Source organism: Marinomonas sp. UCMA 3892 (assembly GCF_012726345.1).
Taxonomy (GTDB): domain Bacteria; phylum Pseudomonadota; class Gammaproteobacteria; order Pseudomonadales; family Marinomonadaceae; genus Marinomonas.
Map to the genome: position 1 here is coordinate 403,699 of NZ_PTXN01000002.1, position 57,671 is coordinate 461,369.

At 42.7% G+C, this 57,671-nt stretch carries 49 protein-coding genes (2 of these 49 only partly in view); 23 read left to right on the forward strand and 26 right to left on the reverse strand.

Annotated elements, in window-relative coordinates; genetic code table 11:
• The 9 genes from B6N13_RS04745 to B6N13_RS04785 all read right to left on the reverse strand — a co-directional run.
• On the reverse strand, window positions 1-250 hold the start of the coding sequence (locus B6N13_RS04745; RefSeq protein ID WP_169458644.1) for an FAD-binding protein. 683 nt of this gene lie to the left of the window's left edge; 250 of the gene's 933 nt are visible here — the first part of the coding sequence; it begins with the start codon at window positions 248-250; its stop codon lies off the left edge, out of view.
• Window positions 250-999: an electron transfer flavoprotein subunit beta/FixA family protein gene (locus B6N13_RS04750; protein ID WP_169458645.1), complete on the reverse strand. Its 750-nt coding sequence runs from the start codon at window positions 997-999 to the stop codon at window positions 250-252. The genes B6N13_RS04745 and B6N13_RS04750 overlap by 1 nt, the downstream gene beginning before the upstream one ends.
• 20 nt (window positions 1,000-1,019) lie before the next feature.
• On the reverse strand, window positions 1,020-1,436 hold the full coding sequence (locus B6N13_RS04755) for a thioesterase family protein (RefSeq protein WP_169458646.1): 417 nt from the start codon (window positions 1,434-1,436) through the stop codon (window positions 1,020-1,022).
• A 30-nt stretch (window positions 1,437-1,466) separates the two neighbouring features.
• Window positions 1,467-3,320, reverse strand: a complete 1,854-nt coding sequence (locus B6N13_RS04760; RefSeq protein ID WP_169458647.1) for a feruloyl-CoA synthase — start codon at window positions 3,318-3,320, stop codon at window positions 1,467-1,469.
• Window positions 3,321-3,453: 133 nt separating this feature from the next.
• On the reverse strand, window positions 3,454-5,232 hold the full coding sequence (locus B6N13_RS04765) for an acyl-CoA dehydrogenase (protein ID WP_169458648.1): 1,779 nt from the start codon (window positions 5,230-5,232) through the stop codon (window positions 3,454-3,456).
• Window positions 5,233-5,245: 13 nt separating this feature from the next.
• The gene (locus tag B6N13_RS04770; protein WP_169458649.1) at window positions 5,246-6,013 is read right to left on the reverse strand and encodes a 3-hydroxyacyl-CoA dehydrogenase; all 768 of its coding nucleotides are present in this window, start codon (window positions 6,011-6,013) and stop codon (window positions 5,246-5,248) included.
• Between the two features lie 79 nt (window positions 6,014-6,092).
• The gene (locus B6N13_RS04775) at window positions 6,093-6,851 is read right to left on the reverse strand and encodes a crotonase/enoyl-CoA hydratase family protein (protein ID WP_169458650.1); all 759 of its coding nucleotides are present in this window, start codon (window positions 6,849-6,851) and stop codon (window positions 6,093-6,095) included.
• 91 nt (window positions 6,852-6,942) lie between these two features.
• Window positions 6,943-8,145, reverse strand: coding sequence for a thiolase family protein (locus tag B6N13_RS04780; RefSeq protein ID WP_169458651.1), 1,203 nt, complete (start codon window positions 8,143-8,145; stop codon window positions 6,943-6,945).
• Between the two features lie 33 nt (window positions 8,146-8,178).
• Window positions 8,179-9,744 (reverse strand): CoA-transferase, encoded by a 1,566-nt coding sequence (locus B6N13_RS04785; protein ID WP_169458652.1) that lies wholly within the window; start codon window positions 9,742-9,744, stop codon window positions 8,179-8,181.
• A gap of 349 nt (window positions 9,745-10,093) precedes the next feature.
• Between B6N13_RS04785 and B6N13_RS04790 the strand changes: the two genes are divergently transcribed.
• The 5 genes from B6N13_RS04790 (at window position 10,094) to B6N13_RS04810 (ending at window position 14,902) form a co-directional block, all read left to right on the forward strand.
• On the forward strand, window positions 10,094-11,128 hold the full coding sequence (locus B6N13_RS04790; protein ID WP_012070705.1) for a TRAP transporter substrate-binding protein: 1,035 nt from the start codon (window positions 10,094-10,096) through the stop codon (window positions 11,126-11,128).
• 288 nt (window positions 11,129-11,416) lie between these two features.
• Entirely contained in the window at window positions 11,417-12,454 is a 1,038-nt protein-coding gene (locus B6N13_RS04795; RefSeq protein ID WP_012070706.1) for a TRAP transporter substrate-binding protein, read from the forward strand.
• 33 nt (window positions 12,455-12,487) lie between these two features.
• Entirely contained in the window at window positions 12,488-12,991 is a 504-nt protein-coding gene (locus B6N13_RS04800) for a TRAP transporter small permease (protein ID WP_012070707.1), read from the forward strand.
• Entirely contained in the window at window positions 12,984-14,303 is a 1,320-nt protein-coding gene (locus B6N13_RS04805) for a TRAP transporter large permease (RefSeq protein ID WP_012070708.1), read from the forward strand. The genes B6N13_RS04800 and B6N13_RS04805 overlap by 8 nt, the downstream gene beginning before the upstream one ends.
• Before the next feature lie 140 nt (window positions 14,304-14,443).
• Complete coding sequence (locus B6N13_RS04810; protein ID WP_169458653.1) at window positions 14,444-14,902, forward strand: MarR family transcriptional regulator; 459 nt, start codon at window positions 14,444-14,446, stop codon at window positions 14,900-14,902.
• A gap of 130 nt (window positions 14,903-15,032) precedes the next feature.
• Here B6N13_RS04810 and B6N13_RS04815 read toward each other — a convergent pair whose 3' ends face one another.
• Window positions 15,033-19,313: a CHASE domain-containing protein gene (locus tag B6N13_RS04815; RefSeq protein ID WP_169458654.1), complete on the reverse strand. Its 4,281-nt coding sequence runs from the start codon at window positions 19,311-19,313 to the stop codon at window positions 15,033-15,035.
• A 292-nt stretch (window positions 19,314-19,605) separates the two neighbouring features.
• Here B6N13_RS04815 and B6N13_RS04820 point away from each other — a divergent pair, with 292 nt between their 5' ends.
• The 4 genes from B6N13_RS04820 to B6N13_RS04835 all read left to right on the forward strand — a co-directional run bounded on the left by B6N13_RS04820 (window position 19,606) and on the right by B6N13_RS04835 (window position 22,269).
• The gene (locus B6N13_RS04820) at window positions 19,606-20,595 is read left to right on the forward strand and encodes a 2-hydroxyacid dehydrogenase (protein ID WP_169458655.1); all 990 of its coding nucleotides are present in this window, start codon (window positions 19,606-19,608) and stop codon (window positions 20,593-20,595) included.
• A 120-nt stretch (window positions 20,596-20,715) separates the two neighbouring features.
• Window positions 20,716-21,597 (forward strand): inositol monophosphatase, encoded by an 882-nt coding sequence (locus B6N13_RS04825; protein ID WP_169458656.1) that lies wholly within the window; start codon window positions 20,716-20,718, stop codon window positions 21,595-21,597.
• A 32-nt stretch (window positions 21,598-21,629) separates the two neighbouring features.
• Window positions 21,630-21,920: a nucleotidyltransferase family protein gene (locus tag B6N13_RS04830; protein ID WP_012070713.1), complete on the forward strand. Its 291-nt coding sequence runs from the start codon at window positions 21,630-21,632 to the stop codon at window positions 21,918-21,920.
• The gene (locus B6N13_RS04835; RefSeq protein ID WP_012070714.1) at window positions 21,913-22,269 is read left to right on the forward strand and encodes a DUF86 domain-containing protein; all 357 of its coding nucleotides are present in this window, start codon (window positions 21,913-21,915) and stop codon (window positions 22,267-22,269) included. Before B6N13_RS04830 ends, B6N13_RS04835 begins: the two co-directional genes overlap by 8 nt.
• Window positions 22,270-22,507: 238 nt before the next feature.
• Here B6N13_RS04835 and B6N13_RS04840 read toward each other — a convergent pair whose 3' ends face one another.
• The 5 genes from B6N13_RS04840 to B6N13_RS04860 form a co-directional block, all read right to left on the reverse strand.
• Window positions 22,508-26,062 (reverse strand): AAA domain-containing protein, encoded by a 3,555-nt coding sequence (locus B6N13_RS04840; protein ID WP_169458657.1) that lies wholly within the window; start codon window positions 26,060-26,062, stop codon window positions 22,508-22,510.
• An 8-nt stretch (window positions 26,063-26,070) separates the two neighbouring features.
• Complete coding sequence (locus B6N13_RS04845; protein ID WP_169458658.1) at window positions 26,071-27,519, reverse strand: restriction endonuclease subunit S; 1,449 nt, start codon at window positions 27,517-27,519, stop codon at window positions 26,071-26,073.
• The gene (locus tag B6N13_RS04850) at window positions 27,516-29,150 is read right to left on the reverse strand and encodes an N-6 DNA methylase (RefSeq protein WP_169458659.1); all 1,635 of its coding nucleotides are present in this window, start codon (window positions 29,148-29,150) and stop codon (window positions 27,516-27,518) included. The genes B6N13_RS04845 and B6N13_RS04850 overlap by 4 nt, the downstream gene beginning before the upstream one ends.
• Window positions 29,151-29,235: 85 nt before the next feature.
• Window positions 29,236-32,784, reverse strand: a complete 3,549-nt coding sequence (gene hsdR / locus B6N13_RS04855) for a type I restriction-modification system endonuclease (protein WP_169458660.1) — start codon at window positions 32,782-32,784, stop codon at window positions 29,236-29,238.
• Between the two features lie 103 nt (window positions 32,785-32,887).
• Window positions 32,888-33,787: a LysR family transcriptional regulator gene (locus tag B6N13_RS04860; RefSeq protein WP_169458661.1), complete on the reverse strand. Its 900-nt coding sequence runs from the start codon at window positions 33,785-33,787 to the stop codon at window positions 32,888-32,890.
• Between the two features lie 122 nt (window positions 33,788-33,909).
• Between B6N13_RS04860 and B6N13_RS04865 the strand changes: the two genes are divergently transcribed.
• Together B6N13_RS04865 and B6N13_RS04870 are read left to right on the forward strand one after the other, a co-directional pair.
• On the forward strand, window positions 33,910-34,776 hold the full coding sequence (locus tag B6N13_RS04865) for an MBL fold metallo-hydrolase (protein ID WP_169458662.1): 867 nt from the start codon (window positions 33,910-33,912) through the stop codon (window positions 34,774-34,776).
• Complete coding sequence (locus B6N13_RS04870) at window positions 34,770-35,390, forward strand: DsbA family protein (protein WP_169458663.1); 621 nt, start codon at window positions 34,770-34,772, stop codon at window positions 35,388-35,390. The genes B6N13_RS04865 and B6N13_RS04870 overlap by 7 nt, the downstream gene beginning before the upstream one ends.
• 70 nt (window positions 35,391-35,460) lie before the next feature.
• On the opposite strand, the gene catA is transcribed toward B6N13_RS04870, so the two are convergent.
• The 4 genes from catA to B6N13_RS04890 form a co-directional block, all read right to left on the reverse strand.
• Window positions 35,461-36,378, reverse strand: coding sequence for a catechol 1,2-dioxygenase (gene catA / locus B6N13_RS04875; protein WP_100187570.1), 918 nt, complete (start codon window positions 36,376-36,378; stop codon window positions 35,461-35,463).
• Between the two features lie 70 nt (window positions 36,379-36,448).
• Window positions 36,449-36,727, reverse strand: coding sequence for a muconolactone Delta-isomerase (gene catC / locus B6N13_RS04880; RefSeq protein ID WP_012070723.1), 279 nt, complete (start codon window positions 36,725-36,727; stop codon window positions 36,449-36,451).
• A 36-nt stretch (window positions 36,728-36,763) separates the two neighbouring features.
• The gene (locus B6N13_RS04885) at window positions 36,764-37,882 is read right to left on the reverse strand and encodes a muconate/chloromuconate family cycloisomerase (protein ID WP_169458664.1); all 1,119 of its coding nucleotides are present in this window, start codon (window positions 37,880-37,882) and stop codon (window positions 36,764-36,766) included.
• A gap of 243 nt (window positions 37,883-38,125) precedes the next feature.
• On the reverse strand, window positions 38,126-39,127 hold the full coding sequence (locus tag B6N13_RS04890) for a DctP family TRAP transporter solute-binding subunit (protein ID WP_169458665.1): 1,002 nt from the start codon (window positions 39,125-39,127) through the stop codon (window positions 38,126-38,128).
• Window positions 39,128-39,313: 186 nt separating this feature from the next.
• Between B6N13_RS04890 and B6N13_RS04895 the strand changes: the two genes are divergently transcribed.
• On the forward strand, window positions 39,314-40,216 hold the full coding sequence (locus B6N13_RS04895; protein ID WP_169458739.1) for a LysR family transcriptional regulator: 903 nt from the start codon (window positions 39,314-39,316) through the stop codon (window positions 40,214-40,216).
• 19 nt (window positions 40,217-40,235) lie between these two features.
• Here B6N13_RS04895 and B6N13_RS04900 read toward each other — a convergent pair whose 3' ends face one another.
• A complete protein-coding gene (locus B6N13_RS04900) occupies window positions 40,236-41,036 on the reverse strand; it encodes an IclR family transcriptional regulator C-terminal domain-containing protein (RefSeq protein WP_012070727.1) in 801 nt (266 codons plus the stop codon).
• Between the two features lie 185 nt (window positions 41,037-41,221).
• Here B6N13_RS04900 and B6N13_RS04905 point away from each other — a divergent pair, with 185 nt between their 5' ends.
• The 5 genes from B6N13_RS04905 (at window position 41,222) to B6N13_RS04925 (ending at window position 46,061) form a co-directional block, all read left to right on the forward strand.
• A complete protein-coding gene (locus B6N13_RS04905) occupies window positions 41,222-42,037 on the forward strand; it encodes a CoA transferase subunit A (RefSeq protein ID WP_012070728.1) in 816 nt (271 codons plus the stop codon).
• 1 nt (window position 42,038) lies between these two features.
• Window positions 42,039-42,872: a CoA-transferase subunit beta gene (locus tag B6N13_RS04910; protein WP_169458666.1), complete on the forward strand. Its 834-nt coding sequence runs from the start codon at window positions 42,039-42,041 to the stop codon at window positions 42,870-42,872.
• On the forward strand, window positions 42,869-44,080 hold the full coding sequence (gene pcaF / locus B6N13_RS04915) for a 3-oxoadipyl-CoA thiolase (RefSeq protein WP_169458667.1): 1,212 nt from the start codon (window positions 42,869-42,871) through the stop codon (window positions 44,078-44,080). The genes B6N13_RS04910 and pcaF overlap by 4 nt, the downstream gene beginning before the upstream one ends.
• On the forward strand, window positions 44,080-44,850 hold the full coding sequence (locus tag B6N13_RS04920) for an alpha/beta fold hydrolase (RefSeq protein ID WP_169458668.1): 771 nt from the start codon (window positions 44,080-44,082) through the stop codon (window positions 44,848-44,850). Before pcaF ends, B6N13_RS04920 begins: the two co-directional genes overlap by 1 nt.
• 248 nt (window positions 44,851-45,098) lie before the next feature.
• Window positions 45,099-46,061 (forward strand): AraC family transcriptional regulator, encoded by a 963-nt coding sequence (locus B6N13_RS04925; RefSeq protein ID WP_169458669.1) that lies wholly within the window; start codon window positions 45,099-45,101, stop codon window positions 46,059-46,061.
• Window positions 46,062-46,112: 51 nt separating this feature from the next.
• Here B6N13_RS04925 and B6N13_RS04930 read toward each other — a convergent pair whose 3' ends face one another.
• From B6N13_RS04930 to B6N13_RS04955, 6 genes are all read right to left on the reverse strand, one after another.
• Window positions 46,113-46,922: an IclR family transcriptional regulator gene (locus tag B6N13_RS04930; protein WP_169458670.1), complete on the reverse strand. Its 810-nt coding sequence runs from the start codon at window positions 46,920-46,922 to the stop codon at window positions 46,113-46,115.
• Window positions 46,923-47,117: 195 nt separating this feature from the next.
• Window positions 47,118-47,828 (reverse strand): ABC transporter ATP-binding protein, encoded by a 711-nt coding sequence (locus tag B6N13_RS04935; RefSeq protein WP_100187541.1) that lies wholly within the window; start codon window positions 47,826-47,828, stop codon window positions 47,118-47,120.
• On the reverse strand, window positions 47,828-48,589 hold the full coding sequence (locus B6N13_RS04940) for an ABC transporter ATP-binding protein (RefSeq protein WP_072838224.1): 762 nt from the start codon (window positions 48,587-48,589) through the stop codon (window positions 47,828-47,830). The genes B6N13_RS04935 and B6N13_RS04940 overlap by 1 nt, the downstream gene beginning before the upstream one ends.
• The gene (locus B6N13_RS04945) at window positions 48,579-49,547 is read right to left on the reverse strand and encodes a branched-chain amino acid ABC transporter permease (RefSeq protein ID WP_100187543.1); all 969 of its coding nucleotides are present in this window, start codon (window positions 49,545-49,547) and stop codon (window positions 48,579-48,581) included. The genes B6N13_RS04940 and B6N13_RS04945 overlap by 11 nt, the downstream gene beginning before the upstream one ends.
• Before the next feature lie 15 nt (window positions 49,548-49,562).
• Window positions 49,563-50,426, reverse strand: a complete 864-nt coding sequence (locus B6N13_RS04950; protein ID WP_169458671.1) for a branched-chain amino acid ABC transporter permease — start codon at window positions 50,424-50,426, stop codon at window positions 49,563-49,565.
• A 90-nt stretch (window positions 50,427-50,516) separates the two neighbouring features.
• A complete protein-coding gene (locus B6N13_RS04955; protein WP_169458672.1) occupies window positions 50,517-51,692 on the reverse strand; it encodes an ABC transporter substrate-binding protein in 1,176 nt (391 codons plus the stop codon).
• Between the two features lie 218 nt (window positions 51,693-51,910).
• Here B6N13_RS04955 and B6N13_RS04960 point away from each other — a divergent pair, with 218 nt between their 5' ends.
• From B6N13_RS04960 to B6N13_RS04985, 6 genes are all read left to right on the forward strand, one after another.
• Window positions 51,911-53,452, forward strand: a complete 1,542-nt coding sequence (locus tag B6N13_RS04960; protein ID WP_169458673.1) for a methyl-accepting chemotaxis protein — start codon at window positions 51,911-51,913, stop codon at window positions 53,450-53,452.
• 258 nt (window positions 53,453-53,710) lie between these two features.
• Entirely contained in the window at window positions 53,711-55,057 is a 1,347-nt protein-coding gene (gene benA / locus B6N13_RS04965) for a benzoate 1,2-dioxygenase large subunit (RefSeq protein ID WP_169458674.1), read from the forward strand.
• A gap of 10 nt (window positions 55,058-55,067) precedes the next feature.
• Window positions 55,068-55,562: a benzoate 1,2-dioxygenase small subunit gene (gene benB, locus B6N13_RS04970; protein ID WP_169458675.1), complete on the forward strand. Its 495-nt coding sequence runs from the start codon at window positions 55,068-55,070 to the stop codon at window positions 55,560-55,562.
• 102 nt (window positions 55,563-55,664) lie between these two features.
• Window positions 55,665-56,681 (forward strand): benzoate 1,2-dioxygenase electron transfer component BenC, encoded by a 1,017-nt coding sequence (benC, locus tag B6N13_RS04975; RefSeq protein WP_169458676.1) that lies wholly within the window; start codon window positions 55,665-55,667, stop codon window positions 56,679-56,681.
• An 11-nt stretch (window positions 56,682-56,692) separates the two neighbouring features.
• A complete protein-coding gene (locus tag B6N13_RS04980) occupies window positions 56,693-57,478 on the forward strand; it encodes a 1,6-dihydroxycyclohexa-2,4-diene-1-carboxylate dehydrogenase (RefSeq protein WP_072838232.1) in 786 nt (261 codons plus the stop codon).
• 86 nt (window positions 57,479-57,564) lie between these two features.
• Window positions 57,565-57,671, forward strand: partial view of a RidA family protein gene (locus B6N13_RS04985; RefSeq protein WP_169458677.1) — the start only. It continues 286 nt past the right edge of the window; only the first 107 of its 393 coding nucleotides appear in the window; the start codon lies at window positions 57,565-57,567; its stop codon lies off the right edge, out of view.

Below are 57,671 nucleotides of genomic sequence, written 5' to 3' on the forward strand. Positions count from 1 at the left end.
AACTCGCCGCTAAATGCACCACTAAATCGCCCATTGGTTCAGCCAATACATATTCATAGGCATCAGCATTTGCACAAAGCACCTTAGTGACACCAGACAAACGAGCAGCTGCATTCGCGACCGATTCAATGTTTTTACCTGCCACCAGCACATGAATCTCATTACCAATGGCTTGAGCGGCCGTCAACGCAGATAAAGTAGAAGACGAAAGTACGCTTGAATTATGTTCTGCAATTAATAAAGTCGTCATTAGATCACCTTCGCTTCGTCTTTTAATTTACTGATCAATTCATCCACCGACGCCACTTTAATGCCAGCACTACGAGTTGCAGGCGCTTCAACTTTATCTATTCGGCAATGCGCCTTTGATGTCACGCCTAAATCTGCCAAAGGCAGAGTCTCTAGTAGTTTACGCTTGGCTTTCATAATATCAGGCAATTTGGCGTAACGCGGTTCATTAAGGCGTAAATCTGTTGTCACTATCGCAGGCAATGTAAGTGCAATAGTACGTAAGCCGCCATCAATTTCACGAGTAACAAGTGCTTTACCACCGTCAATAAGCAGCTTAGAAGCAAAGGTTCCCTGTGGACGTTTTGTCAAAGCCGCCAACATTTGTCCCATTTGATTATTGTCTGAATCAATCGACTGCTTACCAAGAATAACTAATCCTGGTTGCTCTTTTTCAACCACCGCAGCAAAGGCTTTAGCGACATTTAAAGGCTCAACGTCGCTTTCAGTTTCAACCAAGATAGCACGATCAGCGCCTAACGCCATGGCGTTGCGAAGTTGCTCTTGGCTTTGCGTTGTTCCAACACTCATCACGATGACTTCTGACGCAACACCGGCTTCTTTAAGGCGAACAGCTTCTTCAACGGCGATTTCACAAAATGGGTTCATCGCCATTTTTACATTGGTTAAATCCACATTGCTTTGATCTGCTTTAACACGAACCTTGACGTTGTAATCAATGACTCGTTTAACACCCACTAAAATTTTCATTCTTTCACTGACCTTTCTGTTTAACCATGACTCAACATTTTGGCTCTGATGTCATCTGGGATTGGTTTGGCTTTAAGAACACCTTCTGCATTATGACAAGCCCAGACACGTTTTTCCGTACATTCGACCGCTAAGTGACCACCATTAAAAAGCTGATGACGAATTCCAAAGCTGGCACGGCCAACATCCGTAATTTCACTTTTGATAATCACCTTATCACCAAACTTAGAAGGCTTAAAAAACTGCGAGCGGGTATCGACCATTGGAAAACCAACATCCTTTAACTCGTCTCGAATATGTCGAAGCGTATAACCCATCGCTTCAAACAAGGCGCCAGTTGATGCATCAAAAAATGCAAAATAACGCGGATAAAAAACAATATCGGCAGGGTCGCAGTCGCCCCACTCGATTTGTACTTGGCGTTCATTATTAAACATGATGCAGCCTCTTTAAAATGATGCTTCTTCTTAAAGACTAATAACTAAGTCCGACAAGGGTTCTTGGTACAAAAGCTCAATTTGATCTTCTCGATGAGCTTGTACTGCACGCTGATTCAGCGAACCTTTATCAGTGACTTCATGGGCATCAATACTAGGTGGAATCGCCTGTAACAAAATACGCTGCACCACCGTTGAACTTCCGGTACTGTTTTTTGAGAACTCAACCAATTTTTGTTTGAAAGCTTCACGAACAGCATAATGCGCGATGATTTCTTCATTTGTTTCAACCAAATCATGAGGAAGAATCGCCTGACAATGAGCCCAATCAGGGAAAATCAACGCACTGATATAACCACGGTTTGTACCACACAAGACAACATCTTGTACAAATGGCGCAAACGCGCTGATGAACTTGGCACGTAATGTTCCAGCACTCACCCAAGTACCGCTATCTAGTTTAAAATCTTCCGACACACGACCATCAAAACGAAAGCCGCGCTGTGGTTCGTTTTCATCAAGATAAGCGAAAGCATCACCTAGACAGTAATAACCATCTTCATCAAATGCCTTTGCGGTCAACTCGGGTTGACGCCAATATCCTGGCATCACGGTTTCCGCTTTGACACGTGCTTCTAATTTGCCCTCGTTTGGAACAAGCTTGATAGATACACCCGGTGCTGGCACACCGATAACGCCTGAAGCGGATTCCTCAACCGAAGCAAATGTCGCTGATGGTGCCGTTTCAGTACAACCGAGTCCGGTGACCATAGGAATTTTTTTGCCAGTGTACTTAATCGCCAAAGCATCCAAATCGTCCCAAATATGCTGCGCCAAGCCTGCTGCGGCAAAAAATGTAAACTGCAAGCGTGCAAAGAATTTCTCGGCCAATTCATTGTCCGCTTTTAAACTTTTCACTAAAAGCTCAAAGCCTTTTGGCACATTAAAATAAACAGTTGGAGAAACCTCAGCCAAATTCTTTAAGGTCTTAGCAAACAATTTTTCGGTTGGTTTGCCATCATCAAGATACAAGCTACCGCCATTGTACAAGGCAATACCGATATTATGATTGCCGCCAAAGGTATGATTCCAAGGAAGCCAATCCACCATAATAGGTGGCTGATCTTTAAAGAACTGCATAACCTGATGAATCATTACTTGGTTGGCGCAAATCATTCGCTGAGTATTGATAACGCCTTTTGGCATACCCGTTGTGCCAGAAGTGAAAAGCACTTTAGCAATGGTATCGCCATTTACTTGTGCATTCTTTTCATTCACAGCATCTGATTCAGGAAAATCCCAAAATGACTGAAACGAGAGCGTCGGATTTTTAATTTTCTGCGGAGTAATGTCGCCTTTAATAACAGCAACTGGCGTATCCAGATCTTTGCAAACCGCTTGGATAGCATTCTCATAAGGGGCAAGTTCATCCACCACAATTAAGCCAGGTGTCAATATATCGAAGATATGCTGTAACTTGCTGTAGTCTGTCGCAACCAAAGAGTACGCTGGAGACACAGGGGCATGGGCAATTCCCACGTACATACCAGCCAGCGCAAACATCAAATGTTCTAGACTATTACCACATAGAAACACGATTGGACGCTCAACAGAAACAGGCTGAGTAATTAACCAAGAGGCAATTTTACGTACTCGGGTTACTGCTTGTGCGTAGGTTACTTTCTGCCATTCACCTTGATCGTCACGTTCTGCAACAAACATTTGATCGGGTGTTTTTGCCGCCCAATATTCAAGCTGATCTGTCCAACACCGTGCATACTCATCTAGTGCCTTTTGGCTATTGATGATTTGCACTCCGCCTTCGCGATTTTCAATGTGGATAGGATGCGCTACGACCTTAATTGGATGAAATTCACCGTTCATTTTTTGCTCCCACTCTCATCTTTTGCCCTTAAAAGGCGCTTTGATTATTTTTATGGCTAGAGTTTTAGGGAGTGGTTTGTAAACCACTGCCGAATTGTTATTGTTTTCTCGACTTCAGACCTCTCGGTCTATTTCAAAATTCATACTCGCTGACACCCGCGCCAGCGTTTTCAACGACCTTCAAAGCAGCCATCGCAGAAGGCAAACGATAAGCACCATAGAATGCTGCCAACGCTCTAAGATTCTGCATATAGGACTCATCTGTGTTCTCTTGTGCTTGCTGATAAACCAACACATTTAATAACTGCCAAGAGCAACATAAAATGCCCATCGCTTCTAAAAAAGGCACCGACACAGCATGTAAAGACGTTGCATCGCTGTTACTGTTATTCCCCTGAGAGTTAAGCAAGTGAGAATCCAACAAAGACGTCACTTTAGTAACCACTTGCTGGGTTTCTTTTGCCATGGCAGCGAACACTTGGTCAGATTCAAATGAGCTCGCCAACTGAGTAATATCTGCAAGTAACTCTGTTAAGGCTTTACCCTGATCACCACGGACTTTTCTAAACATCAAGTCACGTGCTTGAATGCCGGTTGTGCCCTCATATATCGTCGTGATTCGAGCATCCCGCATGATTTGCGCAACACCTGTTTCTTCAACAAAACCCATCCCACCAAATACTTGAATCACTTGCCCCGCCATCACGTTGACACGCTCTGTCGCAAAGGCTTTAAAAATCGGGGTAAGTAAAGCGACTCTGTCTTTTTTGCTTTGATTGCTTTCCGTTTTATCAACAGCTGATTCAGTTGCATCAATTTGTGCAGCAATCTGATAACCCAATGCGCGTAATGCAAAAGTTTCTGAACGCATTTCTAGCAACATGCGTTTCACATCAGCATGTTCCACAAGGGCTACTTTTTCGCCTTGGACATTTGTACCCTGAGTTCTTTCTTTGGCATATTCCAATGCCCGTTGATACCCTAACTCACCTAACGCTACACCTTGCAAGCCACAGCTTAAACGAGCTTCGTTCATCAGTACGAACATAGCCATTAAGCCTTGATTCAACTCGCCAACCAATTCACCAACACAGTCGTCTTGATCGCCGTAACTAATGGAGCAAGTTGGACTGCCATGGAGCCCCATTTTGTGCTCAATGCCAGTACAGCGAACATCGTTAAACCCACCTAAAGAGCCATCATCAGAAACACGATATTTAGGTACGATAAAAAGTGAAATACCACGACTACCCGCTGGCGCATCAGGCGTTCTCGCGAGCACTAAATGGGCTATATTGTCGGTAAGATCATGATCGCCATAAGTAATATAAATCTTCTGGCCTTTGATCTTATAAGTGCCATCTTGTTGTGGAACAGCTTTGGTATTCAGTGCGCCTAAATCAGAGCCTGCATTGGGCTCTGTCAACGCCATAGCGACCGTCCATTCACCGCTGACAATCTTTGGCAAATAACGCTGCTGAATAGACTCGTTAGCAAAGTTCAGTAGAATTTCTGAACCACCTTGAGCCAAGGCTTGAAACATCACAAAGGCCAAATTTGCCGACAACCACATTTCATTCACAGGTTGAGCTATGTACTTTGGCAGACCTTGACCACCAAACTCCTCGGGCAACGCCAAGCCAATCCAGCCCGATTCAGCAAATTGCTTATACGCATCTTGCCATCCATCTGGTGTGATCACATCACCATCCTGAAAACGGCAACCTTGCACATCACCAATTTGGTTTAGTGGCGCGAGCATTCCAGCAGCAAATTTTGCTGCCTCTTCCATCACTGCGTTGGCTAGCTCTGGATCAAAACCATCCAATGATTCGAGAGCATCTAGACCTTGTTGCTGATAAGCTTGCGCCACCAGCAACTGCATGTCTTTATAAGGCGCTTGATAAGTCATCATCTACTCCGAATTACTTCGCCGCCATACGAATCGCACCGTCCAGACGAATGACTTCGCCATTCAACATGCCATTTTCAATGATATGTTGGGCCAAAGAAGCGTATTCATCAGGTTCGCCAAGACGTGGCGGAAATGGTACAGATTCACCTAAAGACTTTTGCACTTCTTCTGGAAGCACATCCATCATTGGTGTTTTAAATAACCCCGGAGCAATAGTCATTACGCGAATACCAAAGCGCGCTAGTTCACGGGCAATCGGTAACGTCATGGCACAAACACCACCTTTAGAAGCCGCATAACCAGCTTGCCCAATCTGACCATCAAATGCTGCCACTGAGGCTGTGTTGATAATCACACCGCGCTCTAAATTGGCTTCAGGTTCATTGTGCTGCATTTTGTCTGCAACCAAACGAATCATGTTAAAAGTACCAATTAAGTTAACCGATACTGCACGCTGAAATGACGCTAAACGATGCGGACCTTCACGACCAACGATACGTTCTGCACCTGGAATACCAGCGCAGTTCACCAGACCACTGATAGGGCCAAACGCTTCTACGGCTTTATCAATTGCATTTTGTACCGATTCTTCGCTGACGATGTCTGTCACGCAACCTTGTACACGCTCACCTAAAGAGGCTTTCACACGCGCTAAACCTTCTTCATTTACATCCGCTAAAGTGACTTTTGCCCCTAAACCATGTAACCGACGCGCAACCGCTTCGCCAATACCAGAAGCCGAGCCTGTAACTACAAAATGTTTGTCTTGGATTTGCATAAAATACACCTTTAATTTGCTTTGTTATTTTTAGAGCAACATCATTTACAAAAGAAAAATCTCTTACAGAAAAAAGCGCCTAGGATTTTTTACGATTCAAAAAAGCATCGATACGTGCTTTTACTTCATCGCTGGTTTGCGTAATACCGCAAATTAATGACTCAGCGTACAACCCTTCTTGTGCAGACATGTTGCTAATACGACTCAATCCAGTGGTCATGGCCCAATTTGAATATTTAGAGTTCTTGGCAATGCCTTCTGCAATTTCAAAGGCTTTTGCCAAAGCTTCGCCATTACCAACAACATAATGAGCCAAACCAATACGCAGGCCTTCTTCTGCTCTGACATCACGGCCGGTTAACATCATTTCGGTCATACGACTGGCGCCAATTACATTCGCCACGTTGACAGATGCGCCGCCACCCACAAAGATGCCATGTTTACCTTCAGGCAAACGATAAAAAGTGTTTTCTTCGCTAACTCGAACATGGGCGCAAATAGCCAATTCCAAACCGCCACCAATCACCGCACCATGCATAGCGGCAACCACTGGAATGCCAGAATCACTAATATGGCCAAAAACCCGATGCCACATATTGGAATGCTTAACCACCTCGAACGGTTCGCGTGCTTTATGTTCTTGTAAATCAAGGCCAGAGCAAAACTCAGGGCCATTACCAGAAAACACAATGACATTCACATCATCGGTTAAATTCAAAAACACATGTTCAATCTCAAGACATAAGCTGTCGTTGATGGCATTTTTCTTTTCTGGGCGATTAAGCTGCAAATGCGCCACACCATTCTCTACGGAATAATTAATAAATTGATAAGACATCTTGGATTACCTTTAAAATTTTTATTGAGCCTGTGCACGATATGATGTGCAAATGAGCAACCAAATAATCGAGCACAGTAGTCGTGCCTGCTTAGCGATCTGAAACCTTGATCACTACCGCCATACCGGTATCCCCTGCGGCACACCCCGTAAATAAACCATAACCACCGCCAATCAGTGTTAACTCTTCAATCAGCTCAATAATGGCACGCATACCAGTTGGCCCTTGAGGATGTCCCCAAATCAAGGAACAGCCGTAGTTGTTCATGGTCATCACATCTATGTCCATGGCTTTTGCAAAGGCCACATCGTTAACCGCAAATGGATTATGTGTTTTGATCGATTTAACTTGTTTAATATCGATACCCGCTACCGCAAGGGCGCGTTTTGCCGCTTCAATTGGCGCCGCAGGCATAAAGGCCAAATCGTCTCGGGCTTGCCCAAAACCCAACACTTCAATCTTGATTTCTGGACGCGTGGTAAGAGAAGCCACATCCTCAGACCGGCAAAGAATTGCAGAAGCGTTACCATCAGCTGGGTGAGTTTGATTACCGAACGTAATCACGCCACCTTCCTGAATCGGTTTCAGTTTTTGCAAACCCTCTAACGTCGTTGGAAACACACCTTCATCCCCTGTGATCACGGTTTCTTCTTTTTTGAAGTTGGCCGTTGGCACTGACAAAGGCAATGTCATGTAGCGTTTTTGAAAAGCTTGATCATCTTTTAATGCATCTTGATATTGCTCATAACGACGGTAAGTGACTTCGTCCAATTCTTCTCGCGTAATATCAAAACGCTTGGCCACGTTTTCGCCAGTTTGCATCATGGAATGACCGCCTACACAATCGTTCATCATGTTGTAGGTGACCTGATCTTCCGAAGCCCCTGCTGGCCCTTTGGCATTTGGGTAATAAATATGTGGGCCATTTGAACAACGATCGGCCGTTATCAAGAGAGAAACATTGGCCATACCGCAGACAATTTCTGATGCTGCGGCAAATAGACCACGAGCACTGGTAGCACACACTTGGTTCACCGCATGCCCCGCTGTATTCACAGCACCAATTTCATACAAAGGCCAAGGTGCACCGTTAAAGGATTGATATTGGTTAACCGTCATCCCCAGCACACCAGAATCAAACACCTTGGGATCGATGTTACGTTTTGCCAACTCGGCTTTCGCCACATGAGCGGCAAACTTCATTGAATGCAAATGCTGCAACGAACCTTGCCATTTGGTAAACGGCGTACTCCAGTAAGCACCGTAAGGAATTTCTACATTCTTGATAGACATAATATTTACTCTTTATTCTTGTTGTTATTTTAACTATGGATTTGACGTTGCCATGATGTCGCCCAAACCACCCCACTGCTCAGCAAAAATGGCGGCTGGCATGGTTTTAAGGTCATCAGCAATAATTGGGCGGAAAGCCATCATGCTTAGTACGTCTTTTTCCAAATCCAATCCAGGGGCAACTTCCGTAAGTACCATACCTTCCTGACGCAGCTCTAACACACAACGTTCGGTCACGAACACCACTGGCTGATGGTTTGCACGGGCAACCGCACCACTAAACGTAATGTGATCAACGGCTTCGACAAACTTCTGCACCTTGCCTTCTTCCAGTACTTTCATCTTGCCATTCTCGAAGCCAAGCTTAGCGCCATTCACCAAGGTACCGCAGAACACGACTTTTTTAGCGCTCTGGGAAATGTTGATAAAACCACCTGGTCCAACCACTTTAGGACCAAATTTACTGACGTTTAAGTTGCCTTCTTTATCCGCTTGAGCCAGTCCTAAGAACGCAATATCTAAACCACCGCCATCATAAAAATCGAACTGAGCTTCGTGCTCGATAATGGCATCCGCATTCCAAGCCGCACCAAAATCACCACCAGAAGCAGGAATACCGCCATAGGTACCCAGCTCTGTCGTTAGGGTGAATAAATGAGAAACCTTTTCTTCTGCGGCAATCGCGGCCACACCATCTGGCATACCAATACCAAGGTTGACCATGACATTGGCTTTTAACTCCATGGCGGCACGACGAGCAATCACCTTGCGGTCGCTAAATGGCATAGGCGGTAACGCATTTAATGGCACACGAGAGTTACCGGCTAACCCTGGGTTATAGGTTGTTGTGATGGTTTGTTTGTGATCTTCGGCTGGAGCGACCGTAACGTAATCCACCAATACGCCCGGCACTTTGACTTCTTTTGGATGAATGGAGTGACGCTCAGCAATGTATTTCACCTGCGCAATGACAATCCCACCACTGTTTTTAGCCGCCTGCGCCATAGGCAGTATTTCCGCCAACATCGCTTCTTCTTCTACCGATAAGTTACCGTCTTCATCAGCTGTGGTGGCGCGAATCACTACAACATCTAATGGAAACTTTTTATATAGCAGCCATTCTTCATCTTCAATTTCGATGCGCTTGACTAAATCTTCCGTAGTTAATGAAGTGACTTTGCCGCCGCTAATTAAGGGATCAACATAAGTTCCCATGCCCACTTTGGTGATTACACCCGGTTTATTCCCTGCAATCTGACGCCACATGGTGGTCAGTACGCCTTGGGGTAAAAGGTAGGCTTCAATAGCATTGTCTGTGATCATCTGCGCCATTTTTGGTGCTTGACCAGTATGACCTGAGATTAAACGCTTCACTAAATTCGGGTACGCCATGTGCGACATGCCAGCGTCTTTGCCATCACCACAACCACAGTCATGGATAAGAGTTAATTGCTGCGGATGACCGGTTTCTTTAAAACGCAGCTCAACGGCTTTAGCCACAGCTTCGGCAAAATAAGACATACCCACAGTTGACCAAGCAACATTGGCGCCATCAGGAATCAAATTAGCGGCTTGCGCTAGGGAAATAACCTTACTCATTTTTACCCTCACATCTCTTTTACTTATTTGGTTAATCGGGGTTTAGTTAGTTGGGCTTTTGTTTATGGGCGTTACTTTAATTTATTAAGAATAATTATGTTGTACACCACAACTATTTTTTTTACAAACATTTTATCTGGCCATTACTTTTTTTGAATACCTTGGGTGAAAATTAAATAAATACAAATGTTGAAAACAACAACAATTTATGTGAAAAACAAACTATTGTTTAGAGGGGAATCAGAAAGGCAGCCAGATAAATACCATAACTGGTTATGCTAAAAGCTTGTAAAACGACTGATTGAATGAAAAGAGCACTATTAATAACAATAAAATCAAAGGTGAAAAAATGAAAAAAATCCAACTAGCAGGCTTAGCGTTAATAGCTGGCTCAATGTTATCTACAACTGCTTTCGCAGCAGAGGCTGAATATAATCTCAAGCTGCATCACTTCCTTCCGCCTATGTCTATGGCCCATACCCAATTTCTTGAGCCTTGGGCTAAAAAAGTAGAAGCAGATTCAAATGGTCGAATTAAAATAGATGTCTATCCTGCAATGCAGCTGGGTGGTAAAGCTCCGCAATTGTTTGACCAAGTGAGAAAAGGCATTGTCGATATATCTTGGACTGTAGCTGGCTACACTCCTGGCCGCTTTCCTAAAATGACATCCTTTGAGCTTCCTTTCATTCCAGGCACAGCCAAAGCTACAAGCATGGCCTTGCAAGAATACGCAGAAACAGAAATGCAAAATGAGTTAAAAGATGTGCATTTAATTGCTACTCATACCCATGCTCCCGGATCTTTTCATTCCAGGGACAAAGCCATTAAGACATTAGAAGATATAAAAGGGCTAAAGGTAAGAGCGCCAAACAAAGTCATGTCAGATGCATTTAACACAATTGGTGCAAACACAATATTTCTACCAGTAACTGAAATGCCAAGTGCTCTATCAAAAGGCGTAATCGACGTCGCAGTACTGCCATATGAAGTGGTTCTACCAACAAAAATTTATGAGCTAGTTAAACATCATACCGAATTTAAAGGGGCTGGCTTATATGCCAACACCTTCATATTCTCTATGAACAAAGATCTCTATGACAACATGCCAGCAGATTTGCAGAAGGTTATCGATGACAATTCAGGTATTACGTTAGCCGGACATATTGGTGATTTGTTTGATAACTATGAAGTCTTTGCTCGTAAATACGCAGTTGACCAAGGCAACAGCTTCGATTACATCGAAGGTGCAGAACACCAACGCTGGGAAAAGGCTATGGCTCCTGTGACAGAGCAGTGGCTTCAAGATATGAACAAGGATGGCTATGATGGCCAGCGCCTTCTAGATAAAACTAAATCACTTATCAAAAAGTATAGCAATTTTTAAACAATACGTTTATTACAGGATAAAACAGCAACTACCAACATGAAGTGCTCTTTTCTAGAGCACTTTTTAACTTTTTAATTGGGAATGTTTTTTTTGAATACCTTGGGTGAAAAATCTATAAATACGATTGTTGAAAAGCACAACAATTTATGTCACAAAGGATATAGTTTTTAAGAATGAGCAGTAACAGCCCCTCAAAATGACATTGTATTTAGCAATTATGGAAGGTTGCGAAATGTCATTAGAAATAACAAAAAACACTTAATAAAAAAAATAAAGGTGATAAAAATGAAAAAGTTCACACTACAAAGCTTGGCATTAATTGCAGGCACTATCATGTCAATCAATGCCATTGCTGCAGAGCCTGAATACACCTTCAAGCTTCATCACATGCTCCCTCCTGTGTCTAACGCACACACCAACATTCTTCAGCCCTGGGCAAATAAAGTCGAAGCTGAATCCAATGGCCGTATTAAAATTGATATCTACCCAGCCATGCAATTAGGTGGCAAACCACCACAGCTTTTTGATCAAGTTCGTAAAGGCGTTGTCGATATCACCTGGACTGTTGGTGGTTATACCCCTGGCCGATTCCCAAAAGCGACAGTATTTGAATTACCTTTTGTTCCGCAAAACGCTCGTATCACGAGTATGGCAATACAAGAATATGCAGAAAAAGAAATGCAAGACGAACTAAAAGACGTTCATCTGCTTGCCATGCACACTCACTTCCCAGGTTCGCTTCATTCTCGTGATAAAGACATCAAATCACTTGAAGACCTTAAAGGCCTAAAAGTTCGTGCGCCAAACAAAATGATGGCTGACATCTTCAGCCAACTAGGTGCTAATACTATTTTCATGCCAGTACCAAGCATGCCGAGCGCCCTCTCAAAAGGCGTTATTGATGTAACAACACTACCTTTCGAAGTAGTTAAACCGCTCAAAATTGAAGAATTAGCCCCCCATCACACAGTGTTTAAAGGTGATCACGGTTTTTATACTCAGTTCTTCATTTTCGCAATGAATAATGATTCATATGCCAAGCTTCCAGAAGATTTAAAAGCTGTAATAGATCGTAACTCTGGCGTTAATTTAGCGGGCTTCTTCGGTGATGCATACGATGCTTATGAAATTGGGGCTCATGGTGATGCAGTAAAACGCGGCAATACGTTCAACACAATTGAGGGTGCTGAGTTTGATCGCTGGAAAGAAAAATTTGCTCCTGTCACTGAACAATGGTTAAAAGAAATGAACGCTGACGGTTATGATGGACAGCGCTTATTAGACGAAGCCAATGCTCTTATCAAAAAGTATGAAAACTTCTAAGCCATTCCGATACCGTACGTAGGATGATTTAACATGATACGTTTTACTACCGACTTAAAGCGCTCTTCCCTAGGGCGCATCTCGGACATATTAGCAATGACAGGTGGGGTTATCATGTTAATGGTAGCGGCGGTTACCGTCGCTAGCATTATAGGTCGAACCACTATAGGACAATCAATAGAGGGAGATTATGAAATCACAGAGATGGGCCTAGCCATGGCCATTTTTCTTTTTCTGCCTACTTGTTACATACGTAGAGGCCACGTCATTGTTGACTTATTTACGGCTAACTGCAAACAAAGCACCTTGCTCACTTTAGAAATAATTAGTGACATAGTGTTTACTATTGTTTCCTTTACTTTTGCTTATCGTATGAGTCTGAGCGGTATAGAAGCAAAAGAATATTTAGAGCAAAGCATGCTACTTGAACTCCCCACTTGGTGGACTTTTATTGTTGGCGTCATTTCAATGACACTATGCGGTTTATGCGGTCTATATCGCTTGTTCGCAACACTTCGTGGAGGTAGTCATGAGTAATATCGAATTGGCCTTTTTAATGATGGCTGTGCTGATGGTCTTAATGAGCATCCGCATCCCGATTGCATTATCTATGTTAGTGTGTGGTGCATTTGGTTACGCCATGATAGGTGGCTTCCCTGCTCTATTAGAATATTTAGGCACGGCGCCAGTATCAAAATTCTCCAGCTATGATCTATCGGTCGTCCCTCTTTTCCTGCTTATGGGCGAGCTGGCAACGCGTTCAGGTATTACAGCAGAACTATTTAGAACCTGTAATACTTGGATTGGCCGTCAACGTGGTGGTATTGCCATGGCCGCTATTGCAGGTTGTGCAGCTTTTGGGGCTATTTGTGGATCATCATTAGCAACCGCATCCACTATGGGAAAAGTGGCTCTTCCTGAAATGAAGCGACTCAATTATTCTGGCAGCCTTGCTGCTGGGGCACTCGCGGCAGGTGGAACACTGGGAATTTTGATTCCACCCTCAATGGTACTAATCATCTTTGCGGTACTGACTGAGCAAAATATTTCGAAAATGTTTATCGCTGCCTTTGTACCAGGCTTTTTAGCAGCAGGCGGTTATATTCTTGCCATTGCTATTTATGTGCGTATTTATCCTGAAGCTGGCCCACGCGGTGAAAAAACCACCTTTGCGCAAAAGATAAAATCTACCAAAGACGTTTGGCACATTACAGGGATTTTTCTCATTGTATTGGGCGGTATCTATCTAGGGATTTTCACTCCTACTGAGGCCGCATCTGTTGGTGTTATTTTGACAGCAATCCTAGCATTCACTCATGGCAAAATGCGCCTAGATGGTTTGCTAGTCTGTCTTATGAAAACGGCCGTATCTTCTGCAATGATCTTTTTCATTGTATTGGGCGCGGATCTTTTTAGTGTCTTTATCGCGCTTTCAAGATTACCAGACTTGGGTGTGGAGCTTATTCAAAACTCCGGGCTTTCGCCTTATACCATCTTAGTCGTCATGCTTTTAACCTATTTGGTTATGGGTTGTTTCTTAGACAGCTTAGCAATGATATTACTAACAATTCCAATCTACTTCCCAATGATTATGGCAATGGATTTTGGTATACCTCCGGCAGACTTAGGCATTTGGTTTGGTATACTCGCCTTGATCGTGGTTGAAGTAGGGCTAATCACTCCCCCTGTTGGTATGAACGTATTTATCATTAAGTCGTTTGATGATTCCTTGAAGCTGAAAGAATGCTTTAAAGGCGTAATTCCCTTCTTAATATCTGACTTTGTCAGGGTAGCCTTGTTAGTACTTTTCCCAAGTATCACCCTCGGACTGGTCCACCTAATTGCCTAATAAAACTCCAAAAGAGCTGGTATTTCCACCAGCTCTTTTGGCTATTTTAAGATATAGAAAAAACGAAATAGTTTAGCATTACACCAAATTAGCATTTTTATATTACAATGCTGGTTCATATGACTAAAAATGAGACTTACATGGCAGACGATACAAAAAAAACAGACCAAGCAGTAGACTTTGGAATACTAAATAACTTAGTTGGTTATCGCCTACGCCGCGCCCAAATGAACTTCTTCAGCAAATTTTCTGAAGTCTGTTCTGATCTCGGTATTAGCCCAGGTTTATTTGCAATTATCGCCATAGTAGAACGTAACCCAGGGTTAACTCAAACTGCGGTAGCTCAAGCACTTGGCAATGACAGATCTGCTATGGTTGCAGCGGTCGACAAATTAGAAAAAATGGACATTCTCGAACGCCGCCCAGCTATCAATGATCGTCGTTCTTATGCTTTGTTTATGACCAAAAAAGGTGAGAAGTTTTTCTTAACTCTAAGCGAACGCGTTATGGAACATGAACAAATCATGGCAGCACGTTTAGAAGGCGATAATGAACTAGATTGGTTACTAAAGACGCTAGATACCTTGTCTCATGGCTAAGGTTATTCTTGAAATCTAAAGTGCTGCGAAAGCTATCCGATTTAAACACGGCCTATTTTAAATATTGTTACTGATAAAAATAGCCTGATCATTATGTGATGATCAGGCTATTTTTTAATGCATCAACTAATTACTTTAGTTTAGCAATGATAGTAGCAAGCTCTTCTTCTAGCTCAACATGCAATGCTGTCGTGTTAATAGAAACCATGCAGGCTTCAATTTCTGTACTGTCTTCAGAGTTTTTTAATACACTTTCAAAGGCAAACAAGTGATTAGAAAGCTTCAGTAATCCCATCGTCAATGCTGCGCCTTTTAAAGTATGAAGGTGCTCACGTGTTTTTACTTTGTTTTTCTCATCAACGCCTTCTTTTATCTTTTCTAATAAATCATTTGCCTCAAAAGTAAAGCCTTCAACAACACTTTTATAAAGATCAACACTACCACCAAAACGACTCAAGATAGACTCTAAGTCTTCGTATTCATTAGACTCAGTGGTTGATTCAATCAGTTCTGGTGAGGGGATTTCTTCCCGAGGCACAAGAACAGAATCTCTTTCATTTATAGATTCAAGGACCGTATATTTAAGGATACAGGTAACCATTTGATCGATGTCTAATGGTTTGCCAATGTGGTCATTCATACCAGCATTAAAACAAGCCTGACGGTCAACTTCCGATACATTAGCAGTCATGGCAATAATGGGAAGTGCACTAAATCTCGCATCCTTACGAATTTGCTTAGTTGCTTCCAAGCCATCCACATCAGGCATTTGCATGTCCATTAGTATCAAATCGAACATTTCCTCTTCTCGATTTAATACCATAGCAACGCCTTCTAACCCGCTTTCCGCCACCATTACATTAGCACCTTCGGCAATCAGTAATTCTGTCGCTACCTGCCGATTAAAAACATTGTCTTCGACTAACAGTAACGATACACCAGTTAAGCGCCCTTCTTCACAGCTATTGCTGTGAACTACTTCTATTGGCGTTTTCACATCAGAAAGGGATTGATAAACAGCTTCTGACAATTTGCTCAAGGTGACAGGCTTCAATAAATAGCCAGAGACAGACTCAAGTTGGCTTTCTGATTGATCGCTCATCATGCTGGTTAATAAGATTATTTTCGGATGACTTTCAGATGAAGAGGTTACAAAGTTAATGCTTTCGATACTTTTTTTCCCGCTGAAATCGGATGTTTTTGTATCTAATAAAATAACATCAAAAGGCTTACCCTGTTCTATAGCCTCGTGAACTAATTTACTAGCATATTCAAGTGATTCAGCTTTTTCACTCATCCAGCCCAGACTGAGAGCCATACGAGCAAAAATAACTTGCGTCGCAACATTTGTATCAATAATTAAAATACGTAGCGCTTTTGACGATGTTTGATTAGATATTTTTTCAACTTGAATATCAGCAATGGGTAAGTCAATCGTAAAGTAAAAACGGCTACCTTCACCAAGAACACTGTCTACCTGTAAGGAGCCTCCCATCAACTCTACAAAACGACGACAGATAACCAAGCCCAACCCTGAACCACCGAAGCGTCGCGCCGTAGAAGATTCTCCTTGAGAAAACACATCAAAAATAGAGTCTATTTGGTCTTTCGCAATACCAATACCAGTATCTTTTACAGATACAGACAAGCGCGACACTCTTGGATCAATAGATAGCTGCTTGATTTCTAAAACTACACTACCTTCTAGGGTAAATTTCACGGCGTTGCTTACTAGATTAATCAGTATTTGCAGCAGGCGTAATTTATCGCCAATAAGATAAGCTGGAATGTCTTTATCAATATCAAAAATCAGCTCAACATCTTTTTCTAACGAACTTCCAGACAAGACAGTAGATAGTTCACATAATAATTCTTCGACTTCAAATGGCGCCTTCTCTAACTCTAACTTTCCAGCATCAACTTTAGAGAAATCTAAAATATCATTAATCAAACTCAACAAGGATTTCGCTGATATCTGCGCTTTTGACACATAGTCATTTTGTTGATGAGTTAAAGTCGTACGTTTGACTAAATGGAGCATACCGAGAATTGCATTCATTGGCGTACGAATTTCATGACTCATGTTAGCCAGAAAATTGGATTTGGCTGCGCTAGCAGCATCCGCTTCGTCTTTAGCTTTACGAAGCCAGTCTTCTAGCCCACGCTCTTGGGTGATATCACGGTTAATGCCGGTTACTTTCGTCATTTTGCCTTCAGCATTTTTGTGCAAAGAAGCTCTGGCAAAAATAAAGCGAACGCTATCATCCGGCAACACGATTCTGAACACTAAATTGTATTCATTAATTCCCTCAACAGCCTCTTTCAAAGCATTTTCGGCCATATCTCTATCATCAGGATGAACTCGGTTATACCAATCTGCGTATTTAATCCCATCTTGTTTTTGAGATTTAGAAAGGTGATATATTTCAAACATTGAATCACTCCACTCAAGAGTGTCGTCTTCTATATCCCAAGTCCAAATCCCAAGCTCGGCAACTTCAGCAGCCAATAACAATTGATCTCTGGTAGAAATCAACTCACGTTGGGTTGTCTTTTGCTCGGAAATATCCATAGCAATCCCAAGAAAACCAATCACTTCATCGTCACTACTTTTCATTGGTGTGATCACCAAAGAGACGGGGCGAGCAACGCCATTTTTAGCAACATAAGTCCATTCTTGACTATCGAAGTTCTCGTGCAACGCTTTAAAGATTAAGACTTCCAGATTATCAGTAACATGCGTTCCTGTTGCTTTAAATATATCCGCACGCTGCTGCTCTATCTCAGACTGTAAATGAAACCCCACAGGAGTTCTCTGCCCGACAACTTCCTCAGCGGTATAGCCCAGCATTTTCTGTGCACCATGATTAAATAGCGTAATGATGCCCTTCGTATCAGTCGCAATGATTGAAACCTCTGACGATGCATTAACCACATCATTCAAGAGTAAGTTCAGCTCAAGTAGTTCAGCGGTTCGCTCTTTTACTTGATTTTCTAAATTGGTATTCAACTCTCGGATTTTAGCTTCTGCTTTTTTACGCTCTGAAATATCCCGAACACTCTGAGAAACCCCAATAATTCCATCATCGTCATTAAAAATAGGCGAAAATGTTAAAGAGACGGGAACATCAGTACCTGCTTTAGTCGTTCTTCGAGTCTCTATCGATATCGACTCCTTTTTGTCTTTAACACTAGAGAATATGCTTTTGTCTTCATCTTGAAGTGGGGGTGGGACTAACAGATCGAGCACTTTTTGCCCAACGACCTCCTCCTTTGTGTAACCAAAAATTGACTCAGCACCTTTATTCCAGCTAACAATAACGCCGTCAAGATTTTTACTAATAATGCCATCGGCGGAACTTTCTACTAACGCGGTGATTCTTGACTGATGGGCCATCACTTCACGCTGGCGGACCATACTGACCCGAATTACCACTACCAAAATAGTGCTTAATAAACTGATGGACAAACCAATTACTAAAAATACAAATGGATCTGGCAGATGCAAATCAGCAATAAAGGCAGGCGAAACATGCAACCTACTTTGCCATTGACGACCATAGACTTGAGACGTTTCAACTTGCTCATGACTATCGTTTTTTATTTCACCGCTATTATAAAAAAGAATCTGATCATCTAAGTCCGTAATATCAAAAATCTCATAATGAAATTTAGCTGGGTCATAATTTAATCCAGCCAACACCTCTTCCATTAATAAAGGCGCATAACTCCAACCAAAGCCTTTTTCTATTCGTTCAGCTTGAGTTACTGGCGTGCTGCCACCACGGTAAATCGGCATTAAAATTAAAAAAGATTGCTGCGGTTTCCCTGAGGCTTGTACCAAGGTAATTGGGCCCGTCAGGCGGACTTCTCCTGAATATAAAGAGGAAGTCGCGGCTTCCCGTCGATTTTTCTCTGAGGCAATATCCAACCCAACAGCCTGACGATTGCGCTCTACAGGCTCAATATATTGAATGACATAATGCTCGTTGAAATTAGGATTAAGCATTTTTATGTAAAAATCTGGCCAACCGTCTTGGCGAGCCAGTGATGTGAAATTGTCTACGCTTGATTGTGGTACGCGACGAATAAAACCGAAACCACGGGCACCGGCAAACTCATTATCGACATCTCTCGATCGGCTATATTGTTCAAAAATATCGCGTGTTATCGTATTTTCACCCGCCGTAAGCACAGCACCGCGCGCACCACGAAGCCCATACTGATAAAGCTCTATTCTTGAAGCAACTTCCTGCTTTAAGTTAACAGATGTATCATAAGCCGCTTGATTAATTCTTTCTTCATTTGAGTGCTGGACGTTGTAAGTAATGACACAAGTTATCAGCACGCCTATCAGCAAAGTACCTATCACCCAGCGGTTATAGATATTCTCAGATGATATCCAATTCACGTTTGCCTCCTGGCAGGGATCTTATGCTGTATGAACACCTTAAAAAGGCGTAATAAAGCCAACTAAATTAATTTCTAAGTGTAGATGAATTAATAACTTATAACGTAGTAATGTGCGATAAAAACTAGCTGAGATTACAAAATCTTACGCACTTTGAATAAGATAAACTTTCCTTTATAAGCACAAACCCATTGCCTTAAATCAACACATTAACTATAAAAAGCACATCATCAGCCTTTTTTAAGTTATAACTGGCTAAACCTTTTCTGACAAAACGACAGGATCACGTTTTATGAAAGTCGCTGTTTTCTCCTGCAAGCCTTACGACAAAAGAACTCTCTCTACATTCGCCGACGTGACAGACTTATCCATGATCTATTTTGAAAGTCGCCTAAGTATGGAAACCATCAGCTTAGTAAAAGGTTTTGATGCCGTATCTTGTTTCGTCAACGACGATGTCAATGCCGATGTGATTCAGTGTTTAAAACAACAAGGCGTCAAAACCATCGCCTTGCGCTGCGCCGGATTCAATAACGTCGATCTCGATGCCGCAAAAAAACAAGGTATCAAGGTATTTCACGTTCCAGATTACAGCCCAACATCCGTTGCTGAACATGCCGTCGCTCTTATCATGACATTGAACCGTAAAACCCATCGCGCTTATCACCGAGTCAAAGAAGGCAACTTTGCATTAGAAGGATTAATGGGATTTAACCTCGAAGGCAAAACCGTTGGTTGTATTGGTACTGGACGAATTGGCGCAGCATTTTGTCGCATCATGAAAGGCTTCGGTTGCAAAGTTTTATGCTATGACCTCTACCCATCACAAGAACTCATCGACCAAGGCTGCCAATACCTAACGCTTGATGAAATCTACCAAAAAAGTGACATCATCAGCCTGCATTGCCCTTTGAACACTTCAACTCATCACCTTATTAACAAAGACAGCCTAGCAAAAATGAAAGATGGCGTAATGATCATCAACACCAGCCGCGGCGCATTGGTTCACGCACAAGAAGCCATCGACGCACTGTACAGTGGAAAAATCGGCTATTTGGGCTTAGATGTCTACGAACAAGAAAACAAAATCTTCTTCGAAGACATGTCATCACACATAATCCAAGACAGCGTTTTTCAGCTTATGCTCACCTTCCCTAACGTCGTCGTGACTGGCCACCAAGGCTACTTCACCATAGAAGCCCTTAACCATATTGCCGCCACAACAATCGACAACTTACTGCACCATCAAAGTGACAGCAGTGGCGCAAGGCAGTTGGCGTAAGTCTATAAAAGAAACAAGATAACAAAAACTTCACAGAATAATCGAGATTCAATAAACCATTCGTCACGCTCATCACGTATAATTTGTGAACTTTGGAGAATGCAAAAGGAGTGACGACGTATGAACCTCGATAAACCAACTCAAGAAAGACTGATCAGCATCGTCCGTAGAGCAGGCCAAGAGATCGTCATGCCAAACTTTCGCCAGTTAAGCGCCGCCGATGTGGAAACCAAAAGCAGCCTTACGGATTTGGTCACCATTGCCGACAAAGCCAGCGAAGCCTTTATTACCGATGAAATTCATCAGGCGTTTCCTAATTGGGAAGTTGTCGGCGAAGAAGCGGTAGCCGAAGATCCATCAACTACCGATAAAATTAGCACTGCAGATACCTGCGTCATCATCGACCCTATCGATGGCACATGGAATTACGCTCATGGTTCACCTGAGTTCGGCCTGATACTCGCCGTAGTGGTAAAAGGCGTCACACGTTTCGGCTTACTATACGACCCAGTCAATGACGACTGGATTTACGCCAACCTAGGCGAAGGCGTATTTTTCCAACGTACCGCCATGAGTGAAAAAGGCAAACATCAGACGCCCGCTCAAGCACCACTGCCGTTACATATAAACTCAAACGTAGAGCTTAACCTCGACAAACTCTTCGGCATTATGTCGGTAAACTCTTACACAGGTCAGAAAAAACAAGACTTCGCCCTCAAAGCAAGCCGCTTCGTACGCATCAACAACCTACCCTCTTGCCCAGCATATCGACAAATCGCCCAAGGTCACTTTCACTTCAGCCTCACTTACAAAATGCTACCTTGGGATCACGCCGCAGGCGTATTGGTTCACACCGAAGCAGGCGGCATCTGCCGCACACTCGACGGCCAAGAATACAGCCCAACCATGCTCGATGGCGAAATGCTCGCCGCTCAGTCAGAAGAACAATGGCAAGATCTGGCGGAGTGGTTTTTGTCGCTGAATACTAAATTCACGCTATAATTACTTTCAACACAACAACATGGGTGTTAAGTATGGATAAGCATAGTGCTTTACAAATACTAGCAGATAGTAAAAAAGAATTAGCAAGGCGCTATGGTGTTATCGACCTAGCCTTGTTTGGTTCTACTGCACGCAACACTGCATCGCCACAGAGTGATATTGATGTGTTAGTCACCTTTGATGGCCGCGCCACGGCAAAACGCTATTTTGGCGTTCAATTTTATTTAGAAGACTTACTTGGTTGCCCCGTTGATTTAGTGACGGATAAAGCATTAAGACCAGAACTTCGACCTTATGTAGAGCGAGATAAAGTCAGTGTTTGAAGCAGGACAACGAGAGTGGCGACTCTATATTGACGATATGATCGGCTTTGCTGAAAAAGTACTTTCCTATACAGAAGGTATGAATCAAGCAAGTTTTATCAGCAATAACCTCGCATACGATGCAACGCTTAGAAATATTGAATTAATAGGCGAAGCCGCTACGCACATACCTGACACTATTCGCTCTGAAAACAGTGACATCCCTTGGAGAATGATAGTGGCAACACGCAACCGTCTGATTCACGGCTATTTAGGCGTAGATGATGATATTCTCTGGAGCATTATTGTCGATGAAATCCCTGCTCTGTTATCAGGTCTTCGCATTATATCTGCGAGCACAATTCGATAAACAGCGCTCACTAGCAGACATCATCTCCACTCTTTGGATTCAACTAGACGATTTAAACAGCCCATATATGATCGACTTAGCTGATGAAAACAACCTCACCAACCAAGTCTTATTAAAACAGATTCGAGAAACTGGGGTGACTGTCTACGAAAAAAACTAAATAGATTAATATAGAAATCTTACTCACTCGCTTTTATGTACACGGTAAGATTCAAATCATTTACATAAATAGCAGCACTTAAATTTTTTCTTTAGAAACATGACTATTTAAAACACTAAGTTGCGTGCTTATTTCTTCATGCAATGAGCCTGTATAAGCCATAGAAGTCTCCATATTTTTATACTTTCCGTCTCTAACTGCACTGGCCCAGTTATAAGATCCTACACATAGATAAACATCGTCTCCCATAACTAGTTTACTATGTACTTTTTCCACCACCTTAACAACAACACCATAAGTCATTAATTCAGAGATACTTTTTTCAAATAGATTACTTTTTTCAGAATCAAAACGATTATTAGATTGGGTATTAAAATAACGATCTGTATAAACGATAACCTCCACACCGCGCGCTATGGCATCCGTAAATGCGTGAATAAAGCCCGCTTCTTTTAATTTATCAAGAGATAACCAAGGCGATACAATAGCGACTCTCTTTTGAGCATGTTGTAAGACATCTTTTAACCATTGGTCATGATCGTCAGAGTTACTAATTAACTTTGGTTCCTTACAAAATTTAAGTAAATCTGGTCGCGCCTTTTTGACTCGAAAGGCCAATAGACTATTTTCATCCTTTAACAAATATGTTGAGAGTAATGCTCTCGGGGTTCCCTTAGCAGCATGAGTGATGACTTCCATATCGCCAAATACAACAAAACTGTCTTTTGCTCTAGAAACAGCCACATTCAAAATTGAAGGATCCTGATCAATGAATGCTCCATCTGCATGTCTAGAATAAACCATAGAGAATATAACAACCGGACGTTCTGCCCCCTGCAATGCGTGAACAGTTCCGACTGTCACTGCTTCAGCGCTACTTCCCACTTCAATACCAAGCTCTTGGCATTTTTCTTTAATAAGCTCAGATTGTGCTTTGAAAGGTGAAGCGATACCGACAATTTTAGCCAATGGCAAACCATAAACGCTTTCAAGATGTTCTTTTTCACTTAGAAGCCATTCGGCAATAGTGATTGCCTCCAACTCATTTACTCGACTACCAGACGGCAATCGCTCCGAACGGCCATCAACATGAATATATGCAAAAGGTGGGATTTGAGAGTCTACTGCAGCTGTATTTCTTAAGGGCTGCAATAGTCCGTCATAGCAAAGGTCATTACAGAATGAAATAATAGGCTCTAAACATCGACGATGTTCACGCAAATACATACCAGGTTCAGCTTCGGATAAATAATGGTATTGACTAGAAGCTTGCGCCACATGCATAGCACTCCCATCAACCACAGATCGACCAGACGCTTTTAAAAGCTCATACCCTTCTTGTGAAACCATTAAATTATTAGCAAGCAAATTACCCAAGTTAACAGAAGGCGTCACCCCGACAACTGGCTTAATTTGATAAATATCTCCAATCATCACCGCACGCTTAGCCAAACTGATTGAAGCACCAGCGACTTCTGGCGCAACTTGTCCTGCTTCATCAATGATTAACAGATCAATTTCTTGCACCAAGTATTCTTTACGATACTGGGCGTCACCTTCGAAAACCTGATGAGTCATGTGGCTAGGCAAAGCATATAGAGTTGATACAACACAGGGTGTTAACTTCATTCGACGTTGCCAACGCGGACGTACAGATTTTATTCCAGTTTTTTCTTTTCCAGTATTTGCCTGCTGCTTCAATACTTCATGCTGCTCGGCACAATCTTCCAACCAGCGGGCTTCCCAGTAATGAGTTGCTAATTGAAAAAGTGTAAACCGTAACGAAACATCCAAAACACAATCTAATTCAGTAAAAGAATCAGGAACTGGCTGTGCCATCTCTAACCTAGACCAAAGTGCTAAAAACGATTCTTGCGCTTTTTCAAAATCCGCTTTTAATCTTTGTAACCCTTGAATATCCGCTTGATATACATCACATATCTGGATGCGATCATCTAAGCATTGCTTTAAAACTTGCTCGACTGTTTGTTCGGAAGAATCATCAGCTTCTTTAATTCGGCGCTGACTGCCCTCACTAATTTCAGCTTCAATAAAAAGCTCTCTTCGTAATCGACGTTTACGCGCAACCGAAGGAAGAAAACTGAACAAGGACAACACCCAAGATTCATCTGCACAAAAATGGCGCCATTTATTCAAGTCCTGCTTAATAACAGACGCTTGCATTAACAAACGGTCTAACTCCATCTGTTTTTTAGCAACAAACGCTTCTGGATCAAGACCTATCGCTCGCCATGCAGCTTCACATTCAAACTTAGCTTGCCAAGCAGCTAAGACATCATCCAAAGATTGACAGGTAGCTAACAAACTAGCATGAAGGCGCTTTTTCACCTTGCTAACACTTAATAAAGAATCATCATCAAACGCCGCACGGGCATTTTCTAAAAAGCCCTCCTCAGCCTGGCTTACAACATCTGGGAGTTCTATTTCTTTATAAAAACTGACTGTTTGATAATGCGGGGCTTCCTTTGCTTCCTTACTTTGAGCTGGAAAATAACCACCATAGCTCTTCACTTTTGAAAGCCAGCGCCTACCAAAAGGGCCTTTTGTCATTTCGAAACCCTTTTCAAAGGCTTCTAAAATATTAGTAACAGCTTGATTATTTGTGGACGCAGCAACAATTAGCGGTGGCTCTGCTTGAGCTATTGCTGCTTTCACCCAACTGGATGCCACTAGAGATAAAACAAAGGTAGTTTTACCTGTTCCTGGCGGCCCATTTACCGTCAAGATTTCACCCTCCTTCATTGCTAATACCTGCCCGAGTGCATCTCGCTGAGCCAGAGCTAGAGGATATTGAGAACTTCCATGTCCCAATCGATGCTGAAAGCTTTGTAGGCTTGTCTCACAAGGTAAAAGAGTTGGACGATCCGTAGTCGCATACTGAGTCAATAATGGCAGGGACGATTTATCTTTTGATAACCAATCATAAAGTTCAATAATGTGACGCGATGCCCCCATTTGCGCCTGAGACTTAACAAGATAAGCGTTCTCCAGCCTCATAAAGTCACCTTGTAACAGTTCTCGATCGCAAAGCTTCAGAAGTTCGCGAGCTGTATCACAATAACCTTGCCAAAATATCGTATCCTCTTCATCTAATAAATTAACAGCTTCATCATAAGGCCAAAATTTAGGCTCACGCTTGGTTAAAAATTCATCCTGTTTCTCTACCGAAAGAATAGTAAAGCTGTCTTCAGATAGTGGACTTAAAATATCTCTAGGGATAACAGGATAAGCAGCAGGTACAAAATGCCCAGTTCGGCTAACCCACAGCCGACAAATTAACGGCGCTACATAGTCAGGATATAATGACGATTTTTTCTTACCATGCTCTAAGCGAACCTTATAGACCATGGGTCGAAATACGACTTGCACAAGTTGAATATCTTCCGCTTCATTATGAAAAAATGTAGCGAGCAACTCTGAGTCAGCAGCTAAACAACCTTTTTTAAAAACACTTAGATCAACCTTAGCCAATCCTTCAATATCGCTTTTGCTAAGAGCACCTTTGCCGCTTTCAGCATCTGCTAACGAATTGCGCCAATAAGATAACCATTGCTTGGTATGCTCCACCGTATCCCTACTTGTATTCTCAGAGTTTATGACTTTATTTGGCATAGATTAGGTTACTTTCTCTTCCCAACCTTCTTCGCGGCCTTGGCAAGGGCTTCGCTTTCCGCACGAGCGGCGGCGATGCGATTGAGCAGTTCGTCGGCGGGTTCGTCGTCTGGATTTTGTGGTACTAGCTCGCCGCGGAAGGCTTTGGCTAAGATGGACTGGGTGAGTTTATCGACGCGCTGCTGGGCTTTTTGCACTTGTTTTTCGATGGTGTCGGCAAAGGCAAAATATTGATCCACAAGTCGGACGATTTCGGTTTGTTCTTCAAAAGGAGCAAAAGGAATAGCTAAGACCTTCATATCTCGAAGATGCAAATTTTTTATTGCAGATCCAACAATCCTACTAGAAACATCAATTTCATTAATCCATTTCTGCAACGCTATATTCATATAATTCATATTTACATAACAAGAAGCAGGCTTAAGTAAAGCTACACTAACAAATAATGAAAATTGCTTGTCTGTCTTAACAATAGCAGTGCGACCTATTGTTCCACTTTTCGTAATTAAGAGATCACCTTGCTCTACGTGACATCGACGAGATAATTCAGCATGCTCTTCTTCTGTTATATATTTTGTATCTGTAAAGTTGACCTCCCCACTTTTTATATCTTTAACTGAAATAAAGGGAATTCCTGATTGTACGTATGTCGGTGTGTGATGCGTCCCATCGACTATTTTTTTTGTAAGTGAATCCAAAGAAACCCAAGTCCATTTTTTGGGGATTAAGAATTCTTCAGATTTTAAATGCTCTTGTGTATATAACGCTTTACCCTTTAAAAACTTTGACCTTTCGACCTTATTTAAATCTAATGTTTCAAATACATTGGTGCAGGTATTTACCTCCCTCCACTCCTCGGTCAATTTCCCGCTTACAGCGGCGGCAAGGACGGACTGGCGGAAGCGTTTGAGGATGGCGGGGATGCCGTCGAGGCGAGCTTTGATTGTATCCACCTGCGCCAAAACTTGATCTAGCTTTTCGACAATACGTTTTTGTTCGACAAGGGGAGCAAGTGGAAAATCAAGGTCTTTAAGAACTTCTAACCGAATACCTTTCACTGTTGTCCCAGTTCCTAAAGCTTCAACCTTCATCCCTTGTGAACGATACCAATTTTCAAAATAATATTGATTCACTTCCTGATTGATAAAAAGCGCTTTCAGATCTTGATTGATAGCTGAGTCAAAACTCGCCCTAATGATTTTTCCTAAACTCATCCTTGTTGCAATAATCGGGACTCCAGCAGGAATAATATTCGTACTGCTGTTTTCAACTGCTTCTTGGGTTATATGATCAACAGTGTCCGTTAAGAATGTTTTATTCATATCCTTTACTGTCATCCAAGGGATCTCTCCCATAAAATAGGATGGTTGAGACTTGCTAGGCGTTCCACCTCCTACAATTTTATCGACAACGTTTTCAAGCTTGACGAGACTCCACCCTTTCGGCAATTCGCTCACGCTTGGCCTCCAAATAGTTCACCTTGGCCTTTTTTATTGCCTTGCTCTTGATTGCCTTCGACGGATTTTTCTTCCAGTCCAAAGGATTGTTCTAACAGTTGCTTTTGCGCTTCGGCTTCGTCGTCGGCGCCGAGAGCTTGCATCAGTTGATAGAGCTCGCTCATGGCTTCGGTCAGTTCCGCCATGGCTTCGCCAGCGAGAATATCTGGCTCGGGTAGGTTTTCCGAGTTGCTGGCTTCGAGGTCTTTGAGCCATGCAATATCTAGGCTGTCACCTTTTTGCTCGCGAATGTAGTCGCGGCTGAATTTGCGCCAGCGGGCGGTGTCGTCACCTTCTTCTGTAGAAAGGCCGTCAATTTCGCCCAACTGTTGGTAGACGCCTTCTGTACGTGGCGATTGGCCGTTGGAGTCTTCCCCGTAGGCGGCAATAAAGGCATCAAAATGGGCGTCGGTTAACATGCGGCGTTTACCAAAGGTTTGCATGTTGGTGCGCATGTCGTAAACCCAAGTTTCTTGCGTGCAATCCATGTCTTGCTGTGGGTTGTCTGGCGCGCCTTTTTGGAAAAAGAGCACGTTGGTTTTCACCCCAGCGGCGTAAAAGATGCCCGTTGGCAAGCGCAAAATAGTATGTAAATTGCACTTGTTCATTAGGTCACGGCGAATGTCTGTGCCCTTGCCGCCTTCAAATAACACGTTATCGGGAATCACCACCGCCGCACGGCCACCGGGTTCCAGCGTTTCGATAATATGCTGTATAAAGCACAGCTGCTTATTGCCCGTTGGGTGAATAAATTTACGGGTAATGTTGCTGCTGGACGCGCTGCCAAAAGGCGGATTAGATAACACAAGGTTAGCTTTGGGAATGCTCTCACCATCGGCACCTAAGGTGTTGCCCAAACGAATCGCGCCGTGTTCGCTGTCGCCTTCGATATCGTGTAATAAACAATTCATCAAGGCCAAACGGCGTGTCTCTGGCACTAACTCTAGACCAATAAAAGCGCGCTCCATTTGGAATTTCTGTATGTCGTCGGGCAAGTCTTCTAGGTTATTGCTGTGGGCTTTGATGTATTTATCGGCTTCGATCAAGAAGCCTGCGGTGCCTGCCGCTGGATCTTGGATAATCTCGCGCGGTTGCGGCTTCATCAGCTCAACAATGGCGCTGATCAAAGGGCGAGGCGTGAAATATTGCCCCGCGCCGGATTTGGTTTCGTTGGCATTTTTCTGTAACAAACCTTCGTACATGTCACCAAAATCATCACGAGCTTTGCCTGTGCCATCGGTGTCGTACCAATCGAGCTTGTCCATATTGGTGATAAGTTCAGTCAATTGGGCAGGCTGAGTGATGGTGGTCGTGGCGTTAAGAAAGATGGCTTGCACGATAGCATGATGATCGCCATCCAGCTTGTTTAATAAGGTTTTGTAAAAGCTGTGCTGCTCTATGCCAATTTTGCTGGTTAGATCCTTCCAACGGTAACCTTCTGGCAAGAGATCTTCTTCTTGGCCAGTTTGTTCGCACATTTTTAAAAACAGCAAAGAAGCCAGTTCGTTCACGTAGTTTTGGTAGGACACACCACCATCGCGTAGGTTGTCGCACAGTTTCCAGAGTTTGGCGACCAGCTCGTTGTTATTCATAAAAAATCTCTTTAGGAAAGGAGACACACTTGAACCAGCCAAGCGTGTTATTAATAGATGTTCGAATGGGCGCTATGATACCGACCTAAGCCAGTTCGTCCCAGATGTACTCGTTAAATTTTTGCAGAATCTCGCCCAGTTCGTTGTTCAAGGCTTCTTGCAATTTGCGTTTGCCGCCGTCCCGTCGGTAATTGCCTATTTTATAAACATCGTCATCCAATACGACCTTGTCTTTAATGGAGCTGGCAAGACGATCCAGCCATTTGATTTGCACTGGGTTCCAGTCGTTTTCGCTTTTAATCTTGTCTAGGGCGTGGTCCACTCGCACATCAAAAGGCAAAAGCTGCGGGTTTTTCATGCTGGCACGACGAATGTGTCCTACCAGTTTGGCGGCAATGTCTTGGGTTTTGGCCTTATTCCAAGCCATTTGCAATGTAGACTCAGAAAAATGTCTCGCATCGAACCATTCTTGTAATTCCACCAGTCCTTTGCGAGTGAGATCTCGCGGCCGATTGACCACGGCATCCAGCGCCGCCAGTTGGTTCACATTGTCTTTAACGAGTTGATCAAAGGCATCAAGGAAATCGTCCGGCTGGTTATAGTCACCGTATAGCGTTTCCACGCCAATCACTCTGTCTTCAATATCGGTAAAGATGGGTCGATCTCGCAAACTGTTCAAGGTGCGTTTTAAGTCTTCAATTTGCTCTACCAGGTTAGGCAACTCGGCAAAGTACTGAGCCGACATGCGCGCCCCTTGGCTTTTTAAGGTTTTACCCAGTTCGGCAAAAGAGCAACGGGTGACATTTTTCAAACGCTCGTCGAGCTTTTGGATCTGTTGTTCCACTTCTCGGCTACGCAGCTTTTGGTAATTGGCTTGGGTAATCACCCGCTGTAGTTTGGACACCAACTGTTCGTGACTGTTATCGGCAAAGGATTGTCCATTACTTTCCATCACATCGTAGGTTTTGTCATCACTGATTTCTGTTACCAAGGTTGATAAGCTGACGTTTGGACGCACAACAACCGCTTGCATGGTATCGACGTCTTCTAGAGTTTTGTATAAATCCACCGCATCAAAAATACGGAAATTGGTTTTACCAATATCGGGACACAAACGGGTGGCACGGCCTTTCATTTGCTCGTACAGGATACGGCTACGAACTTTGCGTAAAAACACCAAATTACAAATGCTGGGAATATCGATACCTGTGGTTAAAAGATCCACGGTGACAACGATATTTGGCAAGCGATCTTTTTCAAAGCGGGTAATCAGCGTTTGAACCTTGTTGGCGTCTTTGTCCGAATTACCGGTGATTTTAATTATGGCATTGTGTGGTAGGTTGGCGTATTGCGGCTTACCTGATTGCTGGAAAGCGTCTCTTAACGCATCCACCACAGCATCCGCGTGCTCGTTGTTAACACAGAAGATCAAGGTTTTCTGCTGGCTGTTTGGGTCTAGCCAGTTGGTTAACTCTTGGCAAATGGCCTTGGTAAAGCTAGGAGCAATGATTTGTGTGTTGAATTTATCTACTTCGAATTGCTGTTCGTCTTCGAGTGTGTCTAGAACTAATTCCCCTGTTACTGCCAAGCGTTCCACCTGCTCACCTTTGGCAATCGTAATACCTTTGGTGTTGAGTTCGGTGTTGATTTTGATCGGCGGTTGATAGTCGTTCAAGTAGCCATCGATCACGGCGGTGCGATAGGAATAATTATAAATCGGACGACCAAAAATCTCGCTGGTGTGCAAGGCTGGCGTAGCGGTGAGTGCCAGTTTGAATGCATCAAATTGGTCAATTACGCGACGATAGGCCGAGATATAGTCGCGCTGATCACGAAACGCTAGTTCGCCTTCGGTTTGCTCTTTATCGAGAATATAACCGCGGTGGGCTTCGTCTATGATAATGGCATCGTACAAACCAACGGGGATAAATTCATCGTTTTGCAGTACGCGTTTCACTAGGGATTGCACCGTGGCTACATGGATTTTGGTGCTGTCTTCTGGGAAGCGATCCGTCAGGCCTTTAATATTGAAAATGCTGTTGAAAGTCCGCTCGTTAATACGCGTGTCATCAAACGAGGCAACCGCTTGATTGCCCAAGGAACGACGATCCACCAAGAACAAGACACGTTTAAAACGTTGCGACTGGATCATGCGATACATGATGGCTATGGCGGTTCGGGTTTTACCTGTGCCGGTTGCCATGGCAAGTAAAGCACTGCGTTTGCCTGATACAACGGCGTTTTCTACCGCACGCACGGCGTCTTCTTGATAGTAACGCAAGCCCAGCTCGCTCATATCCTCATGGGTGGCAAACCAGTTGTTCAATTTGCCTATGTTTTGCGCCAATTTGCTGAGCAATTCTGCTGGCTGGAGCCATTGAGGTAATGCGTCTGGCTGGTTGCTGGAAAGCCTTGTATCACGATACCAAATCCCGCTTTTGCTTTTTACCGCGGCGCTGTAACCACGGCCATTGGCAGAAAAGCAAAAGGGAATGTTAAAGCCATTGGCATTGTATTGGTTTATTTTTAACTCGCTAACCTGCTTCAGTAGGTCATCGTCGTTGGCTGCACGTTTTGCAAGTTCCTCATGGTATGCCAGCAAATCAAAGGTTTGGCTGTAGCGGTAGGCTTCGTTGAGTTTGTCAGCCACATCTTGGTTATAACGCTTGGCTTCCACGACCCCAATTGGTCTTAAGCCGACAAACAAAACATAATCTGCAAAACCCACTTTGCCTGTTTCGTCCTTTCCTGTTGGCCATTCGGCAATCGCCATATTGCGGCCAATCTCAGGATATGTGCCACTGCTGTATTTAAGGTTTTGCGTGTCTGCTTCCCAACCCGCCAGACGTAATTGCTCGTCAATTAAATAGCGGGTTTCTTTCTCGCTAAGGCCAAGTTTGTTTTGGTTGGCTTGCGTAAGGACAACCTTATGGAAAGTGTTGCGATCAGCCTCGCTCAACTTGGCTAATTCAGTGTCTTTGGCTTTTAACTGAGCTTCCAGAGCAGCAATGCGTGCTTCACTTTGCGCTTGGGTTTCTTGCTGCTGGCTTTCAAAGACAGACAAACGGCCTTTTAGCTCGGTCAGTTCGATGTGCTGTGCTTCAATCTCGGCTTGGCTTTTATGCTCGTTTTGTTTAGCTGCTTGTTCGGCAGCAACAAGCGCCAATGTAAGCGTGGCCAATTCTTCTTGGTAAGCTTGTTTATCTTGCTGACTTTGTTTGCTGGGCAGTTGAAAAAGCGGTGCAGGGAAATCTTTGTCTTTGCTAATCAGTCGGTAATACCAAACCGCCAAGCGAAACGCTAAGCGAAAGCACATTTCAGCGTCATTTAAATCATCATGGTATTTGTGTACGGCATCGTTGCCGATTCTGCGCAGTTTGTGAAACACCTCAAGAATGGTGTCGTCGATGTTCGTTTTACGCTGGATTTCTTCGAGTAGTTTGAACTGGGTTTCTTGTGGTTCGATATTCAGTAGTTTGCCAAGATGATTAGCAACATATTCGCCAAAAATTCTCAGCTTCACCAAAGTGGTATTTGGGTCGTCTGGGTAGTTTTTCTCGGCGGCTTGGGCAATGGAGAAAAGGAAGTCGTTATGACCTTTGAGAAAAGCAAAGTTTGATTGGCTTGTTATCATTGCGTTCTAAAGTTCCTTCTTCACTTATTGTTGTCATCTTGAATTGTCAGTTTACCCTTACAATACCTAATGCGGAATCCTTTCATTGTTATTGGGTAGATTATTACCAAGGATACTTAGCAAAGTAGCTGTCTAGATGATCGATTAAAGCGCGAACATTGGGTGATAAATGTTTTCGAGACGAATAAAGCGCGTAAATAATCAGGTCTTTGGGTTTCCATTCCGGCAGGACATGGCAAAGGCTGCCGTCGTTAATGTAGCGATTGGCTAAATAAGTAGGCTGAAGACAAACACCCATTCCATTCAATGTAGCATGCAAAAGTGCCGTTGCTTCATTGATGCTTAAACGACAATCCAAAGAGACCGATTCAAATTGGTCATGCTGGGATAGATGCCAGATGTGACGTTCTAAGTTTTTGTAACCCAAGCAATCGTGGTTTATTAAGTCTTGTGGATGCTGAATGTCACCTATGGTTTGGCGAGCTTTTTCAAGGTAAGCCGGAGAAGCTACCAAAACAGATTCACAAACAGCAATGGGTTTACCTATTAAAGAAGGATCAGGGTTCGAGGCAATCCGTATGGCAAGGTCGATACTTTTTTCGGTTAAATCGGCAGTGCTGTCTTCTAAATCAATATCGATATGAACTTTAGGATGTTGATCCATGAAGTCCTGAATGGCAGGCATGAGTTGAGAAAAGCCAAACGACATGCTGGACGTGATTCGTACTAAGCCAGACAACTCCTCGCTGGTATTCACCAAAGATATAAAATTATCGGCTTGCTCCAACCAAAGCTCGACGTCTTTTAGGCAGGCTTCACCAGCACTAGTCAGTGATATTTTTCGCGTCGTGCGATGCAACAAACGAATCTTTAACCAATCCTCCATCGCCTCTATATAACGCGTCACCATTGGTCGTGACATATTCAAACGATCTGCGGTGCGAGAAAAGCTCCGCGATTGGGCAACATCGATAAAAACTTTTGCTGCTATCACTCTGTCCATAATTCTACTCACCCACTTGCACGATATAAGAAACAATCATGCTCATTTTTGTGTATTTTTCCGAGCACGTCAATTCTCTATTATGGCCACATGAATTAAACAATCACTCTTTGGAGAGAAAGATGAAAAAATTGATTACATTGGCGGCTTCTGCACTTATCGCTCATTCTGCTTTTGCGGCAGACACTAAACCGTTAACTCTAGATATATATAATGCAGCGCCTGACAGCTTTGGTGTTACGTCAACTTTGGTTTATGGCGAAACCGAAGCCATGGTTGTTGATGCTGGTTTTACTAAAGCCGATGCTCTTCGCATTGCTGCAAAAGTATTGGATTCCAATAAAGAGCTAAAAACTATTTTTATTAGCCAAGCGGACCCTGATTATTACTTCGGTGCCGAGACTCTGCACGCTATTTTCCCTAAAGCCGATATCATTACGACTCCTGCGGTAAAAGCTGCAATTGAACAAAAACTGGCTGGTAAATTGGCTTTTTGGGGACCTCAAATGGGTGCAAACGCACCAGTTAATCCTATCGTTCCTACGACTTACACTCAGTCTACTTTGACTGTTGATGGTCAGACTATTGAGATTCGTGGTACTGAAGGTGTTTTGGCAAGCCGTCCTTACCTTTGGATTCCTGCAAACAAAGCCATTTTGGGTAACGTAGCGGTATTCGGAAATATGCATTTATGGATGGCGGATGCGCAGTCTGATGAGACTCAAGCTGCTTGGAAAGCACAGTTGCAAGAAATGCTTGCGCTTAAACCGACAACAGTTGTTCCTGGTCACATGACTCAAGGTACCGAGTTGACTGCAGATAACATTACCTTCTCTCTTAACTACATCACAGACTTCCAAAAGGCGAAGAAAAACAGCAAGGACAGCGCTGAATTGATTAAGACAATGTCAGCAAAATATCCAGATGCTCAAGGTGCGTTGAACCTAAACATCGCTGCGAAAGTACATAAAGGTGAAATGAAATGGTAAAAGTTCATTACTTCTTCGATCCAATGTGTGGTTGGTGCTATGGCGCAACAGCCTTAGTCGAAATACTGGCAGAAGTGCCTGAGTTTGAAATCACTTATCACCCTGGTGGCATGATTCCAAAACGAGCAATTGATCCGTCTTTTAGACAGCATATTTTGCAAGCTGACAGTCAAATAGCCACTATGACGAAAGCACACTTTGGTGATGCTTATAAAGCGAGAGTTGCTGGCGCTGGCGATTTTATCGTGGATTCGTATTCCACAACTCGCGCCTTTCTTGTTGGTCAAGACATGGGGATCGAAGCACACAAGATGCTAGCAGCGATTCAAAAAGCACATTACCAAGATGGTAAGCATTTAGATGAGTTGAATGTTTTAGCGGATCTAGCTGTTTCTATGGGATTAGACAAAACCACATGGAGCGAAAAAATGGCTGACTCTGAAGCAAAAATGCTAAGCCAAGTGCAAGAAAGCCATGATCTCATGGGACAATTGCAAGTTAGCGGCTATCCTACTTTTATCTTAGAAAAAGATGATCGTTTAACGCGTTTACCACACAGTAATTATTATGGCAAAACTAAAGAGTGGAAAAACTATCTAGCCGAATTGGTTTAATTGTTTAAATTAAAAATCCCTTGTTGATTATTGATCTCAACAAGGGATTTTCGTTAACAGCTAATTAGTGTTAAGCAACTGACGCACGTGCACGAGTATGCTTATCTGCTAATTCTGCTTTGTCCGTTTTAAGGATTTCAACATTGAATTCAACGTCCAAATATTCGCTGTCAAAGCCGTGTGCATTGTCACTCTTTGGTGTTGCGTCAACAACCAATTCATTACGAGTGGCAAAAGCGAAGTCATCGTAAGTGTATGCATCACCCGCCAAGTTAATCTGTGTTGTTAGATGCTTGTAGCCTGGTTTAGATACAAAGTAATGAATATGAGCTGGACGGTTACCGTGACGGCCAAGGCTCTGAAGTACTTTAATGGTATTACCTTCTGGTGGAACGCCGTAGCCGTTTGGCACGATACTACGAGCACGGTAGCAACCGTCTGCATCCGTAATCACTCTACGACGTAGATTGAATTCACTTTGTGTTGGGTCAAAATAAGAGTAACCACCTTTAGAGTCTGCATGCCAAAGGTCAACAACAGCACCCGCTACAGGTTTGCCATCTTCATCCACCACTTTACCGTGAAGCCACATGCCTTGGCCTGGAGATTGACCATCATCCATGCGCGTTTCACCCTCAGAAATTGGTGCATTCTCTACATATAGAGGGCCTTCAATAGTACGTGGTGTACCACCTGCTAGACCTGCTGCTTCATCTTTCGCATCTTCACGAATATCTAAGAAGTGATCAAAACCTAAACCTGGTGCAAGCAAAACGGCTTCTTTCGTCGTACCAAGGTCATTTAGATAGTTCACACCCTGCCAAAATTCATCTGGTGTAATATCTAGATCTTCAATCATCTTATAGATATCTGACACTAAACGAAAAATGATTTCCTTCATACGTGGGTTGCCTTGTTCTTTGTCCAAGCCAGCCACTTTTTTCAATAACGTTTGTACTGCTTCTGTTTGAATTGTTTTAACAGTCATTTTAATCTCTCCGCTTTTGTGTGCCATAACAGCACTTTTATTAAATTTATTTTTATTTAAAAAGTTAGAGCTATTTAATAGACGATGGATGCTGACATAAGGCTGTCACTTCCATCGTCATAAATGGGTATAAAGGCAAGCCAGTAAGGATTTCATGCAAGTGAGCATTATCTTTTACGTCAAAGATACTCACATTAGAATACTGTCCCACGACACGCCACAAGTGCACCCAAATACCAGCTTTTTGTAATTCTTGTGAATAGTTTTTTTCCTTCAATTTGATTGCATCTGCCTCTGCAACCGGAAGGTCTTTGGGAATATTCACCGTCATTTCAACTTTAAAAAGCATGTTCATTTCCTCATGATTGTTTGCGTTGGTGCTGTGTTATTTGCGTCGATAAAGCGCAAGCTTTTCTTCGTCTATTTCAATGCCTAAACCTGGTGCATCCGGGACATCTACCCCATTGTTATGGTAGCGAAGCGGCTGTTTGATAATGTCATCTTGCAAAAGAAGAGGACCAAACATTTCACTGCCCCAATGCAATTTAGGTAAAGTTGACCAAGCATGAATAGACGCCGCGGTGCCAATGGAACCTTCTAATAAAGTACCACCATATAACCCCATACCAGATGCAGAGGAAACGGTAGCGGCATAAAGCGCCTCAATAGGCCCACCTGCTTTGGCAATTTTCAAAGCGATACCGCCATTAAAACCACGTTGAGCAAGCTGGAAAACGTCTGAAGCATCAGCGACACCTTCATCCGCTAGGATAGGAATAGTAAATTTTTGCGACAGTCGAACTAAAGCATCCCATTCTTTTGCTGGGGTTGGTTGCTCAACTAAATCCACACCTGCTTCTTGAAGTGCGGCCATGCCTTTTGTAGCCGTTGCCTCATCCCACGCTTGGTTTACGTCAACTCGCACACTCGCACTATTGCCCAATGCTGCTTTGATAGCCGCCACATGAGCAACATCATCATTAACATGTCGAGAACCAATTTTAAGTTTGAAGTCGCAGTGACGACCGCTAGCGATCAGTGCTTTTGCTTCTGCAATGTCTTTATCTGTATCGCCAGAGGCCAATACCCATAGACATGGAATATGTTGGTGAATAGCACCACCCAACAAGGTGGAGACAGGAACGCCTAGATGTTTGCCTTGTAAATCCAACAACGCAGTTTGTAAGGCCGATTTGGCAATCATATTGCCTCGTACGGACAGGCTTAAACGTTGAACAAGCAGCTTTATGCTATGAAGCGGCTGACCGATAAGCAAAGGGGCAAGGTAGGTATCAATGTTCATTTTAATGCTTTCTGGGCTTTCAGGACCATAGGCCAAACCGCCAATAGTCGTGCCCTCGCCTAAGCCTTCACGACCTTGATCATCTTTGATACGAACAATCACCATGGTTTGCACGGCCATAGACGTCATAGATAATTTATGAGGGCGAATCGTGGGAATATCCACAAGCATTGTTTCAATATGGGTAATTTTCGATGTCATGCTAAGGTGCGTCCGTTTATTGTTTTTTCTTACACTAGACCCACTCTAAACAGAGGACAAATATCAATTTAGTTCTTAGCAATACTTTTTAGGTATTACTGCTATCAAATGTGGCAATGGCCATAACCTTCATGATGCTAATGTAATTATCATTAGCGATAAAAAAAGAACCCCCAATGTTGTTTGTCCAACTATTGGGGGTCACTTCAAAATAGGCGCTTTTTTAATCAGCCAACGAATACATCAAGCACCCGCGGCGGTTTCAATCAAACCTTTACCTATCGAACCTTCAAACTCTTTCCATATCGGAGCCATGGTATTGACCCATTCCGCTCGTTGTTCCGGTGTTAAAGTATTTATTTTTCCACCAGCACGAAGGATATTCTCGCGATTCACCGCATCTTTTTCTTTTACTAGCTTGTTGGCTGATTCCGTTGCCCTGTCCACCAGACCTAAAAATTGTGTGCGATCGTCATCAGACAGACTGTTTAAAAAATCGCTCGAAGTGACAAACAAATAAGCGAGAACTTGATGGTTGGTTTCGGTAACACTGTCTTGTACTTCGTAAAACTTTTGCGTGTAAATATTTGACCAAGTATTTTCCTGACCATCGACCACGCCCGTTTGCAAAGCACCATAAACTTCGGAGAATGCTATGACTTGTGGCGAAGCCCCCATAGCTCTGATCATTTCTTTTGCAATTGTGGACGATTGGACACGAATTTTTAACCCTTTGGCATCACTTGGCACAAGCAAAGGTTTGTTCGCGGTAAAGTATTTCATACCTGACATCCAATAACCTAAACCAACAAAACCGGCGGAATCTTCCATAACATGAAGTAAATCTTTAGCTTCTGGCGTTTTTGTAAAGCGGATAATCTGGTCGAGATCTTTGAACAAAAACGGTAAATCAAATACGGCGTATTTATCTGTAAAGGCACCAAACTTTGCAATAGAAGGCGCTAATAATTGAACATCACCTAAAAGCAAGGCCTCCAGCTCTTTTGAATCACCAAAGAGAGTGGAATTTGGATACACCTCAACACACAATCGACCATTCATTTCACGATTGACGTTTGCGGCAAACTCATTAATCAAAATGACTTTAGGATGTGTTGTGCCTCCAGTAACATGGCTAAATTTAACAACTCGCTCTCCAGGATCACATTCAGAAGCTTGAAGAAAACCACTGAATAAAGAAGAGCACAGCGCTAGAGTAGTAAAACAGGAAGATAATTTTTTCATTACGAATAACCTATTTTTATAATTATTATTTGCTGGATCAAATGATGTGACGTAAGTTGCTTACTGCCTCATGCAAATGATTATGCTAGAAGTGTATGTTCCATTATTTTTAGTTGCTCTACGTTAAACTCTGCAGATACAGAGAACCAATATCAAATAAGTTGTTAGTAATACCTTGGAGGTATGATGGAGTTAAGACATCTACGTTATTTCTGCGCTGTTGCCGAGGAGAAAAACCTAACCCGTGCTGCTGAAAAGCTCTTTATTGCTCAACCGCCATTAACAAGACAGATAAAGCAGTTGGAAGAAGATGTTGGTGCGCAACTTTTCGATCGTCACTCTAGAGGATTAACACTGACCCCTGCGGGAAAATACTTTTGGGAACAAGCAAAACAAATGCTAGCCAAAGCCGATATGGTTATTGAAAATACCCGCCGCATAGCTGAAGAGCAAAAAGCAGTATTCAGTATTGGATTTGTACCTTCGGTATTTTATGGTCAATTGCCGTCACTGGTTAGGGATTTACGCCAACAAACTAACGCGAATATTTTTCTGCACGATCTAAAAACAGGCGAACAAATCGAAGCGTTAAAGACAGGTAAAATTGACATTGGTTTTGGACGCTTAATAATCCCTGATGAACAAGTTGAACAGACCATCTTGTTCCAAGAACCCTTGTTAGTTGCATTACATGTCGGGCACCCGCTCCTTAAAAAAGGGGAACCGACTCTGGAAGAACTAGCGAAGATGCCAATGATCTTGTATCCGGCAGGCCAAGCTGCCACTCCTACCTTCGCGGACATTTGCACTTCCTTGTTTACCAGCCGAGGACTAACAACCAAGGTGACTCAACAGGTAAATGACCTGCAAACAGCGTTGGGATTAGTTGCTTCTGAAATGGGATTTGCTCTGGTGTCCGAACAAGTAAGGCATTTTGGACGAGATGATGTTGTATTCATTCCTTTGCAGGATAAATCCATCACCTGTCCAGTTATTCTTAGTCGTAGAAAAGAGCCTATGGACTCCATTACAGCGCTGGCCGTTAAGATCCTCAAAAATCTGGTTGTGAATCATCAAAACAGTTTATGACTATTAATGAAGACCGAGATTATTTGGTGTGCAAACGAATTTGTTCTGCTACTTCTCGCAGCACAGGTAAGTATTCTTCTACCAAAGTTTGGTGACTGACTCGCGATGCATTAGTACTGAGATTAATCGCCCCAAGCAAGGATCCATCAAACGTGAATGCTGGAACAGCCAACGAACGTAGACCAAGATCTAGCTCCTGATCAACTATGCAGAAATTCTGTTCAGCGACTTGTTTAAGCATCTGCTCAAAAACAGGCTTATCGACAATACTAAGCTGAGTAAACGCCTCAAGAGAAACATTTTTGAGCCATTCTTTTTGTTCTTCTGGTGGCAACTTAGCAACCAACATACGACCCATAGAAGTATAAGCAGCAGGCAATCGTGTTCCAGCACTTAAAGCTATCGACATCAAACGATGGGCTGCTGGCGAACGAACCACATACATGATGTCTTGTTGATCAAGCACGGCAAGAGACGAAGATTCCCCCAGCTGTGCGGTGATGTCATGCAGATAATGCTCAACCACATTGAGATGATCATTACTGGCATTATAGGCGTAGCTGAGCGCCAACACTTTAGGCGTTAACGTAAACTGTCGCCCTTCCCGCTTAATGTATCCAAGCGCATGCAGGGTTAACAAAAAACGTCGAGCTTTTGCTCTGTCCATTCCTGTTTGCTCAGCCACTTCCGACAGCGTCATTTCCTTATGCTGTGGATCAAATGCCATGATGACATCCAGTCCTGACGCCAATGCACCTACATAATCTCTATGGTCCGGTGACAGCTTTTCCTCATTCATACCCAGTTTACTCATTGCCATTAATAACCCCGCCATTATTTATGATTCGTTACAGGCTAGCTAGAGGGAAGAGACTTTTCCTCACATTTTTTATCTAAATACGGATAAAAAAAACAAATACAAAATTTTGACTTGACCATTAATCCTAGATTGATCTATCTTGTTCGTATTGCAAACTTAAATTCGTATAACGAACAGGATACATTATGACGAAGTTTATGACACTTAAAGACGCTGTCGCTACTTATGTAAAAGATGGTGACTCCATTGCACTTGAAGGCTTCACACACCTAATCCCCTTCGCCGCAGGGCACGAAATTATTCGTCAAAAGCGACGTAACTTGTCTCTCATTCGTATGACACCAGATCTTATCTATGACCAATTGGTAGGCGCGGGCTGTGTTCGAAAATTAACTTTTTCTTGGGGCGGAAACCCTGGTGTTGGATCGCTTCATCGGGTTCGTGATGCCATAGAAAATGATTACCCTTGCGCGCTAGAAACGGTTGAACACAGTCATGCAGCTATGGCGAATGCATATGAAGCTGGCGCAGCAGGTCTGCCATTGGCCGTTTTTCGCGGTTACGTGGGCAGTGAGTTACCACTCGTCAACAAAGAAATTGCATCCATAATTTGCCCTTTTACTGGCGAGCAGTTAGCAGCCATTCCCGCCATTAAACCTGATGTGGGTATTATTCATGCGCAAAAAGCTGATCGCGCAGGCAATGTACTTATCGAAGGAATTATTGGTGTTCAAAAAGAAGTTGTTCTATCAGCCAAACGCAGCATTGTCACTGTAGAAGAAATTGTCGATAACTTGGAAGTCACGCCAAACGCTTGCGTCTTACCAGCATGGACAATTGACGCTATTGCTGTTGCACCAGAAGGCGCGAAACCTTCTTATACGCTTGGCTATTACGACCGAGACAACAACTATTACAAACAATGGGACAACATCAGTCGCGACAGAGACAGCTTCAACCAATGGTTAGAATCCCATGTGTTTGGCCAAGGAGATGTTTAATATGACAACACATAACGATACGACTCAATATACTTCTGCTGAAATGATGACCATCACAGCAGCACGCGCCTTGACTAATAATATGACCTGCTTTGTGGGGATTGGTTTACCTAGCGAAGCCGCTAACGTAGCACGTTTGACTCATGCTCCTGATGTTACCTTGATTTACGAATCTGGCACTTTGCAAACCAAACCGGATGTGTTGCCTTTGTCCATTGGCGATGGTGAACTGTGTGAGTCTGCTCTCACCACCGTATCCGTGCCAGAAATGTTCCGTTATTGGCTACAAGGTGGCCACATCGATGTTGGCTTTTTAGGGACAGCACAGATCGACCGTTTTGCTAATTTGAATACCACGGTTATTGCAGCTAATCACCCTGAAGGCGGCAAAAACGGCGCTCACAGTTATGCAAATCCAAGAGTCCGTTTACCGGGTGGTGGCGGTGCGCCGGAAATTTCTACCAATGCCAAAGAAGTCTTTATTACAGTTAAGCACTCAAAACGTACCTTTGTAAAAGATGTGGATTTCATCACTACAATTGGTTTTGGCCGTGATGGCAAGGGCAGAGATAATTTACCAAATATCGGTCGTGGCCCAAGCGTGGTTATTACGGATTTATGTATTTTAAAACCTGACCCAACGACCAAAGAGCTGATTGTCACCAGCTTGCATCCAGGTACAACAAAAGAAGACGTCATTGAAGCAACTGGCTGGGAAATTAAATTCGCCGATGCGCTTGAAACCACTCCAATGCCAAGCGAAAAAGAACTGCACGTATTACGCGAATTAAAAGCACGAACTGAAAAAGCACACAGTGCCCAGGAGGCAATATGAGCTCTGTTTACATCTGTCACCCTAAACGCTCAGCCGTTGGCCGTTATGCAGGCTCCCTTGCGGCCGTTCGCCCAGACGACATGTTAGCTCAAGTCATTCAAGCGGTGCTAAGTGATGCACCAGATCTTGATCCAGCGGCCATTGACGATGCTATTTTTGGTTGTGCCAATCAATCAGGTGAAGACAATCGTAACGTGGCGCGCATGGCTACGCTACTTTCTGGCATGCCTTATAGCGTGTCTGCCACAACGATGAACCGTTTATGCGGATCAGGTATGGATGCTGTTGGTACCGCATTTCGAGCCATTCAAGCCGGTGAAGCTGAATTAATATTGGCTGGCGGCGTTGAGTCCATGTCTCGTGCTCCATTTGTTATGGGCAAACCAAGCGCAGCGTTTGATAGACAGCAGACATTAGAAGACACCACTATGGGCTGGCGTTTTATTAATCCAGTCTTAAAGTCATTGTATGGCACTGAATCCATGCCTGAAACGGCGGAAAACATTGCTGAGCGCTACAAAATAACGCGCCAACAACAAGATTTATTCGCTTTGCGTTCTCAACAAAAAGCCAAAGAGGCACAAGATGAAGGCCGCTTCGCCGAAGAAATAACCCCGATTACGATCAAGCCAAAACGTGGTAATCCAATCATCGTCGATCAAGACGAGCATTTGCGTCCTGATACCACCTTGGAAGATTTAGCAAAACTCAGAGCGCCGTTTCGAGACAATGGCTCAGTAACAGCAGGCAATGCATCCGGTATAAACGACGGTGCTGCTGCAATGTTGATTGCCAGTAAAGCAGCGGTCGAGAAACACAAACTAGAACCTTTAGCGAAAATTATTGGTATGGCAACGGCTGGCGTTGAACCGACAGTGATGGGCATGGGACCTGTTCCCGCCGTACAAAAATTGCTAAAACGCACTGGCCTTACTCTTGCCGACATGGATGTGATCGAATTAAATGAAGCCTTTGCGGTACAAGGGTTAGCTTGTATACAAGAGTTGGGACTTTCACCGGAAGATGCACGCATTAACCCAAATGGCGGCGCGATTGCCCTTGGGCATCCATTAGGTATGTCAGGTGCTCGTCTATTACAATCCGCCGCTATGCAGTTAAAACGCACAGGCGGACGCTATGCTATTTGCACCATGTGTATTGGCGTCGGACAAGGCATTGCCATGCTAATCGAACGGAGCGATATTTAATGAAGAAGCTATTTTTTACACTTGAAGGCGATAGTAATAAGCCCACTATCGTGCTTGGTCACCCTTTGGGAATGAACAGCCGAGTTTGGGATGGTGTTGTTCCAGAGTTATTGAAACAGTTTCGCGTTATTCGCTGGGATCTTCCTGGACACGGACTAAGCCCTGCCCTTGATTCAAATTCTTCACCATTAACAGCGAATGCTTTGGTTGATCCATTAATTGAAAAATGCGATGAACTTGGTATTAAGCAGTTTCACTATGTGGGTACATCCATTGGCGGCATGATTGGTCAACAATTAGTGACTCAATATCCTGAGCGTTTATTGAGTGCGACCTTAACCAATACTGGGGCAAAAATTGGCAGCAAAGATGCGTGGCTAACCCGCCAACAGGACGTTATGGCATTGGGGTTGAAGAGTATGGCTGCAACCTTAGTATTACGTTGGTTTAGTGAGCACAGCATGCAAAATAAACCTGCTTTGGCAAGCTACTGGCAAGAACAGCTCGCCAACGTCGATGACTTCAGCTACGGCGCACTCTGTGCTTGGCTTGGTAATATGGATCTCACCGATACATTGGGGCCAAGTTCACTACCGATACAATTAATCTGTGGTGAAAAAGACGTCGCAACGACGCCAGAGCTGATGGGAACTCTCGCTTCGTTGCTACAAGTCGACAAGCTAGAAGTTATCAATCAGATTGGTCATGTTCCATCAGTGGAATCGCCAGATCAACTCACCAGTCTACTTAAAAACTTTATCTCTCAGTAACCTACTCTGCGTGATCCATGCTTCAGCTTAAGAGCGTTAGGATAATGCTCTTAAGCTAATAAATGATTACCACTATAAGCTTTTACGGCTGCTGTGCACGCCAATAAAGTGTTAAAAATAAACTCGAAATACTCATTTATAACTCGTTAAGAAACTAAAAATATTGACTGAAAATTAGGCGTTGCCAGCCTCACAAAGTTCACCTAATATAAACAAACTAATAATAATTACAAAAATGGTCGTCAACTATGTTTACTAATGCCCTAAGCAATGCAGTTATTTTTAATCAGGCTCATCCGCTAGAAGTATCAGATTACATAAACAGCCACATTGGACATCATACTTTGCTGTCTGAGTCTGTTAAGGATTCAGATGAATTCTGCTCTCAACTAAAACATCGAGATTTTGCCGAATTAGGATTATCTTCAATCCATTATGGTAACGAAGTTAAAATTCACTGTGCTGATTTAAATGACATTTACCACTTTCAAGTCGTCACTCATGGTCAATGTTGCTGGCAATTTGAAGAAGAGTCTTTATTGCTAAAGCCAGGCCAAGCTTTGATGATGAATCCACACGAAAAAATGGATATTTCATATTCAGCAGATTGTGAAAAAATCATTGTCAAAGTTCCACAAGCCTTTATCAGAGATTTGTGTCTGGAGCAAAACAGGGTTATTTCAAGCGCTGGAATTTTATTTGAAAGGAAGGTTATTGAATTAGATAAGTCTTTGGGGTTTCTTAGCTTGATGGGAGCTATTTTACACGAAGCAAATGACGCTGAGCTCGATTTATTGCAAATGCAATTACCTTATCGCGACCTACTTATTCGCAAGCTATTTCAACAATTCGACAATAATACCCCTGCCATCTTAGACTCAGACTTGAACGATCGCAATTTCAATGCATTACTCAAATATATTGAAGAAAATATCAAAGAGGATATTGATGTAGAAGAGTTAGCTAATGTGGCCCATATCAGTATCCGAAAAGTCTACAACCTATTCGCCAAGCACTACCACATCACTCCAAAAGTCTTCATCAAGCAATCTAAGCTTAAACACTTAAGAAAAGAAATTATCATGAATAGTGACATACGTAACGTCACAGAGATTGCGCTGGATTATGGTTTTTCCCACCTTGGACGCTTTTCGTCTGATTACCGAAAAATGTTCGCAGAATTGCCTTCGGAAACACTAAAGCGTCGATAAATAAAATCCGTGGATAAGGAAGGGATTTCCATTCCACGGCAAAAAAAGGGGTTAAAAAGAAGCTCCACCACATATTTCTTCAGTCACTTTATTCGCGTACTCTTTGACCAATCTTGGGTATAAGCTATTTACTTTAGTGCAACAGTCATTAGCCATTCCCATTAGGCTTATAACAGAAGAGACATTGCCATTGATATCATAAATACCACTACCAATTACATTGATATCCGGTAGGAAATCGCCAGAAAATGTACAAAGATTGCTTTCTTTGATTGCATCTAAATGTTCGTTAAAGGCTTCTTGATTCAGCGGCTTTCCCTGAAAGCGAGGTTTTGCAGGTAAATCGAAATAAAAGTCCTCAACCAGTTTTAATCGTCTAACCAAAGGCAGATTGGCTAAAAAAATACGCCCCGATACAGAAAAAAATGGCGAAAGTTCTGTGCCTAATCTCACATTCACTGCAATTTGCTGACTCGCATCTAACCATTTAATAACCAATGGCGCGTGACCATTCCAAATAGTCACAGACACTGTTTTATCCGTTTCTTCAGATAAACGCTCCACAGCTTCCAACGCTTGCTTGATTGGATCTATTTTTTTAATTGATGCAATGCCTAAGGTCAAACTGGCCTTTCCCAAAGCATATTGACTGCCATTTATTTGAGTGATGTATTCCATTCTCAATAGACTAACAAGATACTTATGCAAGCGGCTTGGTGAGTGAGACAGCTGATCAGATAAGCTTTTTAAAGTCGGAGGCTTAGGAGATTGAGCAATAATATTTAGAATTCTTAAACCAATTTCCAAAGAACCAATTCCTTGACGCGTACTATCTTGTTTTATTTCCGTTGTCTCAGACATCCGATATACACCTATAAAAACATAAAAGCAGTACTGTCATGACAAAAAAGCGTGTAAACGCTTGGCTCTAAGAGCCAGAGTCCCATAAATTAGATTACCGTTAATAGAACAATCTACAGCGCGTTCCTTGTCATGCGTAACTTAAACACATCAGTATAATCATATTGTCTGACTGACAGAAGACGGATAAAGCCATTACACGCCTAAATAGCCTTCAACTTGGGCTAAGTTAGATTGTAGTTGCTCTGCGTCAAGGTTCATTACGACTTTCCCCTTCACAAGTACCACATGACGATCACAAAGCTTTTGCAAAACTTGAATGTTCTTGTCGACAATAATGGTCGATATACCGCTTTCTTTTATCGTGCGGATCACTTCCCAAATTTCTTTGCGAATGAGTGGCGCAAGCCCTTCTGTTGCTTCATCTAAAATCAACAATTCTGGGTTGGTCACTAGAGCTCGCCCTATCGCTAACATTTGCTGCTCACCACCAGATAATTGTGTGCCTAAATTTGAAAGTCGTTCTTTTAGACGTGGAAACGTATCAAGTACGCGATCATAGTCCCAAGTTTTTTCGCCTTGGTTATTCGCACGAGCTGCCACCTGCAAGTGCTCTTTAACCGTTAAGTTATGAAACATTCCTCGACCTTCTGGGACATAAGCAATGTCTCGTTTCATCCGCTGCCAAGTGGCTAAATTGGTAATGTTCTCACCCTTAAACGAAACCGTGCCGCTTCTAGGTGTCACTAGCCCCAAAATAGACTTCAAGGTGGTGGTTTTTCCCATGCCATTTCGCCCCATCAAACTAAGGGCTTGGCCTGAATCTAACGAAAAGCTAACACCGTGTAACACATGGCTTTCACCATACAAGCTATGAAGACTTTTTACTTCCAATAGATTACTCATCAATACACCTCATCGCCTTGCCCAAGATAAGCTTCTTTTACACGCGGATCATCTCTTACTTCATCCACACTTCCTGTTACCAAATGCTGCCCGTCAACCATCACAGTCAATTGATCCGATAACTCAAAAATGGCATCCATATCGTGCTCAACTAAAACAATGCAATACTCTTTTTTTAGACGACTAAGTAAATCGATAATTAACTGTGACTCTTCATGCCCCATACCGGCCATCGGTTCATCAAGCAATAAAACCTCTGGCGAAGTTGCTAATACCATTGCGATCTCAAGCTGCCTTTGCTCACCATAACTTATCTGCGATGCGATATGATCGCGTCGCTGTCCAAGCCCTACTTTTTCCAAAGCTTGCGTGGCAATCTCGTCGAGCATTTTCTGAGAATATCGTGAACGAAAGAAATTAAAGCTGCCGCCCATCAATCGCTGTACAGCCACGCTACAATTTTCTAGACACGTCGAATTGCTATAAATATTGGTTTTTTGAAAGCTTCGTCCAATGCCACGACGAGCAAATTCATAAGGCTTTATAGAGCTAATCGATTCACCTCGATGAAGGATCTTGCCACTTGTCGGTTTATAATGACCACATAGCATATTCAATAGCGTGCTTTTTCCTGCGCCATTTGGGCCGACGATACCGTGCAGCTGGTTATCATGAAACGCTAAAGACAGATCATCTAAAGCCTTCAATCCACCCCAGTATTTGCATAAACCTTCTGTTTCTAGAATGACATTATTTTCCATCACGTTTCTCCAAAAGATCCTCTAAGAAGCCAGCAATCCCCTTCTTAAATACCATCACCATCAAAATAATCAGCCCTCCCATAAAGAGCAGCCAATGTTCGGTTAAATGCTCTAATGAATAATGCAAACCTTCATATACCAACGTTCCTAAAATCGCCCCATAGATACTGCCCATTCCACCTAAAATCGACATAACAAGTGCGGTACCCGAGGTTGTCCAAGACAACATCGAAGGATTTACAAAGCCGTACTGTAAAGTAAATAAATACCCAGCGTAGGCACCCAACGCTGACGCAACTACATAACTCACTAAACGGTAGATAAAAATGTTGTAACCTAGCGCCACAGTACGCCCAGGATTCGCATGAATTGCATCCACAAGACGACCAAATCGAGAACGAATTAGAACTTTAAAAAAGAGCAAAGTATTAAACAAAGAAAGCAAACAGAGGTAATAAAAGTGTGTTGGATTATCCAGATCAAATAAGCTTAATCCAAATATGCTGGTCTCAGGCTTAACATAAACAAAGACGCCATCAGTACCACCAAAATCAATGGAGTCAGAAAAGTAATAAAAAGTCATTTGTGCAAACGCGAGGGTAATCATAATCATATAAATGCCATTAGTACGTAACACTAAAAAACCAATAACAAAGGCGACCGTGGCAGAAATCGCACAAATATAAAAAGTATATATCCAAAAATTAACCGCTTCGTACTCAGGCGCTATCATCACAAAAATATAGCCACCTAAGCCATAAAACATAGCGTGCCCCAATGTAATCAATCCACACTTGCCCACAAGATAATCTAGTGACATGACAAATATTGATAAAATCATGATGGTCGTTAGCTTATTAACGTAATACTCATTTTGCTCAAGAAACATCGGCATTAACAAAGCTAAAGGGAAAAATATCCATACAAACAGCCGCTCGGCCCGTTTATTTAACAACATAACCACATCTCCAAATTAAGAAGAAAACAAACCTTGAGGCTTTAATAAAAGAATGAAGGCCATGAAAATATAAATCATCATGCTAGAAAGCTCGGGGACTAAAACCGATGCAAACGTATCTACCAGCCCTACCATCAGTGCACCAATGAATGCGCCTTTAATCGATCCCATTCCGCCAATAACTACCACCACAAAACAGGTGATCAAGATATGCTCGCCCATACCCGGAACAATAGAGCTAATCGGCGCCGCCACCACACCTGCCACAGCAGACAACATCACCCCAATCGCAAAGACAATGGTATAAAGTCGGCTAATATCTATTCCTAAACATTCGACCATTTCCCGATTAGATTCACCTGCACGAATTAACATCCCTAACCGTGTTTTACTGATTACGTAATACATAACACCCGCAACTACGACACAGAATACAGCGACGAAAATGCGATAAACCGGATACTCAATAATTCCAGCAAGAGGAATAGAGGCAGACAATGCTTGCGGCACATCTACGCCTAAAGGGTCATTACCCCACAACAGTCCCTGCAGCGCGTTAAAGACAAAAATCATGCCTATTGTGAGTAAAACCTGATCAAGATGATTACGGCGATATAACTGACGAATCAGTGTCCGCTCGACTATAAAGCCGATTAATAAGGCAATGACGGCTGAAATCACCGCACTAAAAGCAAAGCTGCCCGTTTGCTGAACAAAATACCAAGCAAGATAAGCTCCCACCATAAACATAGAGCCATGAGCCAAATTCAAAATACCCATGACGCCAAACACTAACGTGAGACCAGAAGCGATCAAAAAGAGTAACAGCCCATACTGAAGACCATTGATCAGCTGCACGATAAAAAGTGTGCTATCCATTAGAAAACCTACGACGTTAAGAAGAAAAAATTCGCTTCTTTAGACAACTATCAAAATGCAATCTAAAGAAGCGCAAACAACCAGAGAAACTTACATTGAACAACCGCGGGCCGGATCTTCAAGAGCAGAAGCTGCTAGTTTCACTACTTGGTTTTCACCATTTTCAACACGACGAAGATAAATATTTTGAATTGGATTGTGGGCTTTAGAGAAAGTGAAGTCACCGCGAGGGCTTTTCACCTTAGTGTTTTCTAGGGCGTGGATCAGCGCTTTCTGATCACTGATATCACCATTAAGTGCTTTTACTGCACTGGCAATCATCAGACCTGTATCGTAACCCTGTACAGCGTATAAATCTGACGGCTTACCGAACTTGTCGGCATAATCACGTCGGAATGTTTGATTTTCTTCATTTTTAAGAGGATCTGCATAATGAAGCGTAGTAAGTATGCCTTCAGCAGAATCACCTTGAGCCTCAAGCGTTCCCTCCGTTAAGAAACCAGCACCAAGCAATGGAATTTTTCCTTTCAAGCCCATCGCATCATAGTCTTTAACAAACTTCACCGCTCCGCCACCTGCGAAAAACACAAAGACAGCATCTGGTTGAATAGACCCAATTTCAGATAAATAAGATTGGAATTCAGTTTTAGGGAAAGGGACCAGCATTTTTTTAACTATTTCGCCCCCACCTGACGTAAAGGACTCTTCAAATGCATCAAGACTTTCTTGGCCAAAACCGTAGTTCCAACTTAAAGTCACAACTTTTTTGAAGCCTTTTTCTAAAGCAACTTTACCCATTGGATAAGAAGGCTGCCAAGCGGAAAAAGAAGTACGGAAAATATTAGGCGCACATAGTGGCCCTGTTGCTGCATTTACCCCAGCATTCGGAATAATCATAATCGTATCTTTACCTTTCAATACTTTGATCATCCCCATCGCAACACCTGAATGCACCGGACCAATAATAAAATCGGCATGAGATTTATTTAACAAGGAATTCGCTATTTCAGGAGCTCGAGAAGGTTTTGCCTCCGTATCCATTTCAATGAATTCAATTGTACGCCCCTGCAGATCCGCAGCGTGTTCTTGTAAAGCCATTTTCAGTCCATTTCTAGTAGCTTCACCTAAACCACCATAGACACCACTAAATGGCAACATGACGCCAACCTTAATAGGATCCTGCTCGGCAGCAACCAGAGCGGTGCTGAGACTTACCAGTGACAATCCCAATAAAGCAGTATTCAGAATCTTATTTTTATTTTTCATTCTAGGCCTCTACATAGCATTTATTAATAAACGTTATCGATTAAAGAGAAGGCCAAGCAATAACAATAGCCAATAGATGCAGAACTATGTCCAAAAAATGCAACTAGACAAAAATTCACATTTATTAAATTTGGAAATTTATATTACAAAGTATTGCGATTTGATTAACGACTAAGCTAAGGTGAAAAAAAATAAAAACGACCTTATCGAGAATATCTATGTCTAAAATTAACGTCCTTACTCCTGTACTTTGTGTTGTGCTTTGCTTCTTTTTGGGTATCAATTTGGCCACAAATGAAGCGTCATCTTTGCTGATGCAAATGACATTTGGATTAGCCATCATTTTAATTTTTTTATCTATTTACCCATTAAAATCAAACATTCAATCACGATCTCGAAATCCACCGGACGACTTAAAAGAAATGACTACAGCCTTATCCAATGGAGATTTCACAGTAAAAATTGATAAAAAAAAGCTCACCGACAACAGCATTTCGGCGTCAATCAGTGCATTCTCTGATCGTCTAAAAAATACCTTAGTGTATCTCTCTGAAGGAACGGTCAATGTGTCTATATCCGCACAGTTACTGCAAAAGAACTCAGAAAATCTAGTTCACAATATTGATACTGTAGGCGACCAATTAACGACCTCAGCGGCCGCAAGTGAGGAACTGTCGGCCACCGCTTTAGATGTCGCACAAATCTGTAATATTGCTACCCAAAATGCAACGCAGGCCATGAAAGTGGCAGGTGAAGGACAAGAAACTATTCAGAAAAACCTCATGTCTATTAATAAAATTTCCGACATTATTAACCTCTGTGCAGCCACGATGAATAAGCTTAGTAAACGCAATGATGAGATTAATCAGATCGTAGAATTAATCAAAGGTATTGCTTCACAGACCAATTTATTAGCACTTAACGCGGCTATAGAGGCAGCAAGAGCTGGCGAACATGGACGGGGCTTTGCTGTTGTCTCTGACGAGGTTCGTAAGCTCGCCACAGAAACAGCTAATGCTACTGAACAAATAAGCCAAACAGTAGGCGCAATGCAATCTGAACTACAAAATGCATTAACGAACATGTCCGCAAGTGAACAAGCTACTCAGCAAGCAAAACAGGAAGCGACTTTTTCAGAGCAAGCTTTAAAAAACATTGTTGAACAAATAGAGCAAGTAGAAAAAGAGGTACAAAACATTAATCACACCACGACCGAACAAAAAAATACCGCCGTCGGGCTTTCTGAAACTTTGCAGCACATTGTTTCAGCAATGGACGAAAGTCGTAAAGATGTACATTCAAACCTCAGTGCGGTTACCAAGCTTTCTAATTTCTCTAAACTTGCCAAAGCGACTATTGGCGAATTCCGCCTTTTCCATCCAGAAGATGCTGAAAACTTACTTAACAAAGCCTATGAGCACATAGAAAAACACGGGGAAGAAAAAGCCTTCTGTGATTTTGCGGATCCTAATGGCGGCTTCATTTATGGTGAACTATTTATCGTTGCTATTACCTTTAGTGGTGAAGTATTAGCGTACGGAGCAAACCCAGAGTTAGTAGGTAAAAACCTTTATAATGCCAAAGATGCTGACGGACAATTAATGGTACAAGACATGATAAAGGTTGCAAAATCAGAAGCTAAGTCATACCAGTTTCGATTTGTAAATCCACAGACAGACCAAGTTACTAGTAAACTTCTCTATATTAAAAAGTTAAGAAATAATGCCTTTATGGGCTGTGGTGTCTATTTAAATGATTAATTTGATGGACAAAATACCACCTTTATCTAACTAACGTTTACTCCTACCACCCTCATATGACTATCTGGCTGCTTTCCACTTCCAATGAAAGCAGCTTTTTTTAGATCTTAGCTATTCCCCCTACTTCTATCGATAACATCAGAAAAGTCCTTCTTATCTAAGTGTTTTTTTGCAGATAAAGGATAAAGAAAAACACAAGCTGGATAGTGACTAATAGTCTCAAAGCCTAATCTGTTTATAAATCAGGAGGGCATTACAATGCATAACGAACTCATTACAAAAATAAAAAGTATGATGGAAGTCGATACGGACAAAGGTCTTTATCGAGCTCGTCGAGATATGTTTACCGATCCAGAACTGTTTGACCTTGAAATGAAACACATTTTTGAAGGCAACTGGATCTATCTGGCTCATGAAAGCCAAATCCCTAATAAGAATGATTTTTTCACCGGTTATATGGGCCGCCAACCCATTTTTATTACTCGCAACAAAGACGACGAACTAAATTGTTTTATTAATGCTTGTAGCCACAGAGGCGCAATGCTTTGCCGTACGAAAAAAGGTAACAAGTCAGTGATGACCTGCCCTTTCCATGGCTGGAGCTTTAACAACTCAGGCAAGCTTATTAAGGTGAAAGACGCCACAGACGCTGGCTATCCTTCTTCCTTTAACTGTGATGGCTCTCATAATCTTAAGAAAGTTGCTCGTTTTGAATCCTATCGAGGCTTCTTATTTGGCAGTATCAATTCTGATGTTAAACCACTTACAGAACATCTAGGCGAAGCGGCAAAAATAATAGATATGATTGTCGACCAATCACCACAAGGTTTAGAGGTGTTAAGAGGCTCTTCCACTTATGTTTATGATGGCAACTGGAAAGTTCAAGCCGAGAATGGTGCAGATGGTTATCATGTATCTTCCGTGCATTGGAACTATGTCGCTACGACTGCGCGCCGCAAATTAGGTGCTGTTGCCGATGAAACCAAAGCCATGGACGCGAGCACTTGGAACAAACAACAAGGCGGTTTCTATGCTTTTGAACATGGTCATATTTTATTATGGATGCGCTGGCCTAACCCAGAGGATCGTCCATTAGCAGAACGTCGCGCTGAGCTAGAAAAAGACTTTGGTGTAGAGCGTGCCGACTGGATGATCTCTAACCTTCGTAATTTATGCTTATACCCTAATGTCTTTTTGATGGATCAATTCAGCTCTCAAATTCGTGTCTTCCGTCCTATCTCCGTCAACAAAACCGAAGTGACTATCTATTGCATTGCACCTAAAGGTGAAAGTGATGTAGCTCGTGCTCAACGTATTCGCCAATACGAAGATTTCTTTAACGCTTCAGGCATGGCAACACCAGACGATTTAGAAGAGTTTCGTTCTTGCCAAGAAGGTTTTCTTGGTACTGATCTTCCTTGGAATGATCTTTCTCGTGGCGCTGAACACTGGGTGCAAGGCCCAGATGAAGCCGCTCAAAAGATACATTTAACCCCTCTTTTAAGTGGTAGGAAATCTGAAGATGAAGGTCTATTCAAAGTCCAGCATCAATATTGGGTAGACGCGATGACAAACGCCCTTCAAAAAGATAAAGAGCAGCAATAAGGAGCACACCATGACAATTCAATATGATGAAGTACGTAATTTCTTGTATGCCGAAGCTCGCTGTCTTGATGACAAAAAATGGGATGACTGGCTGACCTATTATCACCCTGATGTAGATTATTGGATGCCAAGTTGGGATGACGATGGTGAGCTTGTTACCGACCCGCACAGAGAAGTTTCTCTAATGTACTACGCCCACAAAGGTGGTCTAGAAGATCGTGTTTTTCGGATTAAAACCGAACGTTCCAGTGCATCAAGTCTACCTGAAGCCAGAACCAGTCACATGATCAGCAATATTGAGATCATGCAAAACTCGGAAGAAAGTACAGAGGTTCGCTACAACTGGAGCACAAACAGCTACAGATACAAAACAGTAGACACTTACTTTGGTACCACTTTTGTCACCTTAGTCAAAAATGCCGAAGGCCAAATACAAATCAAGCGTAAGAAAATCATCTTGGTAAATGATTACATCCACCACGTGATTGATGTTTACCACGTTTAGCTATGTTGTGTACTTCAAGTTAATTTCAGCCAACTAGATTTTTTCTTTTTAGATAACAGAATAATAAAAAGCCGCCCCAGAAAGGGGCTCAAGGTGATTTCTATGTATAAAGTCGCACTGAATTTTGAAGACGGTGTTACCCGTTTTGTGCAAACACTTCCGGGAGAAACGGTTGCTGACGCAGCTTATCGCTCTGGCTTAAACATCCCGATGGATTGCCGCGATGGTGCTTGTGGTACCTGCAAATGCAAATCTGAGTCTGGTCAATTTGAAATGGAAGGCTATATAGAAGACGCCTTATCAGATGAAGAAGCAGAAGCAGGAATGGTATTAACTTGCTGCATGCGATTAGAATCCGATTGCGCTATTTCGGTTCCGGCCTCTTCTGAAGTTTGTGTCCGCAGCCAACAAGAAGATGTAACAGGCACGATTTCCGATATTAACCGCCTATCGGATTCAACCCTCAGCTTTAGCATTGCGGGCGATCAGGTGAAGTCGATGAACTTCTTACCCGGCCAATATGTCAATGTCCATGTGCCAGGAACAGAGCAAAAACGCGCCTATTCTTTTAGCTCTCTAGTTCAAGAAAGCAATGACTCTGCATCCTTTCTAATACGCGTAGTGCCAAACGGCCTCATGAGCACGTTTATGACAGAAACAGCAAAGGTAGGTGACAATATCACCTTGAGTGGTCCATTTGGCAGCTTCTATTTACGTGATATCAAACGCCCAATTTTAATGCTAGCTGGAGGCACTGGATTAGCTCCTTTTCTTGCCATGCTAGAAAGAATTAAAGCCATAGGAACTAACCAACCAGTTCATCTCATCTATGGCGTTACCCATGATGCAGATTTAGTAGAAATAGAAAAACTAGAAGCCCTGACTGCAACAATAGAACAGGTCACTTTTAGCGCGTGTGTCGCTTCAGAAGAAAGTAGCTGGCCAAAAAAAGGCTATGTGACTCAACATATTACGCAGTCTCATTTGAATGATGGCGATCTGGATATATATCTATGTGGGCCGCCGCCTATGGTAGAAGCTGTGAGTCAATTCATGAAAGAAAAAAACATCACACCTGTTAATTTTTACTATGAAAAATTCGCCGCTAGCAGCCATTAAGGAAGAACAAAATGAGAGCACTACGTTTCGAAAATAAGGTGGCAGTTATTACAGGATCGGCACAAAGTATTGGTCGCCAAGTAGCGCTGCAAATGGCAAAGGAACATGCCACGTTAGTATTACTTGATCGATCAGAGCTAGTTTATGACGTAGCTGAAGAGGCTAAAGCCGCAGGCGCAAAAGATGTGTTAGTCATCATCGCTGATTTAGAGAAATTTACAGACAGTCACAACGCCATGGCCTCAGCTGTAGAGAAATTCGGCCGCATTGATATTTTGATCAACAATGTGGGTGGCACTATTTGGGCCAAACCGTTTGAGCACTATGAAGAAGCGCAAATTGAAGCAGAAATACGACGTTCACTCTTCCCTACTTTATGGTGTTGTCATGCAGTACTAGACACTATGCAAAAACAAAAATTTGGCAACATAGTCAATGTGTCTTCAATCGCTACTCGCAGTATAAACCGAGTTCCCTATGCTGCTGCTAAAGGAGGCGTTAACGCTATGACGGCCTCTTTAGCATTTGAAAATGCTAAATATGGCATTCGCGTTAACGCAGTGGCTCCAGGCGGTACAGACGTTGGTGAGCGAAAAATACCACGCAACCAAGAGGTTATGACAGAACAGGAAAAAGCTTGGTATCAAGAAATTGTCGACCAAACTATCGATTCATCATTAATGCATCGTTATAGCTCAACCGAAGAGCAAGCCAATGTTATTTTATTTTTCGCGAGTGACGAATCATCCTACCTCACAGGCACGCTTCTTCCCGTTGGCGGTGGTGATTTAGGTTAGTCCATTACAGCCAGTCATATTTCTGCTGGCTGGTTGTAACTCATTGCAAAAGTTATCCCTAACACAAACTTTGTAAGGTAATAAAAATGACAACTCGTAAAGCTATTGTACCTAAAGGCATGGAATTCGTTCGTGATGAAATCGGCTACGCTCCAGGCGTCTTAGTCGGTAATACTCTTTATATTGCTGGTCA

Coding starts and splice junctions, on each gene's coding strand:
- B6N13_RS04750 (WP_169458645.1), bottom strand. CDS start 999: ATGAAAATTTTAGTGGGTGTTAAACGAGTCATTGATTACAACGTCAAG.
- B6N13_RS04755 (WP_169458646.1), bottom strand. CDS start 1,436: ATGTTTAATAATGAACGCCAAGTACAAATCGAGTGGGGCGACTGCGAC.
- B6N13_RS04760 (WP_169458647.1), bottom strand. CDS start 3,320: ATGAACGGTGAATTTCATCCAATTAAGGTCGTAGCGCATCCTATCCAC.
- B6N13_RS04765 (WP_169458648.1), bottom strand. CDS start 5,232: ATGACTTATCAAGCGCCTTATAAAGACATGCAGTTGCTGGTGGCGCAA.
- B6N13_RS04770 (WP_169458649.1), bottom strand. CDS start 6,013: ATGCAAATCCAAGACAAACATTTTGTAGTTACAGGCTCGGCTTCTGGT.
- B6N13_RS04775 (WP_169458650.1), bottom strand. CDS start 6,851: ATGTCTTATCAATTTATTAATTATTCCGTAGAGAATGGTGTGGCGCAT.
- B6N13_RS04780 (WP_169458651.1), bottom strand. CDS start 8,145: ATGTCTATCAAGAATGTAGAAATTCCTTACGGTGCTTACTGGAGTACG.
- B6N13_RS04785 (WP_169458652.1), bottom strand. CDS start 9,744: ATGAGTAAGGTTATTTCCCTAGCGCAAGCCGCTAATTTGATTCCTGAT.
- B6N13_RS04790 (WP_012070705.1), top strand. CDS start 10,094: ATGAAAAAAATCCAACTAGCAGGCTTAGCGTTAATAGCTGGCTCAATG.
- B6N13_RS04795 (WP_012070706.1), top strand. CDS start 11,417: ATGAAAAAGTTCACACTACAAAGCTTGGCATTAATTGCAGGCACTATC.
- B6N13_RS04800 (WP_012070707.1), top strand. CDS start 12,488: ATGATACGTTTTACTACCGACTTAAAGCGCTCTTCCCTAGGGCGCATC.
- B6N13_RS04805 (WP_012070708.1), top strand. CDS start 12,984: ATGAGTAATATCGAATTGGCCTTTTTAATGATGGCTGTGCTGATGGTC.
- B6N13_RS04810 (WP_169458653.1), top strand. CDS start 14,444: ATGGCAGACGATACAAAAAAAACAGACCAAGCAGTAGACTTTGGAATA.
- B6N13_RS04820 (WP_169458655.1), top strand. CDS start 19,606: ATGAAAGTCGCTGTTTTCTCCTGCAAGCCTTACGACAAAAGAACTCTC.
- B6N13_RS04825 (WP_169458656.1), top strand. CDS start 20,716: ATGAACCTCGATAAACCAACTCAAGAAAGACTGATCAGCATCGTCCGT.
- B6N13_RS04830 (WP_012070713.1), top strand. CDS start 21,630: ATGGATAAGCATAGTGCTTTACAAATACTAGCAGATAGTAAAAAAGAA.
- B6N13_RS04840 (WP_169458657.1), bottom strand. CDS start 26,062: ATGCCAAATAAAGTCATAAACTCTGAGAATACAAGTAGGGATACGGTG.
- B6N13_RS04850 (WP_169458659.1), bottom strand. CDS start 29,150: ATGAATAACAACGAGCTGGTCGCCAAACTCTGGAAACTGTGCGACAAC.
- hsdR (WP_169458660.1), bottom strand. CDS start 32,784: ATGATAACAAGCCAATCAAACTTTGCTTTTCTCAAAGGTCATAACGAC.
- B6N13_RS04860 (WP_169458661.1), bottom strand. CDS start 33,787: ATGGACAGAGTGATAGCAGCAAAAGTTTTTATCGATGTTGCCCAATCG.
- B6N13_RS04865 (WP_169458662.1), top strand. CDS start 33,910: ATGAAAAAATTGATTACATTGGCGGCTTCTGCACTTATCGCTCATTCT.
- B6N13_RS04870 (WP_169458663.1), top strand. CDS start 34,770: ATGGTAAAAGTTCATTACTTCTTCGATCCAATGTGTGGTTGGTGCTAT.
- catA (WP_100187570.1), bottom strand. CDS start 36,378: ATGACTGTTAAAACAATTCAAACAGAAGCAGTACAAACGTTATTGAAA.
- catC (WP_012070723.1), bottom strand. CDS start 36,727: ATGCTTTTTAAAGTTGAAATGACGGTGAATATTCCCAAAGACCTTCCG.
- B6N13_RS04885 (WP_169458664.1), bottom strand. CDS start 37,882: ATGACATCGAAAATTACCCATATTGAAACAATGCTTGTGGATATTCCC.
- B6N13_RS04890 (WP_169458665.1), bottom strand. CDS start 39,127: ATGAAAAAATTATCTTCCTGTTTTACTACTCTAGCGCTGTGCTCTTCT.
- B6N13_RS04895 (WP_169458739.1), top strand. CDS start 39,314: ATGGAGTTAAGACATCTACGTTATTTCTGCGCTGTTGCCGAGGAGAAA.
- B6N13_RS04900 (WP_012070727.1), bottom strand. CDS start 41,036: ATGGCAATGAGTAAACTGGGTATGAATGAGGAAAAGCTGTCACCGGAC.
- B6N13_RS04905 (WP_012070728.1), top strand. CDS start 41,222: ATGACGAAGTTTATGACACTTAAAGACGCTGTCGCTACTTATGTAAAA.
- B6N13_RS04910 (WP_169458666.1), top strand. CDS start 42,039: ATGACAACACATAACGATACGACTCAATATACTTCTGCTGAAATGATG.
- pcaF (WP_169458667.1), top strand. CDS start 42,869: ATGAGCTCTGTTTACATCTGTCACCCTAAACGCTCAGCCGTTGGCCGT.
- B6N13_RS04920 (WP_169458668.1), top strand. CDS start 44,080: ATGAAGAAGCTATTTTTTACACTTGAAGGCGATAGTAATAAGCCCACT.
- B6N13_RS04925 (WP_169458669.1), top strand. CDS start 45,099: ATGTTTACTAATGCCCTAAGCAATGCAGTTATTTTTAATCAGGCTCAT.
- B6N13_RS04930 (WP_169458670.1), bottom strand. CDS start 46,922: ATGTCTGAGACAACGGAAATAAAACAAGATAGTACGCGTCAAGGAATT.
- B6N13_RS04935 (WP_100187541.1), bottom strand. CDS start 47,828: ATGAGTAATCTATTGGAAGTAAAAAGTCTTCATAGCTTGTATGGTGAA.
- B6N13_RS04940 (WP_072838224.1), bottom strand. CDS start 48,589: ATGGAAAATAATGTCATTCTAGAAACAGAAGGTTTATGCAAATACTGG.
- B6N13_RS04945 (WP_100187543.1), bottom strand. CDS start 49,547: ATGTTGTTAAATAAACGGGCCGAGCGGCTGTTTGTATGGATATTTTTC.
- B6N13_RS04950 (WP_169458671.1), bottom strand. CDS start 50,426: ATGGATAGCACACTTTTTATCGTGCAGCTGATCAATGGTCTTCAGTAT.
- B6N13_RS04955 (WP_169458672.1), bottom strand. CDS start 51,692: ATGAAAAATAAAAATAAGATTCTGAATACTGCTTTATTGGGATTGTCA.
- B6N13_RS04960 (WP_169458673.1), top strand. CDS start 51,911: ATGTCTAAAATTAACGTCCTTACTCCTGTACTTTGTGTTGTGCTTTGC.
- benA (WP_169458674.1), top strand. CDS start 53,711: ATGCATAACGAACTCATTACAAAAATAAAAAGTATGATGGAAGTCGAT.
- benB (WP_169458675.1), top strand. CDS start 55,068: ATGACAATTCAATATGATGAAGTACGTAATTTCTTGTATGCCGAAGCT.
- benC (WP_169458676.1), top strand. CDS start 55,665: ATGTATAAAGTCGCACTGAATTTTGAAGACGGTGTTACCCGTTTTGTG.
- B6N13_RS04980 (WP_072838232.1), top strand. CDS start 56,693: ATGAGAGCACTACGTTTCGAAAATAAGGTGGCAGTTATTACAGGATCG.